Here is a 55,755-nt window from a genome sequence, read left to right as displayed (position 1 = left end):
TACGCCTGCCCACCGTCCAGCACCGCATGCAGCCAGGCAAGTTGCCGCCGCGTATGCGTGGCGTCCCCGTGCTCGTGCCCGTTGAACGGATACGCGTGAATCTCCCGCGCGGGATCGTGGCCGGTCAGCTCGCCGTAGCGGTGGTATGCAGCGTACGCGCCACTGGGCGGGCAGACCGTGTCGCGCAGGCCGACCCCGAAGTGGGCGGGAGCGTACGCACGGCGCGCAAAGGAGATCCCCTCGACGTACGCCAGCGTCCGGTACGCGGCCCTCTCGGCGCCCCGGTGCACGGCCAGATAGGCGGCGACCTCTCCGTAGGGCCCGTCGTCGGTGAGGTCCAGGGCGCGCCGGATGCCACACAGCAGCGGCGCGCTGACCAGCACGGCCGCCAGATCCGGGACGAGTCCCGCGACCGCGAGGGCCACTCCCCCACCCTGACTGTTGCCGACGGCCGCGACCCGGTCCGCGACGACACCGGGCAGCGTGCGCAGCGCGGCGACGGAGCACACCGCGTCGGTGATCAGCCGCCGGTAGTGGTGGTCGTGCGGGTCGAGGATGCCGCGCACGATGGCGCCGGGGCCACCCGGCGCGTTCGCGTGCGGGTCGGGGGTCGCGCCGCCACTGCCGTACTGGTCGCCCTGGCCGCGGTTGTCCATGAGCAGGTGTGCGTATCCGGCGTTCGCCCAGGTGAGCCGCTCGTGCGGGAGGCCGCGGCCGCGACCGTACCCGGCGAACTCCACGACGGCGGGCAAGAGTTGGCCGTCTGTGCCGGCGGGCCGGGTGTACCAGGCGCTGATCGGGTCGCCGGCGAATCCGCGGAACGTCACGTCCCATGTCTCGACGAGCCGCAGCCCGCTGTCGATCCGTTCGGCACTGACGACCGGCTGCGGATGCTCGGCGGCTTTCAGGGTGGTCTGCCAGAAGGTGTCGAAGTCGGCGGGTTCGTCGAGGGGTGGGCGGTGGCGTTCGAGCTGGTCCAGGGGGAGATCGACGGCGGGCACGGACACCTCACACGGGTCTGGGGAGCCAACTCCCTCATGTGCGACACCCATTGGCCGGGGTCGGGTGCGGCTTCAGTAGATGCGCCTGCCGTGCGCGTCCGGCACCCCGGACTTGCGCAGGAAGTAGCTGTTGACCTGGTCCCGCCACTCGCGGGCGCAGCGCAGCTGCTCCTCGTACAGCTCGGTCACCCGAGTGTGCCGGGCGGGCGAGACCAGCTCGGCGAGTGCGGCCCAGGCCTCGCGGGCGGCCTCGACCTCCTCGACTCCCTCGAAATGAGTGTCGTAGATGTGCTGCACGACGGTCTTGCCGCTGTGCAGCACATGCCTGTACGGCACATGGTGGAAGAAGAGCAGCAGCTCGTCGGGGCAGCTCTCCACCCGCTCGTACGTGTCCGCCCACGGCTTCGCGTACTGCCCGGCGTATCCGGTGCCGGTGGCCCGGCTGCGGTCGACGCCGATGCCGTCGCGGTCGGCGAAGTGGTACGTCCCCCATGTGCTGTACTCGTAGCCGTCGACGCTCGGCCCGTAGTGGTGTCCGGGCTGCACCATGAAGCCGACGCCGAGGGGCGCGGTGTACTTCTCGTACGTGGCCCAGGAACCGTGCAACACCGCCCGAAGCCCGGAGCGCAGCCGCTCGGGGTCACCGGTGAGATCCGGCGTGAACGTCAACTCCACCCATTCGTCGAGAAGTTGAACTGTATCTGCGGTCGGGTCCCAGGCGAGGCGGCCGTAGGTGTAGAGGTTGGCCTGGGCAAGGGGGTGGCCGGTCCAGAAGGGGTCGTCACCGACGTTCGCCACCGCCACGAGACCTCCGCCGGCAACCAGTTGCCCGACCGTGAGGCCGCCCTCCCCCTCCGGCCGGAAGGCGAGTACCTGGGACCACATCGGCGCGAGCGCGCAGACATGCCGCTGCTGGCCCGTGTACTCCTGGGTGACCTGCAGCTCGACGGCGACGCGGGTGCGGGGCAGGGTGCCGATCACGGGCGAGACGGGTTCGCGGACCTGGAAGTCCATCGGCCCGTGCTTGACCTGAAGGATGACGTTGTCCGCGAACTGACCGTCCAGCGGGGCGAAATGGTCGTACGCGGCGCGCGCCCGGTCTGTCGAGCGGTCGCGCCAGTCCTGTCGGTGGTCGTAGACGAAGGCCCTCCAGTGGACGGTGCCGCCGTGCCGGGCGAGCGCGCCGGCCAGGAGGTTCGCGCCGTCGGCGTGGCTGCGTCCGTAGGCGAACGGGCCCGGCTGCCCCTCCGAATCGGCCTTGACGACGAAACCGCCGAAGTCGGGGACCAGCGCGTAGACCCGGTCGGTCGCCTCGCGCCACCACGCACGCACACCCTCGTCGAGCGGATCGGCGGTGTCGAGATCGCCGAGCTGGAGGGGTGCGGCGAAGTTCACGGAGAGGTGGGTTCGGATGCCGTACGGCCTCAACTCGGCCGCAATGGCGGCCACTTCCACGAACTGTTCGGTGAGCAGGCGGGTCTCGCTCGCGTGGACGTTGACGTTGTTGACCGCGAGCGCGTTGATGCCGCAGGAGGCGAGCAGCCTTGCGTACGCGCGGATCCTGGAGCGGTCACCTCGCGGCCGTCCGTCCCGCCAGAACAGCGAGCCGCCCGCATAGCCTCGCTCGACCTGCCCCATCACGGGGTGCACGTCGACGTTGTCCCAGTGGTCCAGCATGCGCAGGGCGAGGGCGGGGCGGTGGGTCTCGTCGGGGCCTTCCGTGAACGCGGCCTCGCCGATCCGTACGATGTGGAAGAAGCCGTGGAGGAGCCCGGCCGGGGCGGCGGCGGTGACGGTGGTGTGCCGCGCGGTCCGTGTCACCGTGAACCCCTCGGGTCCGTCGTCACCGCCGGCGGCCACCTGCAGCAGCAGGTCGCACGCCGCGTCGTCCGCGTCATCGCTGCCACCGAACTCCCGGCATGCACGGCCGACTTCAGCCCGTACGGTGTCGACGAGCAGTCCTTCGCCGCGCACGCACACCCGCCGTGTCCCCACGCCGCGCAGTGCCTCGTCAGGCAGCCAGGCAGGATCTATATCGACGGTGGTCATGACGCCGCCGCCTCAAGGGCCATGATGCCGAGGGCGCCCTCGACGGCTCCGGGATCGCTGCTGGTCATTTCGGGGCGGATCCTTCCTGTACGTTCGGCGTCGAAGGTGAGGACAGTCGGTTCGCGGAGTGGTTGTGCTCGTCGTCGTCCCCCGGCTGTTCAGCGCAGTTCGCCTGCTTGTTCCTCAGGACGGCACTCGACGCCGTCCTGTCGCTTCAGCCCGGGGACGAACCGGTGTCAGCCCTGGGGCCGGCCCGGATCCAGGACCACGGTGACGACCGAACGGGCCGGGAGTTTCGCCATCAGATGTCCGTCCGCGACCTGTGCGAGGCCCTCCACCGCCCTCGTGTCGTGATCGCCGTCAGTGAGGTATCCGGTCACCTGCCGTCCCTTCGCCGCCTTCAGGGCCATGTCCGTCGTCGTGGCCTGGGTACCGGTGTTGATGAGGACGGCCACGTCGGTCCCGTCCGTGTTCCGGTACGCCGACGCGAGCACCGCCTCGTCGCCGGAGGAAGCCTCCACGCGGACTGCACCGGGACGGATGAACCGGCTGAACGCGGTCATCGCCCGCAGCCGTGTGGAGACCATGTAGCTGTCGCCGTCCATGCGGATGAGCGCGCCGGTGTCGCCGATCGAGGCTCCGAGCCAGAAGAGGTAGGCGGAGGCGTCGGCCTGGGCGAGGGCGTTGTGGATGTTCTCGGCCACGTACAGACCGGCCGCGTTCGTGCCGTCGTCCCACTTGCTCGGCCAGACGCCGCTGCCCGCCCACTCCGACATCCACGCCGGCTTGTCACTGTCGATCAGCGGGCTGGTGGCGGCGGAGGCATAGCCGTGGGCGCTGTACGCGGCCACCTCCTTCTCGGCAGCCGGGTCGGCCGCGATGGCGGCCGCGTACGCCTTCCCCTGGTTCCAGCCGAAACTGTCGCAGCAGTACAGCTTGGTGCCGGGGGCCTCGGCGCGCAGCACCGGGCCGATCGCCTTCACCGCATCGGCGGCCTGTGCGGGGGTGAAGAGCATGGAGGCGTACGACGCCTGCCAGTCGGGCTCGTTGGTGAAGTCCAGGTCGGTGATGCGGATGCCCTCTCGCTTGTAGAACTTCACGTACTGGGCGAGGTACTTGCCGTACGCGGTGCGCCAGTCGCCGGTTGCGCAGTCGGTGCCGACGACTCCGCACAGGGTGCCGCCGTCCGAGTCGGAGTTGTTGTCCTTCATGTACGCGGGGGCGCTCCACGCATCCGCGATGAACCGCTTCACCCCGTACTTCCGGGCCTCCTTGGCGAGCCAGACCTGACCGCCATCTTTTCCGTCCCAGGTGTACGTCAGCGGATCGTCGGGGCTCGCGGGCGCGTTCGGGGCGATGGTCCGCATGTGGTCGTACACCTCGTCCGTGGACGAGCCGACGCCGAGGCGCAGCATGCTCAGGCCCGCGCCGTCCTCCCGCGAGAAGAGCAGCTTGACGATCTCGTCGCCCTTCTCGGCAGACAGGCCCTTCAGGCCATGGATGACGGCGGCGCGCTGGAAGGCCTGCGCGACGCCGAAGCCGTCGATGCGCTGGTGGCGTACCGAGAAGTCGATGCTTCCGGGCGCGGTGTCGGCGCTTGCCGGGGCCCCGGGCAGGGCGAGCGCGGCCGAGGCCAGCGTCAGGGCGGAGGCGAGCAGGGTGAGGCGGCGGGGCCTGAGCTTCGACGGCATCCATGTGCTCCCGTAGTCCGGTGAACCTGTGGTTCCAGAGGGGCGTGCGGTGCGGTGGGTGGTAGACGTGCGTCGTGCTCCAGGTACCGTCGCCAGCGGCGACCAATCTGTCAAGGCACTTAACAAATTCGGCCCGAGGTCGGGTATGCCCTTGCCCGGTGTCCACGCCGGCGGACAGGCACCCCAGCCTTCTCCAGCCGCGTCCCGTCATTACCGCGTACAACCTCCCGGGAGCGGGCTCCTGCCGGGGAAGCACTGCGGGCGGCCCAGCGTCGGCTGTCGGCACCCGCTCGGATCACGGGTCCCGGCCGTTTTCACCCCCTCACCGTCGGCCCGGCAGCGTCAGACCAGGGCGTCCCGGGTCACGGGTGCCAGCCTGACCGCTGAGTCGGCGTGGACCTCGGCCAGGACGCCGCCGTTGGACAGGACCACTACCGGGGTCGCGTGCGGGCTCAGCCGGTACCCCACGAGTGCCTCGCCAAAGGGAGCCGCCAGTGTGCTGGTTGGAATCCTGCTGCGGCTGCGGCTTCCCTCGCGCCCCGAGGACGCGTCCTGGCCGAGTGCGGAAGAAGCGGCCGCGCTCACCCGCGCCGCTGCGGAAGCCGTCCCGTCGCAGCCCGCCCCAGTCTCAACGTCACAGCGGCGCTGACGAACCGACCATTCTGCTCAGCGCCGCACTGACGCCGGCGGAGCACAGGGGCCGCGACAACGGCACGGGGGGCGGGAGGAACCCCAGCTGACGCACGGCTGGGGTTCCTCGGGGCGGTGCGTATCGGTCAGCGCATGGAGTCACCCACTCCGTGAACCGCTCGTCCACGCGTCGGCGGACCGCATCACATCGCGATCGCCATGGATCAGACGGTTCAGCGCTGCAGGGTGAGGACGCCCGGCCGCCACGGCAGCTGGTCGTACGGGCCGCCCGCGGTGGGGGACTTGCCCTGGTAGAGGAACTGCAGGTGGCAGGGATCGATGGTCATGGTCTGGTCGGGGTTGTTGCGGACCAGGTCACCATGGCTGATGTCGTTGGTCCAGGTGGCACCGCTGTTGGCCTTGCCCGCGAAGGGGTTGCTCTCGCCGACGGCCTGCGGGGTCCAGGAACCGCTCAGGCTGGTGGCGGTGAACGAGCGGAAGTAGCGCTGCTCGTTCGCACCCCGAGCCTCGACGATCATGAGGTACTGGTTCTGGCCCTGAACCTTGTAGACCTGCGGCGCCTCGAACAGGTTCTTCGTCGAATCGCTCATGACCGTCGTGTACGACGAGCCGAAGTTGCCCGGGAAGTTCCCGATCGGCATGCTCGCCCGGTAGATCTTGCCGTTGTCGCCGGCGAAGAACAGGTACATGTTCTGGCCGTCGGCGATCAGGGTCTGGTCGATCGGGCCGGTGGCGGATTCGGTGCGGGGGATGCTGCCGGTGAACAGCGGCTGCGGCGCGGACCAGCCGTTGGGGTTGGTCGGGTCGCTCGACGTGCGGTAGATGAAGGGCCAGGCACCCCATTGGTACGCCAGCACCCAGATGTTCTTGGGCGCGAAGTAGAACAGCGTGGGCGCCACCGCGGCCTGGCTCATGCCGGTCTGGCCGGCCGACGCCATGTCCGACCAGTTCGTGAAGGGACCGAACATCATCGAGCCGTACGACGACCCCGAGACGTTCGACGCGTAGACCAGGTGCTTGCCGTTGTACGTCACGGTGGTGAAGTCCTTGACCGCGGTCCACCCGTTCGCCGGCTGCGCCAGCACACCCGACGACGTCCACCGGTACGTCGAGGGGAGGGAACATGAGCCGTCCGTCGGCGGCGTCCCGGTCAGGCCGGTCCACTTCTGGTTGCTGCCGCCGTTGCACGTCCAGATCTCCACCGCCGTGCCGTTGGCGGTACCCGAGCCCGTCACGTCCAGGCACAGACCTGACTCCACGCCGACGACCGTGCCGTCGGAGTTCACCCGCCACTGCTGGTTCGCACCCCCGCTACAGGTCCAGATCTGCACCCGGGTGCCGGCCGCGGTGGCGTGGCCCGGAACATCCAGGCACTTGTTGCCGTACACGGTGAGCTGGTTGTTGTCGGTCAACGTCCACTGCTGGTTGGTCCCGCCCGAGCAGTCCCAGATCTGCAGGTACGCGCCGTCGGCCTGGCTGGAGTTCGGCACATCGAGACACCGGCCGGAACCAGCACCACGCAAGGCGCCACTCGAAGCCGCCTGAGCCGGGGCAGCGACGAGCATCGCCGCCAACGCGGCCAGGACCCCAACCAGGGCGCCGAGCACCCCAGACGGATACCTGCGGCTGAAACTTCCACTGTGCATGCGGACTTCCTCAACCTTGAGTAGGTGTTTCCGGGTGGCCCTCGTCAGAGGCTGTCCGGACTGTCGGTGTGACCCGGAGTTGCCCGGCTTTGCGATGCAGCACTCCGAGGTGTTCGCAATGCCGAACAAAGGTCGAAGTGTCGAGCAACCTGCATGATAGGAAACCGGTGCACGGCGTCAACGCTTCTCGCATGTATCGCTACCAACGTCGAAATATTTGATAGGCCCTATGCCCGAACCCGTGCACGTCACACCGTCAAAAGGTCGGAGTCACATCAAGCTTGATGCCGGAGCAGAGCGATCCCGCGGACTGTGCCGACACCCGGCAGGTCGTGTCCCCAGCGTCCGTGACACACCGGTTCCCCGAGCGCCGTCGCGCTCGACCGCGCGGGGTTCGCCGTTCGACTCACCCGTTTCCGAAAGTTTCGGGCTAGAACAGAAACTTTTTCTGCGGTGAGTATTGACGATCCATCGTCATTACTTCAACATCCCTGTCTGAGACACCGGCTGTGGTTTGCAATCTCGAACCACCTCGGCCCGGCGGATCCGTACTGACCGCCAGTTCCACGCACAGCCGCACGACAGATACGCGCAGCACAGCACCTGCGCCACCCCGATTCGTTCCGGTGAGGTTCGCACCAGCGCATCCCGGCTCTTCGTGCAGTTGGAGAGGTACGCGACGCCACGTGGCGGTCCCCCGGTGCCGAGTGGGAGCGGACGACGCTTTCCTCTCCGCTTTCAGTCATTCCATGATTTCTACCTTGGAGGCACAGTCATGGGCTTGTATGCCCTTCCCAGACCCGTTGTCCGCCGGAAGATCCGCGGTCTGCTGTTGGCGCTGGTCGTCGGCGTCCTGGGTGCGGCCGCCGCACTGGTCACGCCGCCGGCCGCACACGCCGCCGAGAGCACGCTCGGCGCCGCGGCGGCGCAGAGCGGCCGCTACTTCGGCACCGCCATCGCCTCGGGCAGGCTGGGCGACTCGACGTACAAGTCGATCGCGGCCCGCGAGTTCAACATGGTGACGGCCGAGAACGAGATGAAGATCGACGCCACCGAACCGCAGCGGGGCCAGTTCAACTTCGCCTCCGCCGATCGCGTTTACAACTGGTCGGTGCAGAACGGCAAGCAGGTGCGCGGCCACACCCTGGCCTGGCACTCCCAGCAGCCCGGCTGGATGCAGAGCCTCAGCGGCAGCACACTGCGCCAGGCGATGATCGACCACATCAACGGCGTGATGACCCACTACAAGGGCAAGATCGTCCAGTGGGACGTCGTGAACGAGGCCTTCGCCGACGGCAGTTCGGGAGCCCGGCGCGACTCCAACCTGCAGCGCACCGGCAACGACTGGATCGAGGTCGCCTTCCGCACCGCGCGCGCCGCCGACCCCGCGGCCAAGCTCTGCTACAACGACTACAACATCGAGAACTGGACCTGGGCCAAAACACAGGCCGTGTACGCCATGGTCCGGGACTTCAAGCAGCGCGGCGTGCCGATCGACTGCGTCGGCTTCCAGTCGCACTTCAACAGCGGCAGCCCCTACAACAGCAACTTCCGCACCACGCTGCAGAACTTCGCCGCCCTCGGTGTCGACGTGGCCATCACCGAACTCGACATCCAGGGCGCTCCGGCGTCGACCTACGCCGACGTGACCAACGACTGCCTGGCCGTCCCGCGCTGCCTCGGCATCACCGTCTGGGGTGTGCGCGACACCGACTCCTGGCGATCGGGGGACACGCCGCTGCTGTTCAACGGCGACGGCAGCAAGAAGCCCGCCTACACCGCCGTCCTCAACGCACTCAACGGCGGCTCCACGACGCCTCCTGCGGATTCCGGACAGATCAAGGGCGTCGGTTCCGGCCGCTGCCTGGACGTACCGAACGCCGGTACCACCGACGGCACCCAGCTCCAGCTGTGGGACTGCCACAGCGGCACCAACCAGCAGTGGACGTACACCGCCGCCGGCGAGCTCAGGGTCTACGGCAACAAGTGCCTGGACGCGGCCGGCACCGGCAACGGCTCCAAAGCCCAGATCTACAGCTGCTGGGGCGGCGACAACCAGAAATGGCGCCTCAACTCCGACGGATCGATCGTCGGCGTCCAGTCCGGCCTCTGCCTCGACGCCGTCGCAGCGGGCACCGCCAACGGCACCCTGGTCCAGCTCTACTCCTGCTCGAACGGCAGCAACCAACGCTGGACCCGCACCTGATGGACCTGCAACCGAATGGGTGAATCGATGACGGCCTACGGTGCGGCTTCCGGATTTCTCCACCGACAGCCGGGTCCTCCACCAGGTCCCGGCGCTCGCGGCGTTCGCGAACACCCTCAAACTCCTGCTGCTCGCGTTCGTCGTGCCCGCCCAGTCCACGCTCATCCCGGTCTACCAGATCCCCGGTCTACCAGATCTTCGTCAAACTGGGCCTGGTCAACAACCTGAACGGACTCGTCCTCGTCCACAGCGGCGGATCTGTCTTCCGCTGGTTCGTCATCCAGGGCTACATGGCAACCCTGCCGTTCGAGGTCATCGAGGCCGTCCGACTGGACGGCTGCGGTACGTGGCCGATCTTCTGGCGGGTCGTGCTGCCGCTGATCCAGCCCATCCTGGCCACCGTCGCGGTCTTCCAGACGATGTGGATCTGGAACGACTTCTTCACCCCCAGCGTGTACCTCAGCGACCCGGCCAAGAGCACGATCGTGCTGGGGGTCTACACTCCGGTCGGCCAGTTCCAGGTCGACTGGCCGGCCTTCCTGACCCTCAGCGTCATGGCACTGGTCCCCATGGTGATCTTCTTCCTCGCCGTACAACGCCACATCATGTCCGGCCTGCTCAGCGGCGCAGTCAAGGGCTGAGCGCACAGCCCGCTTCGCACCCCTGACCGATCCGTCGCCGCCTCACCGGCCGGCCGGTGCGCCCGGCGCGCCCTCTCCCCGCATTGCCGCGCTCGGTGCGGCGTGCGCACCGGCCTGCTCCACTCCCCGTACGGCAAGGGCCCCGAACCCCTTGACCAGCGGCATCCGCCTCTCTCGACCTGTCCGAAAGGCAGCTATGTCCCACCCCGGCACCACCCCCGCACGCTTCACCCTCCACCCGGCCTTCGCCGTCGGCAGCGTCAACCCCCGTCTGTACGGATCGTTCGTCCGAGTTCAACGGAGCGTAGTCAGCACCAAGTCAGCACGGGAGGGGTGAACACGGGTGATGACGTGGGCTTTTAGTCAGCACCAAACCAGCACGGGAGTCAGCACCGCACCGTCAAATCACCCCGAACTGCGCGTCCCGGACAGCACTCGTTTCGACTACCTTCGAGCCCTGGAACCGCCCGTCCATGAGCCGACATGGTGGCCGCGCGCATAGCCAACCCCCAAACTATGTTGCCCCACCACATGTGCCCCTGACCTGCATCTTCCTACCGTGTGCCGACACGTACCCGTCCCCACCGCACACGAGGAAGTGGCGCACATGGCCTCCGGAACCACCGCTCCCCCACCCCCTGCCAGCCTCCCCAGAATCGTCGCCGCCAGCCTCATCGGCACCACCATCGAGTGGTACGACTTCTTTCTGTACGGCTCCGCCGCCGCGCTGGTGTTCAACAAGCTGTTCTTTCCGGACTCCGATCCGCTGGTCGGGACGCTCCTGTCGTTTCTGACGTATGCCGTCGGATTCGCGGCCCGCCCGCTGGGTGCCCTCGTGTTCGGACACTATGGAGACCGGCTGGGGCGCAAGAAGCTGCTCGTGCTGAGCCTTCTGCTGATGGGCGGGGCGACGTGTGCCATCGGCCTGCTGCCGACGCACGCGACCGTCGGCAGCGCCGCGCCCGCGCTGCTGACCGCGCTGCGTCTGGTGCAGGGATTCGCGCTCGGTGGCGAGTGGGGCGGCGCCGTGCTGCTGGTGTCCGAACACGGGGACGCGCGGCGGCGCGGTTTCTGGGCCGCGTGGCCACAGACGGGGGCACCGGCAGGGCAGTTGCTGGCGACCGGTGTGCTCTCGCTGCTCACCGCCGTGCTCTCGGACCACGCCTTCGGCACCTGGGGCTGGCGGATCCCGTTCCTGTTCTCCGGTGTGCTGGTGATCGTCGGTTTGTGGATTCGTCTCTCCGTCGATGAATCGCCCGTCTTCAAGCAGGCGTTGGAGCGGGCCGAGTCCCGGCGGACCGAGGAGGCGGAGCAACCGCCGCTCGTGTCCGTGCTGCGGCACCACTGGCGGGACGTGCTCGTCGCCATGGGTGCCCGCATGGCGGAGAACATCAGCTACTACGTGATCACCGCCTTCATCCTCGTCTACGCCACCACGTCCGCGGGCGTGTCCAAGCAGACAGCGCTCAACGCCGTCCTCATCGGTTCCGCCCTGCACTTCGCCGTGATCCCGGTCTGGGGCGCGCTCTCCGACCGCGTCGGACGACGTCCCGTGTACCTGCTCGGCGCAGCCGGCGTCGGTCTGTGGATGTTCCCGTTCTTCTCGCTCGTCGACACCGGCGCGTTCGGGTACCTGGTACTCGCCGTGACCGTCGGGCTGGTGCTGCACGGTGCCATGTACGCGCCCCAGGCAGCCTTCTTCGCGGAGATGTTCGCCACCCGGATGCGGTACTCCGGTGCCTCCATCGGTGCCCAGTTCGCCTCGGTGGCGGCCGGTGCGCCCGCCCCGCTCATCGCCACCGCGCTGCTCGCCGACTACGACAGCTCGACGCCGATCGCGCTCTATGTGATCGCGGCGTCCGTGCTGACGCTGATCGCCGTGGGCGTGGCCCGGGAGACGCGGCACCGGGATCTCGCCCGGGTGGAGGCCGGGGAGGACGACCGCGCCGCCGGTCGGGCGGCCGAGGCACGGACGGTCTGACCGGCGCGACGGCTCGGGCCGAGGACCGGCCCCCCGTTCGGGGGCCGGTCAGTCGCGTCTCGGAGCCGCCAACCGGTGCAGGCGCAGGGCGAGTTGGATCTCCAGGGCGCGGGCCGGGGTCTGCCAGTCCGCGCCCAGGAGGCGTCCCACGCGCTCCAGCCGCTGGGCGACCGTGTTCACGTGCACATGGAGTGCGTCCTTGGTGCGGGCCGGGCTCATCCCGCAGGCGAAGTACGCGTCCAGGGTGGACAGCAGCTCGGTGCCGCGGCGCTCGTCGTAGGCCGCGACCGGGCCGATGGTGCGCTCGACGAAGCCGCCGATGTCCCGTTCGCCCGCGAGGAGCAGGCCGAGGAAGCCGAAGTCCTCGGCCGCCGCGCCGTCTCCGTCACGGCCGAGCACGTGCAGCGCCTCCAGGCAGCGCCGGCCTTCCGCATAGGCGGCGGCCACCGTGTCGGGGTGGGCGGCGAGGTCGGTGAAGGGGGCGGAGGCGCCGACGGTGACGGGCTGGTGGACGGCCGTGCCCAGGTGGCGTGCGGTGCGGCGGGCGAGGTCCGTGGCGGTGTCGCCGGTGGTGAGCGGGAGCAGCAGGACCGTGCCGCCGTCGCGGGCGGCCGCCAGGCCCTGCCGGGTGGCGGCGAGGTGGGAGGCGGCGGACCACAGGCGGCGGCGGGCGGCCGCTTCCTCGTCGGCGTCGCCCGCCGGTCCCTCCAGGCGGGCGGCGAGGACGACGTGGGTGGCGTCCAGGTCGGCGTGCAGGCGGGCCGCACGTTCGCGCAGCAGGCGCGGGTCCCGGTCGCGGACGTCCAGGAGGTCGTCCAGCAGCTCGCCCCGCACCCGCTGTTCGGCCTCGGCGGCGGAGCGGCGGGCCAGCAGGAGCAGCGAGGTGACCATCGCGGCGCGTTCCAGGGTGCGCTGGTCGACCGGATCGAGGCCGGGGTGGCCGTGCAGCACCAGCGCGCCGAGGAGTTCGCCGCCCGCGGCGACCGCGGCGATCCAGTCGCTTCCGTGCAGTACGGCGTGCCCGTCGGCGCGGGATGCCTCCAGCGCCGCGGCAGGTGCCGTAACGGCCTCGGTGAACTCGACCGTGCCGTCGAGGACCTCGGAGACGGCCGCGGCCACGTCGTGCACCCCGCCGCCGCGCAGCACGAGTTCGGCGAGCCGGTCGTGCACGTCGGAGGCGCGCTCGATGACGGCGCTGCGGTCCCGGATGATCTCGTTGGCGCGCTCGAGTCCGGCGAGGGCGGAGCGGGTCTCGGTGAGGAGGTTGGCGGTGTCGATGGCGGAGGCGGCGAGCGCGGCGAAGGAGCCGAGCAGGGCGATCTGCTCGCGTTCGAAGACCCGGGCCCGCCGGTCCGCGGCGAAGAGGACGCCGATGACGTGCGGGCCGAGCATCAGCGGGACACCGAGGATGGCGACCAGGCCCTCGTCGCGGACGCCGGCGTCGATGGCGAGGGTGTGCTGGAAGCGGTCGTCCTTGAAGTAGTCGTCGGTGACGTACGGCCGCGCCGTCTGGGCGACCAGCCCGCCGAGCCCCTCGCCCATGCCGAGGCGCAGTTGCTGGAAGCGGGCGGAGACCGAGCCCTCCGTCACGCGCATGTAGGTGTCGCCGCGCGCCGGGTCGTTCAGGCTGAGGTAGGCGATGTCCGTGCCGAGCAGGGAGCGGGCGCGCTGCACGATGGCCTGGAGGACGGCGTCCACGTCCCGGAGGCCGGCCAGGTCGTGGGCGGTCTCGAAGAGCGCCGACAGTTCCGCTTCGCGCCGCCTGCGCCCTTCCAGCTCCGAACGCACCCGCAGGGCGAGGAACTTGGCGCGCTCCAGCGCGGCGATCCGGTCGGCCGGTTCTCCCTCGGCGCGGGCGAGCAGCACCGGCTGCTCGTACGCCTCCACCGGGGCGTCGTGAGCCAGCAGGTCGAGGTACGGGGCCGCCGCGCTGCCGTCGGGCACCCCGCCGGCGCCGCCGGTGGTGGGGTGCTCGGCTGACGGGAGGTGATCGCGAGACATGGTCACAGGATTCCGCATCGGCCGCTCGGCCCGTCGAGCCTGTGGAAAACTCCCGGGCCGGGCGCCGCGGGCCCGCTCAGTGGGCCGTCCAGCCGCCGTCCAGCACCAGCGAGGTGCCGGTGACGAAGGAGGCCTGAGGGCTGCACAGGTAGGCCACGGCAGCGGCGACCTCCTCCGGTTCGATGAGCCGCCGGACGGCGCTGTCCTTGAGCAGGATCTCGGACAGGACGCGCTCCTCGGGGATGCCGTGCGCCCGGGCCTGGTCGGCGATCTGCTTCTCGACCAGTGGGGTGCGCACATAGGCCGGGTTCACACAGTTGGAGGTCACACCGTGGGGCGCGCCCTCCAGGGCGGCCGTCTTGGAGAGTCCTTCGAGGCCGTGTTTGGCGGCCACATAGGCGGACTTGAAGGCCGAGGCGCGCAGGCCATGGACGGAGGACACATTGACGATCCGGCCCCAGCCCTGCGCGTACATGTGCGGGAGGGCACCGCGGATGAGCCGGAAGGGCGCCTCCAGCATCACGGTCAGCACGGTGTGGAAAGCGTCGGGTGGGAAGTCCTCGAGGGGGCGGACCAGTTGCAGTCCGGCGTTGTTGACCAGGACGTCGGTGCCGGCGGCGGCACGCTCGGCGGCGTCCAGGTCGGTGAGATCCAGGACCCGGGGTACGACCGTGCCCGCGAGGTCCCGGTCCTGCTCGGCCTGTTCCGCCAGCTCGGCCAGGCCCGCCGCGTCCCGGTCGACGGCTTGGACCTCGGCCCCGGCGGCGGCGAGCCGCAGCGCGCAGGCGCGGCCGATGCCGCTGGCGGCGCCGGTGACCAGGGCGGTACGGCCGCCGAGGTCGAGGGAGAGGGGCGAGGCAGCAGGGTGGGGGGCGGGCAGGTGGCTGGACGAGGTCATGCGCCGACCCTAAGCGGAGCCCACCCATCGCCACATGTGGTGACCACCCATACTTCAGCCAAGAGGCATAGGGTCAAACCATGTGGGTGCCTCGGACAGGGCCTGCTTGATCCGGAGCCGCCCGAACTCGTTCAGCTCGGGCAGGGCGTCCACCGTGAACCAGCCCACGTCCAGCGACTCGTCGTCGTTGACCCGGGCCTCGCCGCCCACGGCCCGGCAGCGGAAGGTGATGTCCATGTACTGGCAGATGTCCCCGTTGTCGTAGGTGACCGGTGCCAAGGCCTGGACGAGGACGACCCGCTCGGGGACGCAGTGCACCGCCGTCTCCTCGAAGACCTCCCGCACGGCGCAGGCCGCGGGCTGCTCGCCCGGATCCGGGATGCCACCGATCACCGACCACTTGCGGGTGTCGGTCCGCCGGCCCAAGAGCACCCTGCCCTCGTCGTCGAAGACGATGGCGGTGACCCCAGGGAGCCACAGCAGCTGATGGCCCGCGGAGGCCCGGAGTTTACGGAGGAATTCAGGAGTAGCCATGGGCCCGACCCTAACGGGCCCATGCGCTGGTTCCGTGGCTGTTCAGGGCGCGTACGGCGGTCGTCCGGCTACGCGCCATCGCTGCGCCGGGCGCGCAGCCCGGACCCGATCGCCCAGCCGAGCCCGCCCGCGGCGACCAGCAGCAGGGCGATCTCCGGGAGAATGCCCAGCCGGGTCGCGGGGGTCTCGGTGGTGCGCAGCGGAACCTTCTGGACCAGGTAGGCGGGCACGAACATGCCGGTCTTCTGGGTGATCTCCCCGTCCGGCATGATGACGGCGCTGACGCCGCTGGTCACCGGCACGGTCACGGTCCGGCTGTGCTCGACGGCGCGGATGCGGGACATGGCGAGCTGCTGGTAGGTCATCTCGCTGCGGTCGAAGGTGGCGTTGTTGCTGGGCACGGAGATCATCTCCGCGCCGTGCGTGACGGTGTCGCGTACGGCCCAGTCGAAGGCGGCCTCGTAGCAGGTGGCGAGGCCGACCTTGGCGCCGTCGATGTCGAACACGCCCGGCTTGCTGCCCCGGCTGAAGTCCTGGCGGACCATGCTGGTCCAGTTCTTGTTGATCAGGCCGATGAACGAGCGCAGGGGGAGGAACTCGCCGAACGGCTGGACCTGGCGCTTGTCGTAGGTCTGCGTCGGGCCCTTCACCGGATCCCACAGGATCTGCTCGTTGAGCAGCTTGCCGTCCTTCTCGACGACTCCGCCGACCGAGATGGGCGCGCCTATCGCCTTCGCGGCACCGTCGATGACGGCGGCCGCGTCGGTGTTGATGAAGGGGTCGATGTCCGAGGAGTTCTCGGGCCACAGCACGTAGTCGGGCTTGGGCGCCTTGCCGGCCTTGACGTCGGCGGCGAGCTTGAGGGTCTCCCGGGCGTGGTAGTCGAGGACGGCCCGTCGCTGGGCGTTGAACTCCAGGCCGGAGCGCGGCACGTTGCCCTGGATGACGGCGACGGTCGCGGTGCCGTCCTCGGCCTGGTCGCTCACCAGCGGCCGGGCCGCGACCGCTCCCGCCACCGGGACGGCGACGCTCAGCAGCGCGACGGCGGCGGCCCCGCGCTTCAGGGTCCGGGTGCGGCGCCGCTCGGCGACCATGCGCCCCGCCTCGTACAGACCGAACCCGCACAGGACGACCGCGAAGCCGAGCACCGGGGTGCCGCCCACCGCGGCGAGCGGCAGGAAGACGCCGTCCGCCTGGCCGAAGGCGATCTTGCCCCAGGGGAAGCCGCGGAACGGTACGCGCGCGCGTACCGCTTCTCCGGCGATCCAGACCGCGGCCGCCCACACCGGCCAGGCCGGCAGCTTGGACACCGCGGCGACACCCACGCCGACGAGGGCGACGAAGAGCGCCTCGATGGCGGCCAGGGCGAGCCAGGGGCCGGGGCCGACCTCCACGCCGGTCCACACCAGCAGCGGCAGCAGGAAGCCGAGCCCGAACAGGTAGCCGAGACCGAGAGCCGCCTTCAAGCTGCGGCCGCGCAGCACCCAGGCGAAGCCGGCGAAGGCGGGCAGGGCCAGCCACCACAGGGGGCGCGGCGGGAAACTGACGTAGAGCAGCACTCCGCAGAGCGCGGAGGCGACGGCCGGGACCGGACGCAGCAGCCGGCGGCCGCGCGCGGTCGCCGCGGAGGGCGGCCTGAGCTGGTCGGACTGGTCCACGGAGGTTGCGGTGACGGTCACCCGGGGAGTGTACGGCGGTTGACCTTGCCGCCGACAGCACGGGCCGTGCGGGCACCGCCTCCGCCCGCGCAGGAGGAGCGCCGGAACAGCGATCTTCCTGCGCTCCTCCTGCACACATCGGTCATCAGCCGTTACGGTGTGCCCCAGCCTCAGCCGTGCGGCCGGTCCCGGTGCGTGCGCCGGGGCCCGCCACAGGTCGGGGGACCGGGGTACGAGGGGCGACGAGTGGGGTCGACGGGGACGAGGTCCGCGTCCAGTGCGAGCGGCGCGGACGCGTACAGCGCCAGACGAAACGTTTCTGACGGAGCGGGCATGATCCTTCTGGGAGCGTGCGCCGCCTGGTCGCTGATCACGGCGGCGGCCCACGGCGGGCGGCCCGAGGGGGTCCTGCTCGCGGTGCTCGCCGTGGTTGCCGGTTATGCCGCGGGCCGGATCTCCGGGGCGCTGCTTCCGGTGGCCGCGCCCGGCGCGGGTGCGGCGATCGGCCTCGCGCCGGCCGTACTGCTGCCCGACCTCTCCACCGGCCCCCGGTACGCCGCACCGCTCGGACATGCCGGCGCCACCGCCGCCCTGCTGGCGCTGGCCACTGGCGCGGCCTGCTGTGCCGCCTGGGCCGCGCGCAGGTCGGCGCTACGGCTCGGGCTGCTGCTGCTCGCCGCCGGGATCACGCTGACCGGGGCCGCCGTGGGCTCGGCGGTCGGCTGCGCGGCCAGTGCCGCCGTGCTGCTGTGCTCGCTCGCCGCGGGCTCGATGCCTCACCGGGGCGTCGGCATCGCGGGGCTGGCCCTGGCGGCAACCCTGATGGCGGGGACGATCTGGGCGCTCGCCGCGGGCACTCTGCCCGGTGGTCTCGCCGAGGCGCTGGAGGGCCGGTTCACACCGCACCGGGTGCAGCTGTGGCAGGACGCTCTGCGGCTGGCCGGCGGAGACACCGGCCTCGGGGTCGGCCCAGGCCGCTTCGGCGAGCTGAGCGGCGCGGCACAGCAGGCGACCGTGCCCGACGGCCGACCGCACTCGGCCCCGCTCCAGCAGGCGGCCGAGCAGGGCGTGGTCGGGGTGATCCTGCTGGCCGCCGCGTTCGCCTGGGCTCTCTACGCCCTGTGGCGCACCCCGCGTTCCACCCCGGTCGCCCTCACCGCGGGCGCCGCCCTGACCGCGCTGGCCGCGATCGCCTCGGTCGGCAACGCGCTGAGTTTCACCACGGTGACGGCAGGCGCGGGGCTACTGGCGGGATGGGCGACGGCACGGCCGTGGATCGGCGTGAGCACGGAGCCGTAGCAGGCGTGCCGGCTCGGGCCGGGATCGCGGGGTGGTTCGAGGGCACGGGGCCAGTGTCGGTACGGGCGGCCCGAAAACCGCCGTCGGCCTCCCCGGGGACCAGCCGACGGTGGCGCACCCCGCGTTCCACCCCGGTCGCCCTCACCGCGGGCGCCGCCCTGACCGTGCTGGCCGCGATCGCCTCGGTCGGCAACGCGCTGAGCTTCACCACGGTGACGGCAGGCGCGGGGCTACTGGCGGGATGGGCGACGGCACGGCCGTGGATCGGCGGGAGCACGGAGCCGTAGCAGGCGTGCCGGCTCGGGCTAGGGTCCGAAGGCGTGGGAAACCGTGTCGGTACGGGCGGCACGGAGAGTTGTCGTCGGCCTCGCGGGGACCAGCCGACCCGGGATCGGCCCGTGCCCGGTCTCAGTGCGTGCTGCCCGGTGTGCTCGTGCGCAGCCTGGCCCTGATGGCCCGGACCGCCGACTCCGCGTTGTCCACAGTGATCGTGAAGGTGTGGCCGTCCCAGAGGCGCAGCACGATGCCCTCGCCCCGGCGGACGACGACCGCGGTGCCCTTCTCGGGGCGCCAGCGGTAGCCCCAGCCGCCCCATTGACGCGGGGTGACATGGGGGCTGAAGTCGGCTCCGGCGACCTGGGACAGAGGGATGCGACGGCGCGGCACGCCGATGTGACCGCAGCGCACCTCGACGCACTCCTTGTCGAGCTTCAGGTCGACGTGCACGAAGGCGAGCGTGCCGAAGAGGACCAGCAGTCCGGCAGCGATGCAGCCCACGACGGACATCACGAGCGGGGCGATGCCCGAGGTCCAGGCCGACTCCACGGCCAGTTCGATGCCGAGCGCCATGCAGGCCGCACCGATCAGCGCCAGCAGCCATTGCACCCGGTTGGTGGCGCGCCCGGTCCAGACGTCCGGGGGCGAGGCGTCCTCGGCGTGGCGGTGCTCCCTCATGTTTATGAGGTTACTCAGGTTTCGCTGCGCCGGTACCGGCTCGCGGAGAGTGACTGCCCGCGCCGCCCGGCCGGGGGGCGGCGGGCGCCCCCGGATCAGTGCCGGTCGGCGAACGGGCCGACGGCCGGCAGCAGCCGTCCCTCGGCGTAGTGCAGCGCGGCCGCGGGCAGCGTGCCCTCGCGCCCGCTCAGCAGCACCGTGAGCTCGCCCTCGGCCGGGGACTCGGGTGCGGGCTGTTCGCCGAGGCGGCGCAGGGCCTGGGCGGCCACGGCCCCGGCGGAGCCGTGCAGCACGAGCGGGGCGGAACCGGGGCGCTGCACGGCGGCACGGATGCGATCCGCCACCAGCTCGTAATGGGTGCAGCCCAGGACGACGGTCGTTACATCCTGCGGGGTCAGCGCGGCAGCGGCGGCGACCGTCGCGTCGATGGCCGCCTCGTCCGCCTGTTCCACGGCCTCGGCCAGCCCCCAGCAGGGCACCTCGGTGACCCGGACGCCGTCGGCGAAGTCCTCGATGAGGCCGCGCTGGTAGGGGCTGCCGGTGGTGGCGGGCGTCGCCCAGATGGCGACGGGGCCGCCACCGGCGGCGGCCGGCTTGATCGCCGGGACCGTGCCGATCACGGGCATGCCGGGTTCCAGGCGGGCGCGGATCGCGGGCAGGGCGTGCACGGTGGCCGTGTTGCAGCCGATGATCAGGGCGTCGGGCCGACGGGCCGCGGCGGCCTCGGCGACGGCCAGGGCACGCCGGGTGAGGTCCTCGGGCGTGCGCGGCCCCCAGGGCATGCCGTCGGGGTCCAGGGAGAGGACGAGATCCGCGTCGGGGCGCAGGCGCCGTACCGCGGCTGTGGCCGCCAGCAGGCCGATTCCGGAGTCCATGAGCGCGATCTTCACCCGGCCACGATAGACGATCGGACCTTGCGGGCCGGTCGGGTGGGGCAGACTGCGGCCGTGACCGCGATCGTGTGGACCACCGTCGTATCCCTCGCCGCCTGGTGCTGGCTGCTGCTGTGCCAGGGCTTCTTCTGGCGCACGGACGTCCGGCTGCCGCCTCGCCGTGACCCCGCCGACTGGCCACCGGTCTGTGTGGTCGTCCCGGCCCGCGACGAGGCCGCCGTACTGCCTGAGAGCCTGCCGTCGCTGCTCGCACAGGACTATCCGGGGCGGGCGGAGGTCTTCCTCGTGGACGACGGGAGCACGGACGGCACCGGGGAGCTGGCCCGCGAGCTGGCACGGCGGCACGGCGGGCTGCCGCTCACGGTGGACTCCCCCGGCGAGCCGCCCGCGGGCTGGACGGGCAAGCTGTGGGCGGTGCGGCACGGCATCGGTCTCGCACGCGCGCGTGCCCCCGAATACCTGCTGCTGACGGACGCGGACATCGCGCACGCGCCGGACAGCCTGCGCGCGCTGGTGGCGGCGGCCCGCACCGGGGGCTTCGACGTGGTGTCGCAGATGGCGCGGCTGCGGGTGGAGAGCCTGTGGGAACGGCTCGTGGTCCCGGCGTTCGTCTACTTCTTCGCGCAGCTGTATCCCTTCCGCCGGATCGGCCGGCGGGGAGCGCGGACCGCGGCAGCGGCGGGCGGCTGTGTCCTGCTGCGCGCCGACATGGCCGAGAAGGCGCGGATTCCGGACGCCATCCGGCACGCCGTCATCGACGACGTCGCCCTCGCGCGCGCGGTGCAGGGCGCCGGCGGTCACCTCTGGCTGGGGCTGGCCGACCGGGTGGACAGCGTGCGTCCCTATCCGCGGCTGCACGACCTGTGGCGGATGGTCTCCCGCAGCGCGTACGCGCAGCTGCGGCACAACCCGCTGCTCCTGCTCGGCACGGTCGCCGGGCTCGCCCTGGTGTACCTGGTGCCGCCCGCGGCCGTGGTGGCAGGGCCGGTCACGGGCAGTGCGGCGACGGCGGTCGCCGGCGCGGCGGCGTGGGCCGTGATGACGGGGACGTACGTGCCGATGCTCCGTTACTACCGGCAGCCGCTGTGGCTCGCGCCGCTGCTGCCCTTCACCGCGTTCCTCTATCTCCTCATGACGGTCGACTCCGCGGTGCAGCACTACCGGGGCCGCGGGGCGGCCTGGAAGGGCCGCACCTACGCGCGTCCGGACGCCCTGCCCGAGGAGGGCTGACCCCGGTCACTTGCGTCCGGGCGTCCAGTTCATGCCCCACCCGTAGGCGCGGTCCATGGTCCGCTGTGGGCTCACGCCGCGCTCCGGTACCAGGTAGCGCGCCTCGCGCTGGACGACGAGATCGGCGCCCGTGTTGGTGATCAGGGCGAGTGCGCAGACCGGGGAGGGGACCGTGCACTCGTCCAGCGAGAACTCGATGGGCGCGCCGTGCTGGGGCTGGAGGGTGACCGTCGCGTGCAGGTCGGCGAAGGAGGCGGCGCCCTCGTAGATGGTGACGAAGACCAGGATGCGGCGGAAGTCCTGTTTGTGGTCGAGGTTGATGGTGAGGTTCTCGCCGGTGGCCACGGCGCCGGTGCGGTCGTCGCCGTCGAGGTGTATGTACGGCGGACGGTTCAGGGAACCGAAGGCGTTGCCGAGCGCCTGGACGACGCCCTTGCGGCCGTCGGCGAGCTCGTACAGGGCGCACAGGTCGAGGTCGAGGTTCCCCTGGGCGCCGCCCCATCGGCCGCCCCAGCCCGGTAGTTGTTTGTGCACCTGCCAGTTGAGGTTCACCCGCATGGCACCGGAGGTTCCGCCCTGCTTGGCCAGGGAGACCGAGGGGGCCGCCTTGGTGAGGGTGACCTTGGAGAGGCGTACCGGTGCGGGCACAGCGGCGGCCGGGGGCGGCGGAAGGGGCACGGGAGCGGTGGTGGGCGGCGGCATGGTCGCCGACGGCGGGACCGGCGGCGCGGCGGGCGCGGGAGGCGGCGCGACGGGTGTGCGGGACGGCGCGGCGTGCTGCGGCTCGTCGACGGTGATGCCGAAGTCCGTTGCCAGGCCTTCGAGTCCGCTGCTGTAGCCCTGGCCGACGGCGCGGAACTTCCAGCCGCCCTGGCGGCGGTAGAACTCGCCGAGCACGAAGGCCGTCTCCACGGTCGCGCCGGGGCTGTCGAAGCGGGCGACCACGGCACCGCCGCCGGCGTCGGTCACCTCGATGTAGAGGTCCGGGACCTGCCCGAACGTGCCGCCGTCCGCGGAGGCCGCGAGGACGATCCGCTCGATCCCGCTCTCCACGCGCGCGAGGTCCACGAGAAGGGTGTCCGTGACGCGCGCGCCGGCGGTCCGCTTGCCCTCGTGACGGACTGCGCCGGAGGGGTGCGCGGGCTGGTTGTAGAAGACGAAGTCCCCGTCGGAGCGGACCTTTCCGGCCGCGAGCAGCAGCGCCGAGGCGTCCGCGTCGGGCACGCCGGGTCCGGGTCGCCAGCCCAATTCGACGCGCAGGGCCGTGGTCGGCACCGGCGCATTCGATCCTTTCGGCATTGACATGTCCGCCCCCATCGTGTGTGTCGGTATCCCGGACGTGCCCGGGCTCCCGGGATCATCCCTACCCGCCCAACCTATTCCCGGGTGCAGCGAACTCCCATGAGTGGCACAGAAAGATCGCCGGTCAACCGCCGGTAACCTGCTGGGAAGCCGCCCTTTACAGGATCCAAACGTTGCCTCGCGTCCATTTTTGCCGAGTTCGCTCGGATTGGGGATCCCCAGTCACTGCCGGCACGGAAAACAACCCTCTTATCGGTCTCCCCAACCAGCACATCGTGGGCTTAACTTATGTGCCATGACCTCCCCCCGCTCCACCTATGGCGGCGGCTACTACTCCGCCTCCTTCCCGGACACCCCGATCTACGACTCGCTCGTGGCCGAGCGGGGCACCCCGCAGATCGCCCCGATCCGGGTCCCCGCCGCGTACGACACGGGCAGCAGCTTGCCCGCGCTGCCGTCGGCACTGCCCGCCCTCCCGGCAGCCCCCTCCCCGCAGATGCCCGCCTACGGATATCCGCAGATGCACCAGCCCGCCCCGCTGCAGCAGGCGCCCACGGCGTACATCCCGCAGCAGGCGAGCGCACCGCGCGGCTATCCCGGCCCGCAGGCCCCGCAGCAGCCGCGTCCCATGGCGGCCGGCACGGGGTACGAGGCCATGCGCCCGGCCGCGCCGCGTCCCGCGCCGGCTCCCTACCAGGATCCGTACAACAACCAGCAGTACCGCGGCTACTGATCGGCGCCCCCGGCTGTCGGTGCCGCCTGGCACGATGGCGTCATGGGGAACGCAGAACTGCAGTCGATCCACCTGCATCCGGTCAAGGCGTTCCGGGGCGTCGCGCCCCGGGAAGCCGTGGTGGAGCCCTGGGGGCTGGCCGGAGACCGACGCTGGGCACTGATCGACGACGGGGGAAAGGTCGTCACCCAGCGCGAGCAGCCGCGTCTCGCGCTGGCCGCCGCCGAGCCCATGGCCGGCGGCGGCATTCGGCTGTCCGCGCCCGGACAGGAGCCACTGATGATCGCCGTCCCGGAACCGGCGGCCACGGTTTTGACGAACGTCTTCGGCACGAAGGTGGAGGCGGTCGCGGCCTGCGACGCCGCCCATGACTGGTGTTCCACGTATCTGGGTGCCGAGGTCCGCCTGGTCCACCTGGACGATCCGGCCACCCGCCGTCCCGTCGACCCCGAGTACGCGCTGCCGGGCGAGACGGTGAGCTTCGCCGACGGCTACCCCCTGCTGGTCACCACCGTCGCCTCCCTCGACGCCCTGAACTCCCGCATAGCGGAGGGCGGTCACGCCGCCGAGGGCCCGCTGCCGATGAACCGCTTCCGGCCGAACATGGTCGTCGCGGGCACCGAGGCCTGGGCCGAGGACCACTGGACGCGGATCTGCGTCGGCGAGGTCGTCTTCCGGGTCGCCAAGCCCTGCGGGCGCTGCGTCGTGACCACCACTGACCAGGAAACCGCCGAGCGCGGCCGCGAACCCCTGCGCACGCTCGCGCGGCACCGCAGGGTAGGCACGAAACTGATCTTCGGCCAGAACCTCGTGCCCCTCACGCCGGGCACGGTCCGGGTCGGGGACCCGGTGCGGGTGCTGGAGTAGAACTCGAGGACCGCGTGGTCTTCTGACCCGGTGCGGCACGCCGGGCCGAGCACCCACCGGGCTCCGGGAATCCGCCCGGCGGGCGGGGAACCCGGAGGCGGGGCCCGGTCGTTGTGACGACATGGGACATGCGTGAGACCGGCCGGCCGGAAGTGATCTCGCTCTCTCCTGATCCGGGCCGGTGGCGAGCGCATCCGCCGGGGGCTATGACGGAGCGGTAGGGGGCGGTGGGGGGTGGGGACATGCGAGCACTCAGCGGCCTGTGGCGCTGGCGGCGCAATCCGCTGCGCCGTACGACCGATCTGGCCGAGGCCTGGGTGGCGCTCATGACGCTGGTGCTGGTCGCCGTGGCCGCGCCCGTGATCGGCTTCCTGGTCGGCATGGCGGCCGAGAACTCCCTGCAGCGCTCCGTGCGCGAGCAGCAGCACTCCCGCCACCTCGTCACCGCCACCGTGATCCGCAGACTGGGCGGTGCCCCGACGGAGACCGACCCCGACACCAGCACCGCCCGCGACGCCCGCAGCCGCGTCCTCGCCGACTGGACGGCACCGGACGGCACCCGGCAGCACGGACCGGCCCTGGCGGACCTCAAGTCCCCGCACCAGGGCGACCACTTCCGGCTCTGGACGGACCCGCACGGCCGAATAACCACCCGCCCGCTGGACTCCCCGACGGCGACGACGCACGCGGTGCTCGCCGGGTTCGGCGCGGCCCTGCTGACCGCGGGCCTGGTCGAGAGCGGTCGGCGCCTGATCGTCTGGCGCATGGTCCGCCGCCGGTACGTGCGTTGGGACCAGGCCTGGGACCGCGCGGGCCCGGACTGGGGCAAGGCGGGCACCGGCAGCTGACGGCCTTTCCGGCTCTGGTCAACCCACCAGCCGTGCGCACGCTACGGTGGACCGGCCGACTCGCATTCGGCATCGACCCGCGTACTACGAGGTGGGGGCACAGCAACGCCATGGCACAGGGCACGGTCCAGGTGACGCACACCGGTACATCGCGGTGGCGGCGCCGCACAGGTGAGTACGCATCGCTCGCCGCCGCCCTGGAGGCCGCCACCGACGGTGACGTCCTCACCATCGCCCCCGGCACGTACCGGGAGAACCTGGTCGTCCAGCGGTCCGTGACGCTGCGCGGCCCCGAAGGCTCGCCCGGCTCGGTGCGGATCGCGCCCGTGGACGGGGTGCCGCTGACCGTGCGGGCCTCCGCCGTGGTGCAGGACCTGCACGTGGAGGGTCAGGACGCCGCGGCGCCCGCCCTGTTGGTGGAGGAGGGCACGCCCGAGCTCACGGACCTGCGGATCGTCACGCGGTCCGCCGCGGGCATCGAGGTGCGGGGCGGGGCGCGTCCGACCGTGCGGCGCTGCACCGTCGACAACCCGGCCGGCATCGGCATCGCCGTCCTCGACGGCGGCGGCGGGGTGTTCGAGGAATGCGAGGTCGTCGCCGCCGGGCAGGCCGGTGTGGCGGTGCGCGGGGGCGCCCACCCGCGCCTGGAGCGCTGCCGGGTGCACCACGCCTCCGGCACCGGGCTGAGCGCGACCGGCGAGAACTCCGCGCTGGAGGCGGTCGGTTGCGAGGTGTACGAGGTCCGGGGCTCCGGGGTGCAGGTCACCCAGCGGGCCACGGCGCACCTGACCGACTGCGATGTGCACCGCACCACGGCCGACGGTGTCACGCTCGACACGGACGCGGTGCTCACGCTCGCGGACTGCCGGATCCACGACATCCCGGAGAACGCGGTCGACCTGCGCTCCCGTTCGGTGCTCACGCTGACCCGGACGACGGTCCGTCAGTTCGGGCGCAACGGCCTGTCCGTGTGGGACCCGGGCACCCGGGTGGACGCCAACCAGTGCGAGATCTTCGACAGCACCGGCGACTACCCGGCGGTGTGGGTGAGCGACGGGGCCACCGTGGTCCTCGACTCCTGTCGGGTGCACGACGTGCCGGACGCGCTGTTCGTGCTGGACCGCGGCTCGCGCGCGGACGTCGTGGACAGTGACCTGTCCCAGGTGCGCAACACGGCGGTGTCGGTGAGCGACGGCGCGACCGCGCAGCTCGACGACTGCCGGATCCGGGAGGCGGCCACCGGCGCCTGGTTCCGCGACCACGGCAGCGGCGGAACGCTCAACAACTGCACGGTGGACGGCACGCAGACCGGCGTGATCGTCACCAAGGGCGCCGACCCGACCATCGAGCGGTGCACGGTCGAATCCCCCGCCGAGGCGGGCTTCTACGTGTCCGCCGGCGGCCGGGGCAGCTTCCTGAACTGCCGGGTCCGGGGCAGCGGCGGCTACGGCTTCCATGTGATCGACGGCTGCCGTACGACGCTCAGGAAGTGCCGTACGGAGCGATGTGCGCGCGGCGGCTACGAGTTCGCCGACGCGGGGCCGGACGCGGGGGCCGGGACGGGCCCGGTCGTGGAGGACTGCACCAGCGACGAGAGCAGCAGCCTGCGGCCGCCCGCGGTCCGCGAAACGGCCGTACAGACCTCCTCCCCCTCCCCCGGGCTGCTCGGTGCGATCCCCGGGCAGCGCGCCACGGAGCAGGAGCCGCTGCTCGCCGCGTCCGAGCCGGAGCCGCCGGCCCGGACGTCGAAGGCCGTGCTCGGCGAACTGGACGCGCTGGTGGGCCTGGAGAGCGTCAAGCGCGAAGTGCGGGCGCTGACGGACATGATCGAGGTGGGCCGGCGCCGGCAGCAGGCGGGCCTCAAGGCGGCCTCGGTCAAGCGTCACCTGGTCTTCACCGGCTCCCCCGGCACCGGCAAGACGACGGTCGCCCGGCTGTACGGCGAGATCCTCGCCTCTCTCGGGGTGCTGGACAAGGGCCACCTGGTCGAGGTGTCCCGGGTCGACCTGGTGGGCGAGCACATCGGCTCCACGGCGATCCGCACCCAGGAGGCCTTCGAACGGGCGCGTGGCGGTGTGCTGTTCATCGACGAGGCCTACGCGCTGTCCCCGGAGGACGCCGGGCGGGACTTCGGCAAGGAGGCCATCGACACGCTGGTGAAGCTGATGGAGGACCACCGGGACGCGGTGGTGGTGATCGTGGCCGGCTACACCGCGGAGATGGAGCGTTTCCTCTCCGTCAACCCCGGTGTGGCGTCCCGCTTCTCCCGGACCATCACCTTCAGCGACTACGGCCCCGACGAGCTGCTCCGGATCGTGGAGCAGCAGGCCGACGAGCACGAGTACCGGCTGGCGCCGGGCGCCTCGGAGGCGCTGCTGACGTACTTCACGGCGATCCCGAAGGGCCCCGCGTTCGGCAACGGCCGTACGGCGCGCCAGACCTTCGAGGCCATGGTGGAGCGGCATGCGAGCCGCGTCGCCCAGCTGGCGGACCCGAGCACCGACGACCTGACGCTGCTGTACGCGGAGGACCTGCCGCAGCTGTCCTGAGAGGGACCGGCAGGGTCATGCGGGCGCCCCCGGTTCCGGGCGCTGCCCGGGGAGGTCCGGGCGCAGGCGGGCCAGCAGCCGGGCTCTCTCCCGCGCGAAGTCCGGGTCCGCCTGGTAGTCGCAGTGGCCGAGGATCGGGGCCGGGAGCGGGTGCTCGGGGGTGCGGCCGTAGGCGAGCGGGTCCTTCAGGGCGTCGTGGTCGACGGCCGGGCCGTCGTCGCCGGGAAGCCGGATCGGGCCGCCGATGGGGTCGGTGCGGCGGTGGAGGTTGCGCCAGCAGGCGATGTCGCCGTGCAGGGCGCCGAGGGCGCGCGGGCCGAAGTGGGCCGGGAACCAGCGGCCGTAGAGGCGCTCCAGGGGGGAGCCGTACGTGAGCAGGGCGACCCGTTTGCGGACGGACGGGGTCAGCTGCCAGGCGGCGGCCGCGGCCAGGACGCTGCCCTGGGAGTGGCCGGAGAGGACCAGGCGGCCGCCGGTGTGCCGGGTCCAGGTCGCCATCCGCCAGGTCAGGTCCGGGACCGCGCGCTCGGCGTAGCAGGGCGGGGCGAAAGGGTGGGCGGCGCGCGGCCAGAAGGTGCCGACGTCCCAGAGGATGCCGATGGTGCGCCGGGCGGAGGCGTCCCGGTAGGCGCGCCGACCCCAGGTCACGAACAGCAGGAAGCCCAGTCCGACCAGCCAGGAGCCGAGATCCTGCGAGGCCCCGGTCACCGCCTGGACGATGTCGTACGACTGCCGGGCCGCGCCCTCGGGAGTCTTGCCGGTGGCCAGGGCGCCGGCCAGTGCGACGGCGCCCAGCAGCAGGGTGGCAGCGCTGAGCACGGCGACGACCAGCGGTGTGCGGTCGGTGAGGGTGGCCAGGGCCCGGGCGCGGGCGATGCTGCGGGTGCGGGAGGGGTCCTCGGGCTCGCCGGGGTGCTCGTGGCGTACCCGGTCGCGTTCGGTGCGGGCCAGCCGTGCGGCGCGCAGGGCCAGGTGGGCGGCAACGGCGAGCAGCACCACGAGGAGGGGCGGGATCACGGACGCCTGCCAGGTCAGCAGCACCGGGGGCCCGTCGAGCAGGGCCCGGGTGCCGTCCAGCCAGTCGGCGACCCGCTGCGCGATCCCGCCGGACATCACCCCGCCCAGTGCACAGGCGAGCAGCGCGACCGCCGGCCCGCCGAGGCCGCGCATCCCGGTGCGCGGGTCCGGGTGCCGGCGGTACAGGTCGTGCGCCACGACCGCGAGGACGACGGCGAGCAGGCCCTGGGCCAGCATGAGGGCGCCGAACGCCGGGTCCCCGGGCAGCCGCCCGGCGGACTGCCAGCCGGGTCGTGACCAGCCGGCGTACAGCAGGGTGAGCAGGAGCAGGCCTAGGGCGACGAGCGGCAGGCCGCGGACGAGACGGCGGTCGAGCTGCTGGTCGAGGAGGGTCTCGCTGCGGCCCCGGCGGCAGACCACGCCCACCACGACGGCCGCACAGCCGAGCAGGGCCGCGGCGAGCACCCAGCCGAGCGCATTCAGTGCCGCGGGGTCGCCGGAGCGGTGGTCGAAGCGGGCCGCGGGCGTGACGACGGCGGCGGCGACGGTGAGCAGGCCCGCCGCGGTGTGGGCCGCGCGCAGCCGGGCGACCAGGCGCCGGCCGTACCAGAAGCCGGGCTGGGCCAGGGCGCTGTCGTCGGTCTCCGGCTCGGGGTCGCGGTCCATCGGCCGGTGGGACTCGTAAGCGCTCCATGTGCGGTGCGAGAGATACCAGAGCAGGACGGTGAGGGCGGTCGGGACGGACGCGGCGAGGGCGAGCCTGCGGCCGGGCCTGCTCCACCAGCCTTCACCGGAGACGGCGGGCGACAGGAAGCCCAGCCAGGAGTGGCGCCGGGCGCAGGCGGCGACGCCGGCGCACTGCCAGGCCACCAGGTCGAGCGCGACCTCGCAGACCGCGGCCACCAGCAGCACCGTGAGGGTGAGGGCGGTCAGGCGCACGAGGAGGCCGTAGAGCTGGACGGTGCGTCTGCGGCCGGGGGCGGCGGGGCGCATCCAGTGGGCGAGGTTGACCACCATGAAGGGCAGCAGCAGGAGCCACAGGGCGCGGCTGCCGTCGCCGGAGGTGAGGTTGGACCAGACGTACGCCTCCTGCACCGGCTCCTCCGGGGATCCTTGCCCCGGCCCGGCCGGAGCGTCCCCGACGTGATCTGCGCGCCGGAAGCACGCGGCTGTGTCGTCGCCGGTGATCCGGACCGTTCGCGGATCGTCGAGCATCTTCTCGGGGGTGGTGCCGCCGACTCCGTGCACCAGGAGTTCCAGGTCGGGCTCCGCCTCCGTGGGCCGCGGGGCAGAGCCGTGGGTCTCCCGCCCGGCGACGCGTTCCTGCGCACGTTCCACTGTTCTCGCACTTCCCCCGTGACATGCCTCAAGACCTGTGTCCGTGCAGGCATCAGATGTCCGTTTCCGGGGCGTCGTACACCTGTCGTCACGGAATCTCCCCGATCCGTGTGACGACGGGCGGGAGAGGCGGTGCCCGGATGTGCCCGAATGGCATGTGCGCGTCGTGACAGGTAGTGGCGCAACCGGTGCCGTCCCGTGAAAAGATGGGACCGCCGCGCACCGGAGACGGATGGAACGTCCAGGTCGGAGGAGGTGCGGCGGGCGTGTCGGGCGGATTTGCGGCGAAAGGACCGGAGCGTACGTGAGTGAGAATCAGAACCTCCTCGCGGAGCAGCGCCGCGCCCTGATCCTGGACGAGGTCCGGCGCCGGGGCGGCGTGCGGGTCAACGAACTGACCCGCAAGCTCGGCGTGTCGGACATGACCGTGCGCCGCGATCTCGACGCGCTGGCCCGCCAGGGCATGCTGGAGAAGGTGCACGGCGGCGCGGTCCCGGTGGTCGAGGCGAGCACGCACGAGCCGGGCTTCGAGGCCAAGTCGGGTCTGGAGCTGACCGCCAAGGAGGACATCGCGCGGGCCGCCGCCAAGCTGGTCACCCCGGGCACGGCGATCGCCCTGTCCGGCGGTACGACGACCTACGCGCTCGCCCAGCACCTGCTGGAGGTGCCCGATCTGACCGTGGTGACGAACTCGGTGCGGGTCGCCGACGTCTTCCACGCGGCACAGCGCACCTCGGGGCAGCGGCAGGGCGCGGCCACGGTGGTGCTGACCGGCGGCGTGCGCACCCCGTCCGACTCACTGGTGGGCCCGGTGGCCGACCAGGCGATCGGCGCCCTCCACTTCGACCTGCTCTTCCTCGGCGTGCACGGGATATCGATCGAGGCGGGCCTGTCCACGCCGAACCTCGCGGAGGCCGAGACCAACCGGCGCCTGGTGCAGTCGGCGCGCCGGGTCGTGGTGGTGGCCGACCACACCAAGTGGGGCACGGTGGGCCTCAGCTCGTTCGCCGCGCTGGAGCAGGTGGACACGCTGGTCACCGACGCGGGTCTGCCCACGGAGGCGCGAACGGAGATCGCGGAGCATGTGCGGCGCCTGGTGGTGGCGGGCGAACCCGAGGACGACGAGGACATCTGACGGGGCGTCAGCTACGCTGGACGGCGCAACGCCCCGCATCCGCAAGGGACTTCACGAGGGGGTTCGTCGCCATGGCTCACCGTCTGCGGCCGGTGGAGATCGACTTCGTCGAGACCGCCCCCGTGCGGCTCGTGTTCACCCGGGACATCGCGGCCGCTCCCGACGCGGTCTTCCGCGCCCTGGCGGAGGACGTGTCCGGCTGGCCGGAGTGGTTCTCGGCGGTGTCGTCGGCCCGGCCGACCGAGGGCGGGCGCGAGGTACGCCTGCGGGGCGGCACCCGCTTCGAGGAGTCGGTGCTGGTGGCGAAGGCACCCGAGGTGTACGCCTACCGCGTCGACGTGACGAACACCCCGGGGGCCCGCGCCTGGATCGAGGAGTGGCGGCTGACTCCGGCCGGCACGGGGACCCGGGTCCGGATGACCTTCGCCCTGGACGGTACGAGTCCCTTCCGCGCCGTGTGCCGTCTCGCCGGCCCGGGTGTGGGGCGCGCCTTCCGGCAGGCGGTCACCCGGCTCGACCGGAAGGTACAGCGCCCCTCGTAAGCCGCTGGAGGACGTCGGGCCTCAGTCCGGCCACACGCCCGTGGCCAGCAGGGACTCGATCGCCGCCGTGTACGGGGCGATGTCCAGGCCCTGCTCCTCCAGCCAGGTGTCCGAGTAGTACTTGTCGAGGTAGCGGTCCCCCGGGTCGCACAGCAGGGTGACCACGCTGCCCGTGCGGCCCGCGGCCACCATCTCGGAGGCGATCTTCAGCGCGCTCCACAGGCCGGTGCCCGTCGAGCCGCCCGCCTTGCGGCCGATGGCCCGCTCCAGGGCTCGTACGGCGGCCACGCTGGCCGCGTCCGGGACCTTCATCATCCGGTCGATGGCGCCGGGCACGAAGCTCGGCTCCATGCGCGGCCGGCCGATGCCCTCGATACGGGAGCCGCAGTCGCAGGTGACGTCCGGATCGCCGGTGGTCCAGCCCTCGAAGAAGCAGGAGTTGTCCGGGTCGGCGACGCAGATACGGGTGTCGTACTGCATGTAGTGGACGTAGCGCGCGAGGGTCGCCGAGGTGCCGCCGGTGCCGGCCGTCGCGACGATCCAGGCGGGCTCCGGGAACCGCTCCAACTCCAGCTGGCGGAAGATGGATTCGGCGATGTTGTTGTTGCCGCGCCAGTCGGTGGCCCGCTCGGCGTAGGTGAACTGGTCCATGTAGTGGCCGCCGGTCTCCACCGCGAGGCGGGCGGACTCCTCGTACATCTTCCGGGAGTCGTCCACGAAGTGGCACTGTCCGCCGTGGAACTCGATCAGGCGGCACTTCTCGGCGCTCGTCGTGCGCGGCATGACCGCGATGAACGGCACGCCGATCAGCTTGGCGAAGTAGGCCTCGGAGACGGCCGTCGAGCCGCTGGACGCCTCGATCACCGGGCGGCCGGGCCGGATCCAGCCATTGCAGAGGCCATAGAGGAAGAGCGAGCGGGCGAGGCGGTGCTTGAGGCTGCCCGTTGGGTGCGTCGACTCGTCCTTCAGGTACAGGTCGATGCCCCACTGCTCGGGCAGCGGGAAGCGCAGCAGGTGCGTGTCCGCCGAGCGGTTGGCGTCGGCCTGCACCTTGCGGACGGCTTCTTTCAGCCAGTCGCGGTAGGCGGCGTCGCTGCGGTCGACGTCGAGGGTGGCGCCGGTCCGGGTCTGTGGGGTGGTGCTCACGGCGGGGCTCCTTACGCTGTGCGCCGACGGCGCCTCGCGCGGCCGGCACCTCGATCATAAGCACCTTCCACACCGCTTCTCACCTGCATAAACGCATCTTTGAGCCACCCAAAGACGCGCTGGGGCACACCCGTGCGAGGCGCTCGGGGGCGCATTTGGCGCGAGTGCTCCGGGCGCCCGTCGCACGCGCCACGTGCGTACTGGTGCTCCGGGCCGCATCGGGGCAGACTGCACCGGACGGGACGATCGTCCCGAACGAGGGCGCACACTGGATCACGAAGCCGGTACGGCGCCCGGCGGCACGACCGGACAGGGGCCGGATCCGGACCCGCGCGGGCCGGGTTCCGGCGAGCGACGCACAAGGGGGCGGCGAAGGATGGCGGAGCCGGAGTTCACGGCCACGGGCGTGCGGATAGGAAAACGGATGCGTTCGCTCACCCGGGCCGGGCAGGTCCGGATCAGCGACGGCCGGCTGGAGTTGCTCACCAGCTACGGCAGCGAGATCGACAGCGCGCCGGTGCAGGCGGTGCGCGCCTCCAAGCCGTGGTTCGCCCCGGAGGACCGGGCGCTGGCGGACCTCAACGGCAATCGATACCTGCTGACGCTGGGCGAGCAGGATCCCGCTCCGGGCGAGCCGGGGCCGCCCGCGGCGCGGCGGTTCATCGAGGCGGTGCGCCGGGCCGCCGGACGCGGCGGCTGACCTTCGCCTGGTTGAGGCGAGCTGACCTGCACCTCATTGCGGCGAGTTGCGGGAGTGCATCCGCTGCGTCACGCTGGTCTCACGTCACTCTGGGTTTACCGGCGATAACGCTGCGAACCAGCCCGCCGGCCGCGACAGCAGGCGGACGTTTGGACGCAAGCACCCTGCTGGATCCGTTGTTCTCCGTGTTCCTCCGGTTCCTCCGGACCTCACATCGGGGAGTCGCAGCAGTGATCAGTCACCCGAGCAGGCACTGCACGGTGGAGCTCCAAGCCCTGCCGTCGCGGATCGGACAGGTCCGCAGAATCGTATCTGCACAATTGCGTTACTGGCATTTGGACCCGTTGATAGACCGGGCCGCGCTCGGTGTGACCGAGCTGCTCAGCAACGTCCACCGGCATGCCCGGCCCGACAAGTCGTGCACCGTCGAGCTGGAACTGCTGGTCGACCGGCTTACGGTCTCGGTGCGCGACAACGATCCACGTCTTCCGGTGGTGGCCGACGTCGCGGACGCGACGGACGCCACCCCGCTGGCCACCTGCGGGCGGGGCCTGGCGATGGTGGCCGCGGTGAGCGAGAGCTGGGGGGCGCGCCCGGACGGCGACAACGGCAAGGTCGTGTGGTTCACCCTGCCCGCACCGGCCGCGGCACGCCGACAGCCCGCCCGCCTGCCCCGCCGGACGGCCGCACCCCGCATCACCGGGGCGCAGCCCGCACCGGCACCGGTCACCGCCCCGCCTCCGGAGCCCGTGCCGGCCCACGCCTCCGCGGCCGCCCCCGCTCCCGCCCGGTCAGCCGTTCCCGGCTGACCGGGCGGTGACCGGATCGGTGCCGCCTGCCCGTGTCACACGGCATTGCGCACTGCCGCCCGCCCCTCTCGTACGTCGCTGCCGCCCGCCCGTGTCATAGAGCGCTGTGCGGTGTCGGCGGCCCGTGTCATAACGCACTGCCCGGTGCCGCCCACCCGTGTCGGGCACTGCCCGGTGCCGCCCACCCGTGTCGGGCACTGCCCGGTGTCGGCCGCCCGGGTCCTACGGCGCCGCCTCACTCCGTAGCGATCGCCTGCAGCACGTCCAAGCGGGCCGCACGACGGGCCGGGCGCAGGCCCGCGAAGGCGCCCGCTGCCAGACCGACAACGCGCCGCGCGATGCCCCCGCCCCCGTCGTACGGCGGCGGCGCCCACCCGTGTCATAAGGCAGTGCCCGGTGCCGCCCTCCCGGGTCCTACGGCGCCGCCTCACTCCATAGCGATCGCCCGCAGCACATCCAAGCGGGCCGCACGACGGGCCGGGCGCAGGCCCGCGAGGGCGCCTGCGGTCAGGCCGATGAGGACGACCACGGCGAGGCGGGCCGGTGGGAGGGCGAAGGCGAAGGCGGTGTCGCTCGCGGCGTCGGAGGCCTTCACCAGCACCCAGCCGAGGAAGGCGCCGAGGCCGAGTCCGCCGACCGTGCCGAAGGCGGCGACCAGGACCGACTCCCAGCGGACCATGGCCCGCAGCTGGGCGCGGGTCTGGCCGACGGCACGGAGCAGGCCGAGTTCCCGGGTGCGTTCGTGCAGGGCGAGGGTCAGTGTGTTGGCGATGCCCAGCAGGGCGATGACCACCGCGAGGGCGAGCAGGGCGTAGACGAGCGTGAGCATCATGTCGATGCCGCCGGCCGAGGACTGCGCGTACTCGTCCCGGGTCTGTACCTCGGGGTTGCCGTACTGGGCGGCCACCGTCTTCACCGCCGCCTTGCCCGCGTCGGCGCCCACGCCCTGCTTGAAGGTGACGGCGACGAGCGTGTCGGCGTCCTGGGTGCGGTGCGGGGCCCAGGCCGCGCGGGTGATGACGTAGTCACCGGCGAGTTCGGACCGGCCGTAGACGGCACGGACGGTGAAGGTCCGGGTCCGGCCGTCGGTGAAGGTGAGCCGGGTGGTGTCACCGGTGTGCAGGCCCTGGCGGTCGGCCTCCGCCCGGGTCAGCGCGATGCCGTCGGTGCCGAGGTCGCGCAGGGATCCGGTGACCGTGCCGAGGTCGAAGGTGCGGGCGAGTGCGGTCGGATCGGTCACGGTCAACGCCCTTCCTCTGCCGTCCACTTCGGCGACCCCGCGGCCGAGCCCCACCGCGGTGTCCACCTCGGGCAGCCGCTGCAGGGCCGGGGCGAGCCGGGGGCTGAGCCCGCTGCCGCCCGCGCCGAACGAGGGCGTGCTGACGGCGACGTCGCCCGCGAAGGACCGGGACACGGTCTGGTCCATGGTGGCCTTCAGAGAGGCGCCGAACACGGTGAACAGCGACACGACGGCCACGCCGATCATCAGCGCGCTCGCGGTGGCGGCCGTCCGCTTCGGGCTGCGCAGGGCGTTGCGCCGGGCGAGGCCGCCGGTGACCCCGCGCAGCCGGTCGAGCGGGCCGCCGAGGAGCCGTACGGCCGTGCTGGCGGCGACGGGGCCCAGCACCACGAAGGACACCAGGGCCAGCAGCGCGCCGAGTCCGGCCAGCCACACGGACGGTGAGAGGAGGACACCGGTGAGGGCCGTCGCGAGAGCCGCCGTTCCGAGGGCCGTTCCGGCGAGCGCGCGGAAGCGGGACGCGCCGGAGGCGTCGACGGCCGTCTCGCGCAGGGCGGCCAGCGGGGCGGTGCGGCCGGCGCGTACGGCGGGCAGCAGGGACGAGCCCAGGCAGACCACGATGCCCACGGCGAGCGGCAGGGTCATCGACAGTGTCTTGATCACCAAGTCGCCGTCGGGGAAGGGGAATCCGATCGCCGGGAACAGCGCCTGGAGCCCTGCGGCGATGCCGATGCCGCCCGCGAGTCCGGCAGCGGAGGCCGTGACGGCGACGACGCCGGCCTCGGCGAGGGCGGCGGCACTCACCTGGCGGCGGGAGGCGCCGAGGGCGCGCAACAGGGCGTTCTCGCGGGTGCGTTGGGCGACGACGATCGCGAAGGTGTTGTGGATGGAGAAGGTGGCGACGAGCAGGGCGACGCCGGAGAAGACGAGAAGGAAGGTGGTGAAGAGGGTCAGGAACTGGCTGGAGATCATGTCGTTGTTCTCCTGCGCGGACTGCTGACCGGTGATGGCTTCAACTCCCTCGGGCAGCACGGGAGTCAGCCGCCGGACCAGTTCCTGCTGGCTCACCCCGGGGCCGGCCCGCACCTGGATGCTCGCCGCCTGGCCGGGCCGCGCGGTGAGGTACTTCTCGGCGTCGGCCTGGGTCATGCCGGTGAAGGTCACCTGGGCCATGCCGTCCTGGCCGCCGAAGGTGGCGAGACCGACGATCGTCACCTTCACCGGGTCCGGGGTGCGCAGGGTGGTGGTGTCGCCGATCTTCAGGCCGCCCTTCTTCGCGGCTCCCCGGTTGACGACGACCTCGCCGGAGTGCGCGGGGACGCGGCCCTCGGCGAGCTGGTAGGGGTTGAGCTTCGGGTCGTTGATCCAGTTGCCGGCGAGGGTCGGCGGACCCTGGCCGCCGATGGGTTTGCCGTCGGCGCCGACGAGTTGGCCCGCACCCTGGATGCCGGGGGCGGCGGCCGCCACACCGGGGACCCGCGCGATGGCGTCGACCAGCGAGGTGGCGACGGGCCGCCGTACCCCCTGGGCCTCACCGGGTGTGGTGATGGCGTCGGCGCCGCGTACGACGGCATCCGTGCCGCTGGTGGCCTCGCCGAACATGCTGCCGAAGCTCGCGCGCAGCGTGTCGCCCATGACCAGGGTCCCGGCCAGGAAGGCGACGCCGAGGAACACCGCGAGGAACGTGCCGGCGAAGCGGCGCCGGTGGGCGCGCAGCGAGGTGAGGCTGAGCCGGAGCGCTGCGTTCATGACCGCACCTCGAAGGCCTTCATGCGGTCCAGGACCTTGTCGGCCGTCGGGGACGCCATCCGGTCGACCAGCCGCCCGTCGGCGAGGAAGACGACCTCGTCGGCGTGGGCGGCGGCCACCGGGTCGTGGGTGACCATCACGACCGTGCGGTCCATCTGCCGTACGGCGCGGCCGAGGAGTCCGAGGACCTCGCCGCCGGAGCGGGAGTCCAGGTTGCCGGTCGGCTCGTCGGCGAAGACGACGTCCGGGCGGCCGGCGAACGCCCGTGCCACGGCGACGCGTTGCTGCTGGCCGCCGGACAGTTCGGAGGGCCGGTGGTGCAGGCGGTCGCGCAGTCCGACGACGTCCACGAGCGCGTCGATCCACTCCTGGTCGCCCCGCCGTCCGGCGAGGTCCAGGGGCAGGGTGATGTTCTCCGCGACCGTCAGCGTCGGCACCAGGTTGAACGCCTGGAAGACGAAGCCGACCCGGTCGCGGCGCAGCAGGGTCAGCCGGCGGTCGTCCAGCGCGCCCAGTTCGGTGTCGCCGATGTAGGCGGCGCCCGAGGTGAGCGTGTCGAGGCCGGCCGCGCAGTGCATCAGGGTGGACTTGCCGGAGCCCGAGGGGCCCATGATCGCGGTGAAGCGGCCGGCGGGGAAGTCGACGTCCACGCCGTGCAGGGCGTGTACGGCGGTGTCGCCACCGCCGTACACCTTCACCGCGCCCACGACACGGGCCGCGGTGCGCAGTGCGGTCGTCGTGGTCATGCCGCACCGCCCTTGCCGGCGCGGCCGAACTGCTCCTCCAGGACGGAGAGGCGGCGCCAGTACTCGTCCTCGTCGATCTCGCCGGAGGCGAAGCGGCGGCCGAGAACCGCGAGCGGCGAGTCGCCCGCCGGGCGGCCGGCCTCCATGGCCCGCCAGGGGCCGCCGCGTCCGCGCCAGACGGTGCGGCGCAGGAAGGTGACGGCGCCGATCACGACGACCGCCCAGATCAGCGGGAAGAACAGGATCCACGGGCCGGGCCCGCCGTCCCAGTTCGCGAGGGTCTGCATCTCGGTTCATCTCCCTTGTCGGCTTCGGTCTTCGGGTGATGCCACGAGGCTCTCTCCGGCAGGGGGTCCGGGTCGTCGTGCGGCCGGCGGCAGTGCGTGTACCTCTCCGGGAGTACGCCGGGGAGGTACGGCTGCTCCCTGCGGACATGCACTCTGGCGGGCCGGCAGATTGTAACTACTAGTATGTACAATGCTTTCATGAGCACCTCGGAACGGCTGATCGAGTCCACCCGCGAGCTGCTGTGGGAGCGCGGCTACGTCGGCACGAGCCCCAAGGCGATCCTGGAGCGCGCGGGGGCCGGCCAGGGCAGCATGTACCACCACTTCAAGGGCAAGCCTGACCTGGCCCTCGCGGCGATCCGGCGGACCGCCGAGGAGCTGCGGGCCGCCGTCGAGGGCATCCTCGGCGGACCGGGCACACCGTACGAGCGCATCGAGGCGTATCTGCTGCGCGAGCGCGATGTGCTGCGCGGCTGTCCGATCGGCCGGCTGACCATGGACCCGGACGTGATCGCGAGCGACGAACTGCGCGCGCCGGTGGACGAGACGATCGCGTGGATCCGCGGGCGGATCGCCGGGATCGTCGAAGAGGGCAAGCAGCAGGGGCAGTTCGCACCCGCTCTGGACGGCGAGCAGATTGCCGCGGCCGTCCTCGCGACCCTGCAGGGCGGTTACGTCCTCGCGCGTGCCTCCGGCTCCCCCGCCGCCTTCGACGCCGGCGTCCGCGGTCTGCTCTCGCTGCTCGCACCCCGAACTCCCTGACTGGAGAACCGATTTCCGTGAACATCACGCGACGGCGTCCCGAAACCCTGCAGGGTCCGGCCGAGAACTTCACCGGCACGGTGTGGCTGGACGAGATGGCCGCCCCCGCCGCCCCGTCCCGGCTGCGCATGTTCAGCGTCCACTTCGCGCCCGGCGCGCACACCGCCTGGCACCGGCATCCGCACGGCCAGGTGCTGCACGTCCTGGAGGGCGAGGGTCTGGTGCAGCGCAGGGGCGGTGACGTGGAGGAGATCCGGGCCGGTGACACGGTGTGGATCGAGCCGGGCGAGTGGCACTGGCACGGTGCCGCGCCGCGCACCTTCATGACCCACCTCGCGGTCGTGGAGGCCGCCGAGGACGGCACGACGACCGAGTGGCACGAGCACGTGAACGACTACCCCGCCTGAGAAGGGAATCGCGACATGCACGCCATGCAGTACGAGTACACCCTGCCCGCGGACTACGACATGGGCATCATCCGCTCCCGCGTCGCCCGCGTCGCGCACCTGCTGGACGACTGGGACGGCCTCGGCATGAAGACGTACATCCTGCGCGAGCGCGGTTTTCACGGCTCGCCGGTGAACCAGTACGGGCCGTTCTACCTCTGGAACACCATGGAGGGCATGAACAGCTTCCTCTGGGGAGGCGCCTTCCAGACGCCCGTCGACGACTTCGGGCGGCCGGAGATACGGCAGTGGACGGGCCTGGCCTTCGAGGAGGGCGCAGCCTCCGGATCTCCCGCCGCGTTCGCCGTACGGCGGCGCCAACCGGTGCCGGACGGTGTGGAGTTGGCCGGGTTCATGGCGGACGTGGCGAGCGAGACCGGGCGGCTGGCCGCGGAGGACGGGGCGGTACTGGCGGCGGCCGCCGTGGACACACGTGCGTGGGAGCTGGTCCACTTCTCGCTCTGGGCGCACGACACGCCCAAGGCCGAGGGCGATGTGTTCGAGGTGCTGCACCTGTCGGCGCCAGGGCGGGGTGACCTGCCCCGCGGGCGGCAGTGGTGAGGACTATCCGTACCGTCCTCGGTGACATTCGTCCCGACCAGCTGGGCGTGTGCGACGCGCATGACCATCTCTTCCTGAGCAGCCCGCAGTTGCCGGGTCTGGAGCTGGACGACGCGTCGGCGGCGCAGGCCGAGCTGACGGCGTTCCGGGCCGCGGGCGGAGCAGCCGTCGTGCAGTGGACGCCGTACGGCATGGGCCGGCGTTCGGCGGAGCTGCCGGGCCTGTCCAGGGACACGGGCGTGCACCTCGTCTGCGCGACCGGGCTGCACCAGGCGGCCCACTACGCGCCGAAGGTGCTCGACGGGCTGCGCGGCAGACTCTCCGAGGTGTTCGTCCGCGAACTGACCGAGGGCATCGGCACGTCCGGGGTGCGCGCCGGTCTGATCAAGGTGGCGGGCGGCTTCCACGCTCTCGACGCGCACGCCCGCTGGACGATGACCGCCGCGGCTGAAGCCCACATGGCCGCCGGTGCGCCGATCGCCGTCCACCTGGAGCTGGGGACCGGCGCACTGGACGTACTCGACCTGCTGTGCGGCGAGTTGGGTGTGCCCGGGGACCGTGTGATCCTCGGACACCTCAACCGCTCCCCCGACCCGGTGGTGCAGCGGCAGGCCGCCGCATCGGGCTGCTGGCTGGCCTTCGACGGGCCGTCCCGCGCCCACCACGCCACCGACTGGCGGATGCCGGAGGCGGTCCGGGCCCTGGCGGAGGCCGGGTACGCAGACCGGCTGCTGCTCGGCGGGGACACGGTGGTCGCCGGTGCGCGGTCGGTGGACGGCGGGCCAGGGATGCCGTACCTGCTGCGCCGGGTGCGGCCGCGGCTGGCCGAGGCGTTGGGTGCCGAGCTGGTGGACCGCATCCTGACGGAACATCCGGGGCGGGCGTTCGCGGTCGACTGGACGTGACCAGACAGTGGCCCGATCATGTGGATCTTTGTCCCTGAGGCGGGTTTCGGCTCGGGCTGCCGTCCGGAGGATGGGAGCCGGAACGCCACCGGCCCCCTGTCCGAGGAGATGTGACTGCGATGGCCCTGGAGATGCGCGACCGCTGCGAGCGCTGCGAGACCGCCGAGTTGCCTGCGGACGGTCCGGCTCGCATCTGCTCGTACGAGTGCACGTTCTGTGTGGCGTGCGGTGAGGCCATGGGGCAGATCTGTCCCAACTGCGGCGGGGAGCTGGTGGCCCGGCCCCGTCGTGTGCGCGGGGATGCGTAGGCGCTGGTTCTGCGGCGCTCGGGATGTCAGTGCCCGTGGCTGGTCTGCGCTCATGACGGCGGTGGCCGAGCAGTTCGCTCCCGGACGCCGGCAGCCGGCCGCGACGCCGACCAGGCCGGCGCGTGAGGAGTTCGCCGGCTTCGAGGACCTCATGGACGGGCTCTGCCGCCGAGCAGGGGACCCTGACGGTTCAGGCCGGGCTGCCGAAGTAGTGCCGTACGACCGGCTCCAGGTAGTCCACGTGCGGTCCGTCCAGCCCCTCCAGATCGGCCGCAGAGCGGATCAGTTCGATCCGGTCGAACTCGGGGTCGCAGCCCCGAGCCGTCTCCGTCCGCACCAGCTCGCCGTACCGCTCGCGCACCTCCTCCGCCGGGCGGGGCGGGGCCAGGAACATCACGCCGACGTTGCCTCGCGTGCCTCGGGTGGTCAGCCTCAGGGTCAGGGCGTCCGACGGCGTGTCGGAGCCGATCTCCTCGGCGAGTTCGCGGGCCGCGTGGCGGCGCAGGCCGGAGAGGTCCAACCCGCCCTCGCCGTCGGGCGGTTCGATGGATCCGCCGGGCAGCTGCCAGCGGCCCGGTGCCGCCGTCGAGGGCGACATCCGGCCCACGACCAGACAGCCGTCGTCGGTCGGCTGCAGCACGGACACGAACAGGGACGACCACACGGGGGCGTCCGGCACCTGGCGCAGCGCCCAGAAGCGGTAGGTCGCCCGCGCCCACGACAGCACCAGGCCGTCGCGTCCGTCCCGCTCCAGCCCCGTGAGCGCGGCCACCGGGCCGTCGAACAGTGCCGGGTTGTCCCGGACCGCCTCCGCCCACAACCGGTCCATCGCCGAGCGGTGGCGCGGGGACACCTCGGGGGTGGGCGTCTCGACGAGCCGGATACGGGGTGCGGGCCAGAGTTCCACCGTGGGACCGGTCACCGGAGTGCCCCCAGCGGATCGTCCAGTACCGGCTGCCAGGCCAACTCGGCGGCGCCGACCAGGCTGTTGTGGTCCAGGGTGCAGGGCAGGATGGGCACGCCGCCGCTCTGGCCCCACAGGCTGCGGTCGGCGACGACCGCGCGCAGGCGTTCGGGGTCGGCGTCGAGGAGGGTGCGGTGCAGGCCGCCGAGGATGATGCGGTCCGGGTTGAGGATGTTGACCAGTCCGGCGAGGCCCAGGCCGAGGCGGTCGATCAGGGCCTCGGCGGCGGTGCGGACGGCCGGGTCGGCGTACTGGGTGCGCAGCAGGTCGTTGGCCTGCTGGAGCAGGGAGACCTCGGGGCCCGGTTCGCGGCCGGCCTCGATGAGCAGGGCGAGCGGGTCCGCCTCGACGTCCAGGCAGCCCCGGCTGCCGCAGTGGCAGGGGCGGCCCTCGGGGTTGACGGTGAGGTGGCCGACCTCCAGGGCGAGGCCCGAACTGCCCGTGTGGAGGCGGCCGTCGAGGACCAGGGCCCCGCCGACGCCGCGGTGTCCCGTCGCCACGCACAGCAGGTCCCGGGAGCCCCGGCCGGCGCCGTGCCGGTGCTCGGCGAGAGCGGCGAGGTTGACGTCGTTGCCGGCGAAGGCGGGGCCGGTGATGCCCGCGGCGCGCACGCACTCCGCGAAGATCCGGCGGACCGGTGCGCCCACCGGCCAGGCGAGGTGGAGGGGGTTGAGGGCGAGGCCGTCGGGTTCGGCGACGGCGGACGGGACGGCGAGCCCCGCGCCCACGCAGCGGCGGCCCGTCGTGCGCAGGAGTTCGGCGCCGGTTTCCACCACGGAGCCCAGCACCTTCGCCGGGTCGGCGTCGACGGTCTCGCAGCCGGGCGCGGTCGCCACGATCCGCCCGCCGAGGCCGACCAGCGCGGCCCGGAAGCCGTCGGCGTGGACCTGCGCGGCCAGCGCGACCGGGCCGTCCTCGGCGACCTCCAGCCGGTGCGAGGGGCGCCCCTGGGCACCGGCCCCGGCGCCCGGCCGGGCGTCGACCCGGATCAGCCCGAGCGCCTCCAGTTCGGCGGCCACCGCCCCGGCCGTCGCCCGGGTGACCCCGAGTTCGGCGGTGAGCACGGCCCGGGTCGGCGCCCGCCCGGTGTGCACGAGCTCCAGCGCGGGCCCGAGCGCACCGCGCCCCCGGTCCAGCCGCGCCCTCGAGGTGGTTCCTTCCCCCGCCTTCCGGGGGTCCGCCTTGCCGCTCATGAGAGCGAGTCTCCCATGATCCGCACCGGTCGTGGCGTGCGGTGGTCTACAGCCCGCTCACGCGCAGGGTGATGTTCAGCCGCCCGGCAAGCCCCAGCTCCGGCGGCGCCGTGCCGGGGTGCACGCGCGGCACACCGTGGTACGCGAGCCGGGACGGCCCGCCGAAGACGAAGAGGTCTCCGCTGCGCAGCTCCACGTCCGTGTACGGCTTCGTGCGGGTCTCCGTGTTGCCGAAGCGGAAGACGCACGCGTCGCCGAGGCTCAGCGACACGACCGGCGCGTCCGACTTCTCGTCGGCGTCGCGGTGCATGCCCATGCGGGCGTCGCCGTCGTAGAAGTTGATCAGTGCGATGTCGTACGGGTCCGCGGGTACCGCTTCCGGGCCGAGCGCGTCGGCCACGGCGCCGCGGGCCAGCTCGCCGAGCCAGTCCGGGAAGGGCTTCACGGGGGCTCCGTCGCCGTCGACGACCGTGCGGGCGTAGGCGTACGGGTACCAGTGCCGGCCCAGGCAGACCTGCCGGGCGGTCATCGTGCCGCCGCCCGGGGTGCGGACCGTGCGCAGTCCGGCAGGGGGGCGCGCCCAGTCCCGGCAGGCGGCCAGGAGCGCGCGCTGCCGCTTGGCGGGCAGCCAGTGCGGGACGTGCACGGCGCCCGGTGCGACCGCGGCCCGCTCCCGCTCAAACAGTTCCACGTCCATGCGCTCCATCCTGCCCGAGGCCCGGCCGACCGGCCCTGAGCTGCGGCTCGGCTAGCCTGGAGCACGATGAACGACCGTATGACGACGCCGTGGGACGAGATCGAGCTGTCCCGCTTCCCCGAGGATCCCCGCGACCGGCTGCGTGCCTGGGACGCCTCCGACACGTACCTGCTGCGGCACCTGGCCGAGGAGGGGGTGCCGCTCACGGGCGCGGTCGTGGTGGTCGGCGACCGCTGGGGTGCGCTGGCGACGGCGCTCGCGCGGTACCGGCCGACGCAGGTCACCGACTCGTTCCTGAGCCAGGAGGCGACCCGGGCGAACCTGGCGCGGGCCGGGGTCGAACCCGGCGCCGTGCGCCTGCTCACCACCCAGGACCCGCCGCCGGAGCGGGTGGACGTCCTGCTCGTCCGCGTGCCGAAGAGCCTGGCGCTGCTGGAGGACCAGCTGCTGCGGCTCGCTCCCGCCGTGCACGCGGACACGGTGGTCGTCGGCACCGGGATGGTGAAGGAGATCCACACCTCCACCCTGGAGCTGTTCGAGCGGATCCTCGGGCCGACCCGGACCTCTCTCGCACAGCAGAAGGCCCGGCTGATCTTCTGCACCCCGGACCCGTCCCTGGAGCGGCCCGCGAACCCGTGGCCGTACAGCTACGACCTCCCGCAGGGCATCGGAGCGGTCTCCGGGCGCACGGTCGTCAACCACGCGGGCGTGTTCTGCGCCGACCGGCTCGACATCGGCACCCGGTTCTTCCTGCAGCATCTGCCGGCCGGGACGGGCGGCGCGCGCGTGGTGGACCTCGGCTGCGGCAACGGCGTCGTCGGTACGGCGGTGGCGCTGGCCGACCCGGAGGCCGAGGTGCTGTTCGTGGACGAGTCGTTCCAGGCCGTGGCCTCGGCGGAGGCGACGTACAAGGCCAACGGGGTGCCCGGGCACGCCGAGTTCCGGGTCGGGGACGGGCTGGCCGGGGTGGCCCCCGGCAGTGTGGACCTCGTGCTGAACAACCCGCCGTTCCACTCCCACCAGGCGACGACCGACGCGACGGCGTGGCGGATGTTCACCGGGGCGAAGCGCGCGCTGCGCCCCGGCGGTGAGCTGTGGGTGATCGGCAACCGGCACCTGGGTTACCACGTCAAGCTGAAGCGGCTGTTCGGTAATAGCCACCTGGTGGCGAGCGACCCGAAGTTCGTGGTGCTGAAGGCCGTCAAGAGGGGCTAGAGCCTGTCCGGCGAATCATGCCGGAGACGCGGGGCCTGCCACGCCCATCTGCGGCGTTGTCGTCGGTTGCCGACGCTCCGCGTCGCCGCCCTCCTCCGCCTTGCAGCTGGACGCACCAGGCCCCGCTCACCTGCGCTGATTAGGAGCCGTTACTTTCCTCCGACCTGATCCGCCGGACAGGCCCTGGCACAGGGCTCCCGCCCGAGGACGCCGATGATGCGTGCGACCTCCCGGGCCATCGCCTCCCTGCCGACGCTGAGGTACTTGCGCGAGTCGACGGCCTCCGGGTGGGCGGCGAGGAAGTCCCTGATCGCGGCGGTCATGGCCGCGTTCAGGGCGGTGCCGACGTTGACCTTGGCGATGCCGCCCGCGACCGCCGCGACCAGCCCGTCGTCCGGCACGCCGGAGGAGCCGTGCAGGACCAGCGGGGTGGACAGGGCGGCGGACAGGCGCTTGAGCAGGCCGTGGTCGAGGGCGGCGGTACGGGTGGTCATGGCGTGCATGCTGCCGATGGCCACGGCGAGCGCGTCGACCTCGGTGCGGGCGACGAAGTCGCGCGCCTGGTCGGGATCGGTGCGGGCGCCGGGCGCGTGGGCGTCGAGCGGGGGCCGGCCGTCCTTGCCGCCGATCTGCCCCAACTCGGCCTCGATCCACAGGCCTTGACCGTGGGCCCAGTCGGCCGCGGCCCGGGTCGCGGCGAGGTTCTCGGCGTAGGGCAGGCGGGCGGCGTCGTACATCACCGAGCTGAACCCGGCCTCGGGCGCCTGGCGCAGCAGGTCGTCGCTCTGCACATGGTCGAGGTGCAACGCGACGGGTACGTCGGCGCGTTCGGCGGCGGCGACGGCCGCGCGGGCGAGCGGCAGGAGCCGTCCGTAGCGGAACCTGACGGCGTTCTCGCTGACTTGGAGGACCACGGGTGCGCCGGTGGCTTCGGCACCGGCGATGACGGCCTCGACGTGTTCCAGGGTGATGACGTTGAAGGCGGCGACGGCGGAGCGGGCTTCGGCGGCCCGGGTGACCAGCTCGCCGGTGGTCGCGAGGGGCACGGTCTGTTTCCCTTCCCGGAGCGGGTCAAGAGGCGAGGATCACCGAGCGGGTGAGGTGGCGCGGCCGGTCGGGGTCGAGGCCGCGGCGGGCGGCGACGGCGACCGCGAGGCGCTGGACGCGGACGAGTTCGGCGAGCGGGTCGAGCCTGCCTTCGACCCACAGTCCGCCGGTGGCGCGCACCTGTTCGGCGAGGCCGGCGGGCGGCTCGCCGAGCATCCAGGTCGCGGTGCCCTCGGTGGTGATGCTGATCGGCCCGTGCCGGTACTCCATCGCCGGGTAGGCCTCCGTCCACGACAGTGACGCCTCCCGCATCTTCAGGCCGGCCTCGCTCGCGAGCCCGACGGTCCAGCCGCGGCCCAGGAAGGTGAACTGCGTGCAGTGCACGAGCCCTTCGGGCAGGTCGGTCGCGAGGGCCGTGCGGGCGTCGGCGACGGCGGCTTCGGTGTGCAGGCCGAAGTGTGCGCGCAGCAGGGTGAGCGCGGTGGTGGCGAACCGGGTCTGGACGACGGAGCGTTCGTCGGCGAAGTCCAGCACGACGAGATCGTCGGCGGCCCGGGTAACGGGGGTGGCGGGGTCGGCGGTGACGGCCGTGGTCCGCGTACTCCCCCTGAGCTGCCCGATCAGGTCGAGCACTTCCGTGGTGGTGCCGGAGCGGGTGAGGGCGACGACCCGGTCGTACGACCGCCCGCGCGGGAACTCGGAGGCGGCGAACGCATCCGTCTCGCCCTGCCCAGTGGCCTCGCGCAGGGCTGCCACCGCCTGAGCCATGAAGTACGACGTCCCGCACCCGACGACCGCGACCCGCTCCCCCGGCGCCGGCAGCGCGTCGCCGTACCGCCCCGCCTCCTCGGCCGCCCGTATCCAGCACTCGGGCTGGCTGTTCAGCTCGTCCTCGACATGGCTCATGCCACACCCTCCCCTAGCTGATTGTTCCTGCAAGATATAGCGAGCTTTCGAGCACAATCAAGCATCAGTGCGCAGGCCGAGGTGCGCTAAGGTCGCCGGGAAGACGGAGAACGGAGGCTGCGGATGTCCCGGGACGCCCGCTGGAAGGCGCTGCTCGAACTGCTCGTCGAGCGCGGCCGGCTGGAGGTCGAGGAGGCGGCGGCCGAACTGGAGGTGTCGGCGGCGACGATCCGCCGGGACTTCGACCAGCTCGCCGAGCAGCAGATGCTGGTACGCACCCGGGGCGGCGCGGTGGTGCACGGGGTGTCGTACGAACTGCCCCTGCGCTACAAGACGGCCCGCCGGGCCTCGGAGAAGCAGCGGATCGCCAAGGCGGTGGCGGATCTCGTGGCGCCGGGCGAGGCGGTCGGGCTGACCGGTGGCACGACCACCACGGAGGTGGCCCGCGCGCTGGCCGTGCGCGGCGACCTGGGCACCGGCTCGCCGGCGCTGACCATCGTCACGAACGCGCTCAACATCGCCAACGAGCTCGCCGTACGACCCCAGTTCAAGATCGTGGTGACCGGCGGGGTCGCGCGCCCCCAGTCGTACGAACTGATCGGTCCGCTCGCGGACGGTGTGCTCGGCCAGATCACGCTGGACGTCGCCGTTCTCGGCGTGGTCGCGTTCGATGTCATCCACGGTGCGGCGGCGCACGACGAGGCGGAGGCCGCGATCAACCGGCTGCTGTGCGAGCGTGCCGAGCGGGTGGTGGTGGCCGCCGACTCCAGCAAGCTGGGCCAGCGGGCGTTCGCCCGTATCTGTGCGGCCGAACTGGTGGACACGCTCGTGACGGACACGGCGGTGGATCAGGACACCGTGCGCCGCTTCGAGGAGGCGGGTATCCGCGTCCTCGCGGTGTGATGTCTCGGCGGGGAACGTCAGATACGGCTGAGGTCGGCGCTCACGAACCCCGCCCCGCGCTGGTCGTTGCAGCCGGACGCCCCCCGGTCCACCAGGTCGGGCCAGGTCTGCTGGGCCTGGAGTGCCACGCTCACCAGGGTCAGCAGCAGGTCGACGTCGCTGGCGGCGTCGAGCCGTAGGGTCACCCACTGCGAGCCCGGGACGATCCGGATGGCGCCCGTGTGCTTCAGGTCCTTGGCCAATCGCCGGATGGCCCGGTCGGTCAGCCGCAGATCGACATCCCGGTCGGAGTGGAAGTGGGCGATCTCGCCCTGGGCCGACCGCACGGCCTGCCCCAGACCGCAGCTCGGGGCCACCTGCTTCAGGTCCGGCCAGGTCGCCAGTTGCGCCAGCGCGCGCGAGGCCAACGTCATAGGTCCATCATGGCCTGCTCACCCGCTCGCAACCAGCTCGTGAGCAAGCATTAACCAAACTGTCTCCCCGGGCGGACGGGCCGGTCCGAGGCCGGCCGGCGACCCGAACAGGCCACGCCCCAGGCGCCGTTGACCACCTCGACCCCGTGGACACCCGGAAGTCCCGGCTGGCCAAAAGCACTTCAGGGGCACACTTGTCCTACCGGAATCCGGTAGGACAAAGCACCTCACGTGTGACAAACCCGTGCGCCTGTTCTCATCCGTCCGCCGGCCTCGCGGAGGCCGGCCGCATGGGCGCAGGCAGGCTCACTCCGACTCGTCCTGGGTGGCACGGCGGGTGATGGTCAGCCATTCCGGCGCCACCTCGGCGTCGCCGTATGCGTCGTGCCAGTTCCACCATTCGTACGGCGGGGTCTGGGGATAACCCTCCGGAGAGTCCTCCCACGTTTCCTGTCGCCCGAGCGCGGTCATGTCGAGGTAGCTCCAGGTGCTCCCCAGCGCCTCGTCACCACGGCTGTTGATGAAGTAGGTGCGGAACACGCGGTCGTCCTCGCGGATGAACGCGTTCGTGCCGTGCCACTCGTCCACACCGAAGTCGGTGTCGAAGTCGTCGGTGATCGTGTACCAGGGAATCGTCCAGCCCATCCGCGCCTTCACCCGCTCGATGTCCGGCTGCGGCGCGCGCGAGGCGAAGACGAGAGTGGTGTCGCGGGCATTCAGATGAGCGAGGTTGCCCACATGGTCAGCCACCATGGAGCAGCCGCGGCACGCGTGGTCGGGCCAGCCGAACACGCCGGGCTCGAAGAAAGCACGGTAGACGATCAGCTGACGACGGCCGTCGAACAGGTCGAGCAGACTCGCCTTGCCCTTGGGTCCGTCGAACTCGTAATCCTTCTCCACTGCCAGCCACGGCATCCGGCGCCGCTTGGCGGCCAGTGCGTCACGGGCGTGGGTCAGTTGCTTCTCCTCCACAAGCAGCTGCTGACGCGCAGCCTCCCAGTCCTCTGCCGAGACGATCGGGGGTGTCTTCATGATGGCGTTCACCTTTCAGGGCAGGACCAAAGGTTCTGGTCGCGTAGCGTTCGGGGCAGCCCGAACAGGGGGAAGAGGGCGTTGTCGCCGAAGCGGGTGATGGCGGAGATCCGGTCTCCTTCCAGCGTGAGCACCACGAACCCGTAGGCGTGCGCGATCGGGGTGTGGGGATCGCGGAGGTAGGAGCCGAACGCGGGCTGGCCGTTGGCACGGGTGGGTACGAGACGGAGCGCTTGACCGCCCCACCAGGGCAGGGCCTGGTAGAAGCGGGCGATCGCCGCGTGTCCCTGGTAGGCGAGAGGCTCGGGCGGCATGGTGAGCCAGGCGTCCTCGGTCAGCAGCGCGACGAGCCGGTCGACGTCGGAGCTCTCCAGCGCGTCCACGAACCGTCCGACGAGCTCGCGTTCCCGTGGTGAGCGGGGCAGCGGCGCCCGTTCGCGGTCACGCGCGGGCCTTGCGTCGTCGAGGGCCGTACGCGCCCGCTGCAGGGCGCTGTTCACCGAGACGCCGCTGCTGCCGAGCAGGTCGGCCACCTCCGCCGTACGGAAGCCGAGCACGTCGCGCAGCACCAGGACCGCGCGCTGCCGCGGCGGCAGCCGCTGGAGTCCGGCCACGAACGACAGCGCCAGCGACTCCCGCGTCTCGTAGCGGGCCTCCGGTCCCGGGGCGGTGTCCGGCAGGTCCTCCAGCAGGGATTCCGGGTAGGGCTCGAACCAGGTCGGCTCGGAACGGCGCGTGGGCTCGGGCACATCGACCGGGCGTCGGGCCGGCTGCTGCGGCTGCGGTCGGCGGCCCGTGTCGCGCAGCGCGTTCAGGCAGCGGTTGGTCGCGATGCGGTACAGCCAGGCGCGTACGGAGGCCCGCCCCTGGAATCCGCCAAGCCCGCGCCAGGCGGCCAGGAGGGTCTCCTGGACCGTGTCCTCCGCGTCCTGCACGGAGCCGAGGATCCGGTAGCAGTGCGCCTGGAGCTCGCGCCGATAGGGCTCGGTGAGCTCGCGGAACGCTTCCCCGTCACCTGCCCGGGCCCGGTCCAGAGTCGATTCGATCACCACGGAGTCCTCGTCTCACGTCTCCCAGTCTTCCTCGGATAAGGACACCGCTCAGGTCGAAAAGTCATCGGTGAGTTCCTCGGGGCGGCCGTGTCTCAACAAGCGACCGCATGTCCACAGGCATTTCCTTGAGGAACGGAGACCGCCGCCATGACGACCATCGCGGACAGTGCCCTCCTGGTCACCGGAGGTAAGCGCGGAATCGGCCGGGAGTCGGACTTCCGCTGCGTCCTCGAACGGCATCTCGCCACCGATGCCCTGGCGGCGTCGCCGGCGGAAGGCCGGGGCGGCGGTGCGGTGAAGGCACTGGAGCTGCACCGGGCGGAGCTCGCGGCGGTGGCCCATGGCACGTCCTGAGCTGCGGAGCCCGATTCGCGGAGGCGTCGACGGCATGACGATCACCCGGACAACGATCACCAGGACGACGGCGACCGCGGCCGCGCTGACGGCAACGCTCGGACTCGCCGCCGTGTCCTGGGCCGTCGCGCTCGGGCAGATGAACGGGACGATGGACATGGGCGTCTCGACCCGGCTCGGTTCGTTCGGGTCCTTCGCCGCCCTGTGGGTGCCGATGACGGCGGCGATGATGCTGCCGGGCGCGGCTCCGACCGCCTTGGGTCACGCTCGTGCCGACGGCGGTCACCGGTTGCGCGCCGTGCCGCTGTTCGTCGTGTCGTACCTGGCCGTCTGGGCCCTCGTCGGCATCCCCGTGTACGCGGCGTACCGGCCGCACGGATCCTTCGCCGCCGGTGCGGTGGTGATCGCGGCGGGCGCCTACGAGTTGACGCCCCTCAAACGGCACTGCCGTCGGCTTTGCCGCCAAAGCGTCCACTCCGGGCTCGCGTTCGGACTCCTCTGCGTCGGCTCGTGCATCGGACTGATGCTGGTGCCGGTGGCGCTGGGCCTCATGAACGTGACCTGGATGTCCGTGATCACCGTCCTCGTCCTCGCCCAGAAGCTGCTGCCCCCGAGAGCCGCCCTCGATGTGCCCGCGGCACTGGCGCTGGTCGGACTCGGACTCCTGATCGTCGCCGCGCCCTCGTCCGTTCCCGCCCTGACCCCATCGATGTGAGACGTCGTCGCGGTGGCGCAAGCTGCGGCCGACCGCGCACACCGCCCAGCCGACATGAGACCGCCATGAGACCGGCATGAGACCGGCATGGTGCCGCGACCACGACGACTACGACAACCAAGGCCCGCGCTGGGCACCTGCGCGTCTTGGCCCCCTTGAAGGAGAGAAATCATGACCATCCGCAACGCTCTCGTCATCGGCGCCCGCAGCGGCGTCGGCCGTGCCACCGCCGATGCCCTCACCGCCGCCGGAGTCCGTGTCCTGGCCTCCGGCCACGAGCGGGACGCCACGGATCCCGCGCAGGTCGCCGCGCTCCTCGCCGAGGCCGACCCGGACCTGGTCGTGGTCGCCGCGGGTACGCGCCCGCGGATGGCGCCGATCGAGGAGCAGAGCTGGGAGTCGTTCTCGGCGCCGTGGAACGTCGACGTCAAGATTGCCTTCGAGGTCGGCCGCGCAGCCCTGGCACGGCCGCTGCGTCCCGACTCGACCGTGGTGATCGTCTCGAGCGGCGCCGCGCTCGGCGGCTCGCCGCTGTCGGGCGGCTACGCCGGCGCCAAGCGGACGCAGATGTTCCTCGCCGACTACCTCCAGTCCGCCGCCGACGCCCGCGACCTCGGCATCCGCTTCGTCGCCCTGCTCCCCCGCCAGTTGCTGGTCGGCACCCCGATCGGCGAGGCGGCGGCCGCCGCGTACGGCGCCCTGGCCGGCCAGTCGGCCGAGGCCTACCTGAAGGAACACTTCCCGGTGCCGCTCGACCCCCGCGGGGTGGCCCGCGCCATCCTTTCGATCGCCTCCAGCGAGGAACACCGCCAGCGGACGCTGCTGACCGTGACGGGCAAGGGGCTTGAGGCCGTCTGAGCCCTTGCCGCGAACCGGCACCCCACCTAGCCTGAGTTTGTGCCGCTAATAAACAAATCCCGATCGCACAACGTCGTGCCGGGCGACGGCCTGACTCGTCTCCGCATCGCGATCACCACGTTCTTCGCCCTGGACGGCTTCGTCTTCGCAGGCTGGGTGGTGCGCATCCCCGACATCAAGCAGCAGACCCACGCCTCCGCGAGCGGGCTCGGGCTCGCGCTGCTCGGGGTCTCCGCGGGGGCGGTCGTGACGATGACGCTCACCGGGCGGCTGTGCCGCCGCTTCGGCAGTCATCAGGTGACGGTCGTGTGCGCGGTGCTGCTCTCACTCGGCGTCGCGCTGCCCCCGCTCACCCACTCGGCGGTGACGCTCGGCGCCGTACTGCTCCTGTTCGGGGCGGCCTACGGGGGTATCAACGTGGCCTTCAACAGCGCCGCCGTCGACCTGGTTGCCGCGTTGGGCAGGCCCGTCATGCCCGGTTTCCACGCGTCGTTCAGCCTGGGCGGGATGATCGGCGCGGGGCTCGGCGGCCTCGTCGCGGGCTCCCTGTCCCCCGCCCGGCACCTGCTCGGACTGACACTCGTCGGGCTGGTGGTCACCGCTGTCGCGGGACGCGCTCTCCTGCGGCACGAGCCGCCGCTCCCGCCGGAGCGCTCCCGCCCGGAGGCGGGCAGTCCGCGCCGCCCGGATGCCCGGGCCCGCGGGCTCGTCGTCGTCTTCGGCCTGATCGCCCTGTGCACCGCCTATGGCGAAGGCGCCATGGCCGACTGGGGCGCCCTCCACCTCCAGCAGGACCTGGCGGCCTCAGCGGGGACGGCGGCTGTCGGGTACGCGTGTTTCGCGCTCGCCATGACCGTCGGCCGACTGACCGGGACGGCGCTGCTGGAACGCCTCGGGCGCGCCCGGACCGTGATCGCCGGCGGCACCACCGCGACGGCCGGCATGCTGCTCGGCTCGCTCGCGCCCTCCGTGTGGGCGGCACTGATCGGCTTCGCCGTCACCGGCCTCGGGCTGGCCAACCTCTTCCCGGTCGCCGTGGAGCGGGCCGGCGCGCTGGCCGGCCCGTCCGGTGTCGCCGTGGCCTCCACTTTCGGGTACGGCGGCATGCTCTTGGGACCGCCGGCGATCGGCTTCATGGCGGGCTGTTACTCCCTGCCCGCGGCGCTCACCAGCGTCGCCGTGCTGGCCGCCGTGGCCGCGCTGATCGGGGTGACGACACGGCAGGTGATGAGCGCCTGACCTTGCGTCAAAGGCAAGGCCGACGGCCGCGCCTCGCCGACGTCGGCCGGCGAGGTACGGGGTCACGGAGCGTCCTGCGCCGCAGTTGCCCCGCACGGGCCCGCGTGCGCCGCACTCCGAGCCGTCGCAGTCCGGACGTATGGCCCATCGGTGCGCGACGAAAGGTGAGGCGGTGGCCGGAGCCGCCGTAGTCGTCCATCAGACGCATTCCGACGGCCACACGGTCGTCACCGAGGACACCGCCGGCAGGTTCGCCGTCGTGGGCGGCGACGCCCTCGCCACCCAGGGCGACGCCGGCATCGCCCCCGCTCACTGCACCGAGTGGCTGTCCTGACCCAGCCGACCCACCACTGGAGGCCTCGCCATGTCGCACGATGAACCGGCGGCAGGCAGCACTGCCGGGAGCCGGCCGCAATCGGATGCCTGGAAGACGGCGCCGACCGTGCTGCAGTCGGCGAAACCGCCGTTCGTGCCGGAGGGGGCAGAGGCGATGACCGTTCTCGTCGCGTTCCCTGATGCTCACCCTCGTCGAGGACGACGAGCTGGCCCGGCGTCAGCACCTGCGAGCTCCCCGCCCTGGATGAGTGGCGTCGAGAGCTCACGGCGCCTCCCCCGTCGTGCCCCCTGACCACGAGCCGTGGTGCCAGGACGACCTCGCGCGGCTCCTCGCGCCCTTCGTCGAGCCGTTCCACCGCCGCCCGGCGCACTGGTCGTTGAACGCCACGGCGGCGGTGAGGAGCCGGTGGATCGAGCTGTCTGTGCCCCGCACAGCTTCCACATCGGCAACGACGCCCCGGGCATCCTCCGGCACGCGGGTCCCCTGCCCACGCATGTCGAGCCGCCCACCCACCAGGTCGCCGACGAGGCCCGCACCAGCCGGGTTGCGCCGGGCCGGACGCTGCGGCCGGCCCGGAAAAGGTGCGCCTTCGAGCCCGCTTCATCCGGCAGACTCTGCACCATGGAGACTGCCGAATTCCTCGAGATCCTCGACCGGGAGGGCCGGTCGCTGGCCGCGGCCGCCGAATCGGCGGGTACGGACGCCAAGGTGCCGACCTGCCCGGACTGGCAGGTGAAGGACCTGCTGCGGCACACGGGCGCGGTACACCGGTGGGCCACCGCTTTCGTCGCCGAAGGGCACACCGCTCCGCGGCCTCTCGACGACGCCGGCCCGGACCTGGACGGCGCCGGGCTGGTGGCCTGGTACCGGGAGAGCCACCGCCTGCTGGTGGACGCGCTGGCCGCCGCGCCCGCCGACCTGGAGTCCTGGACCTTCCACCCGGCACCCTGCCCCTCGCCCCTGACGTTCTGGACCCGGCGGCAGGCGCACGAGACGGCCGTCCACCGCTACGACGCCGAGGCGGCCCGGGGCGGCACGGTGTCCGCGATCACCACGGAGTTCGCGGCCGACGGCATCGACGAGCTGCTGCGCGGCTTCCACGCCCGCCCCCGGAGCCGGGTCCGCACGGAGCAGCCGCGTGTGCTGCGGGTACGGGCGCTGGACGCGGGCGCCGACGCGGTGTGGACCGTACGGCTGTCGACGGAGCCGCCGGTGGCCTCGCGGGACGGGTCCGGGCAGGCCGAGGCCGAACTGGCGGGCCCTGCGGACCAGTTGTATCTGGCGCTGTGGAACCGGGCGCCGGTGCCGAGCGTGACGGGTGACGCCTCCCTCGCGACGCTGTGGCGGGAGAAGTCCGGGATCTGACGCTGCGTCAGTCGGGGTTTCCTTCCAGCAACCGGGCCAGTACCGGGGGGGGGGGGGGGGGGCCCCCCCCCCCCCCCCCCCCCCTCCGGCACACCCGGCATCCAACCGCGAGCCGCCCGCCACCCCCGCCGAGCCGTCCCCG

51 protein-coding genes and 1 pseudogene (1 of these 52 cut by a window edge) are annotated in these 55,755 nt (G+C 72.1%); 27 read left to right on the top strand and 25 right to left on the bottom strand.

The window, feature by feature from the left end:
* The 5 genes from ACZ5DS_RS33600 to ACZ5DS_RS33580 all read right to left on the bottom strand — a co-directional run.
* Window positions 1–1,001, bottom strand: partial view of an acetylxylan esterase gene (locus ACZ5DS_RS33600; RefSeq protein ID WP_468246099.1) — the 5' portion only. It extends 1 nt beyond the left edge of the window; the window shows 1,001 of its 1,002 coding nt (coding positions 1–1,001); the start codon lies at window positions 999–1,001; the stop codon is cut by the window's left edge — 2 of its three bases fall inside, at window positions 1–2.
* Between the two features lie 72 nt (window positions 1,002–1,073).
* Window positions 1,074–3,050, bottom strand: a complete 1,977-nt coding sequence (locus tag ACZ5DS_RS33595) for an alpha-glucuronidase (RefSeq protein ID WP_468246097.1) — start codon at window positions 3,048–3,050, stop codon at window positions 1,074–1,076.
* Window positions 3,051–3,286: 236 nt separating this feature from the next.
* Entirely contained in the window at window positions 3,287–4,741 is a 1,455-nt protein-coding gene (locus ACZ5DS_RS33590) for a glycoside hydrolase family 30 protein (RefSeq protein ID WP_468246094.1), read from the bottom strand.
* A 342-nt stretch (window positions 4,742–5,083) separates the two neighbouring features.
* Entirely contained in the window at window positions 5,084–5,209 is a 126-nt protein-coding gene (locus ACZ5DS_RS33585; protein ID WP_468246092.1) for a hypothetical protein, read from the bottom strand.
* Window positions 5,210–5,604: 395 nt separating this feature from the next.
* Window positions 5,605–7,038 carry a non-reducing end alpha-L-arabinofuranosidase family hydrolase gene (locus tag ACZ5DS_RS33580; RefSeq protein WP_468246090.1) on the bottom strand — a complete coding sequence of 478 codons (1,434 nt, stop codon included), beginning with the start codon at window positions 7,036–7,038 and terminating at the stop codon, window positions 5,605–5,607.
* A gap of 775 nt (window positions 7,039–7,813) precedes the next feature.
* Between ACZ5DS_RS33580 and ACZ5DS_RS33575 the strand changes: the two genes are divergently transcribed.
* The 3 genes from ACZ5DS_RS33575 (at window position 7,814) to ACZ5DS_RS33565 (ending at window position 11,866) form a co-directional block, all read left to right on the top strand.
* Complete coding sequence (locus tag ACZ5DS_RS33575; protein WP_468246087.1) at window positions 7,814–9,244, top strand: endo-1,4-beta-xylanase; 1,431 nt, start codon at window positions 7,814–7,816, stop codon at window positions 9,242–9,244.
* Between the two features lie 23 nt (window positions 9,245–9,267).
* Entirely contained in the window at window positions 9,268–9,885 is a 618-nt protein-coding gene (locus ACZ5DS_RS33570) for a carbohydrate ABC transporter permease (protein ID WP_468246289.1), read from the top strand.
* 607 nt (window positions 9,886–10,492) lie between these two features.
* Entirely contained in the window at window positions 10,493–11,866 is a 1,374-nt protein-coding gene (locus ACZ5DS_RS33565; protein WP_468246085.1) for an MFS transporter, read from the top strand.
* Between the two features lie 48 nt (window positions 11,867–11,914).
* Here the strand turns inward: ACZ5DS_RS33565 and ACZ5DS_RS33560 are convergent, their stop codons facing one another.
* The 4 genes from ACZ5DS_RS33560 to lnt all read right to left on the bottom strand — a co-directional run bounded on the left by ACZ5DS_RS33560 (window position 11,915) and on the right by lnt (window position 16,978).
* The gene (locus ACZ5DS_RS33560) at window positions 11,915–13,867 is read right to left on the bottom strand and encodes a helix-turn-helix domain-containing protein (RefSeq protein ID WP_468246083.1); all 1,953 of its coding nucleotides are present in this window, start codon (window positions 13,865–13,867) and stop codon (window positions 11,915–11,917) included.
* Between the two features lie 76 nt (window positions 13,868–13,943).
* Window positions 13,944–14,765, bottom strand: a complete 822-nt coding sequence (locus ACZ5DS_RS33555) for a 3-hydroxybutyrate dehydrogenase (protein WP_468246080.1) — start codon at window positions 14,763–14,765, stop codon at window positions 13,944–13,946.
* Window positions 14,766–14,819: 54 nt separating this feature from the next.
* Entirely contained in the window at window positions 14,820–15,299 is a 480-nt protein-coding gene (locus ACZ5DS_RS33550) for an NUDIX hydrolase (protein WP_468246078.1), read from the bottom strand.
* A 68-nt stretch (window positions 15,300–15,367) separates the two neighbouring features.
* Window positions 15,368–16,978 (bottom strand): apolipoprotein N-acyltransferase, encoded by a 1,611-nt coding sequence (gene lnt, locus ACZ5DS_RS33545; protein ID WP_468246075.1) that lies wholly within the window; start codon window positions 16,976–16,978, stop codon window positions 15,368–15,370.
* Between the two features lie 312 nt (window positions 16,979–17,290).
* Between lnt and ACZ5DS_RS33540 the strand changes: the two genes are divergently transcribed.
* The gene (locus tag ACZ5DS_RS33540; RefSeq protein ID WP_468246073.1) at window positions 17,291–18,256 is read left to right on the top strand and encodes an O-antigen ligase family protein; all 966 of its coding nucleotides are present in this window, start codon (window positions 17,291–17,293) and stop codon (window positions 18,254–18,256) included.
* Window positions 18,257–18,366: 110 nt separating this feature from the next.
* Window positions 18,367–18,543, top strand: a pseudogene (locus ACZ5DS_RS33535) (O-antigen ligase family protein); the annotation flags it as partial.
* Between the two features lie 121 nt (window positions 18,544–18,664).
* Here the strand turns inward: ACZ5DS_RS33535 and ACZ5DS_RS33530 are convergent.
* Both ACZ5DS_RS33530 and ACZ5DS_RS33525 read right to left on the bottom strand, forming a co-directional pair.
* Window positions 18,665–19,210, bottom strand: a complete 546-nt coding sequence (locus tag ACZ5DS_RS33530; RefSeq protein WP_468246071.1) for a hypothetical protein — start codon at window positions 19,208–19,210, stop codon at window positions 18,665–18,667.
* Window positions 19,211–19,305: 95 nt separating this feature from the next.
* On the bottom strand, window positions 19,306–20,100 hold the full coding sequence (locus tag ACZ5DS_RS33525) for a glutamate racemase (RefSeq protein WP_468246068.1): 795 nt from the start codon (window positions 20,098–20,100) through the stop codon (window positions 19,306–19,308).
* Between the two features lie 57 nt (window positions 20,101–20,157).
* Here ACZ5DS_RS33525 and ACZ5DS_RS33520 point away from each other — a divergent pair, with 57 nt between their 5' ends.
* Window positions 20,158–21,333, top strand: a complete 1,176-nt coding sequence (locus tag ACZ5DS_RS33520; protein WP_468246066.1) for a glycosyltransferase — start codon at window positions 20,158–20,160, stop codon at window positions 21,331–21,333.
* A 6-nt stretch (window positions 21,334–21,339) separates the two neighbouring features.
* On the opposite strand, the gene ACZ5DS_RS33515 is transcribed toward ACZ5DS_RS33520, so the two are convergent.
* A complete protein-coding gene (locus tag ACZ5DS_RS33515) occupies window positions 21,340–22,650 on the bottom strand; it encodes a TerD family protein (RefSeq protein ID WP_468246064.1) in 1,311 nt (436 codons plus the stop codon).
* Window positions 22,651–22,930: 280 nt separating this feature from the next.
* Between ACZ5DS_RS33515 and ACZ5DS_RS33510 the strand changes: the two genes are divergently transcribed.
* The 4 genes from ACZ5DS_RS33510 (at window position 22,931) to ACZ5DS_RS33495 (ending at window position 27,632) form a co-directional block, all read left to right on the top strand.
* Window positions 22,931–23,368, top strand: a complete 438-nt coding sequence (locus ACZ5DS_RS33510; RefSeq protein ID WP_468246062.1) for a DUF6643 family protein — start codon at window positions 22,931–22,933, stop codon at window positions 23,366–23,368.
* A gap of 42 nt (window positions 23,369–23,410) precedes the next feature.
* Complete coding sequence (locus tag ACZ5DS_RS33505; RefSeq protein WP_468246059.1) at window positions 23,411–24,235, top strand: MOSC domain-containing protein; 825 nt, start codon at window positions 23,411–23,413, stop codon at window positions 24,233–24,235.
* A gap of 242 nt (window positions 24,236–24,477) precedes the next feature.
* Window positions 24,478–25,083 (top strand): Rv1733c family protein, encoded by a 606-nt coding sequence (locus ACZ5DS_RS33500; RefSeq protein ID WP_468246058.1) that lies wholly within the window; start codon window positions 24,478–24,480, stop codon window positions 25,081–25,083.
* Window positions 25,084–25,193: 110 nt separating this feature from the next.
* Complete coding sequence (locus ACZ5DS_RS33495; RefSeq protein ID WP_468246056.1) at window positions 25,194–27,632, top strand: right-handed parallel beta-helix repeat-containing protein; 2,439 nt, start codon at window positions 25,194–25,196, stop codon at window positions 27,630–27,632.
* 15 nt (window positions 27,633–27,647) lie between these two features.
* On the opposite strand, the gene ACZ5DS_RS33490 is transcribed toward ACZ5DS_RS33495, so the two are convergent.
* A complete protein-coding gene (locus ACZ5DS_RS33490) occupies window positions 27,648–29,987 on the bottom strand; it encodes a hypothetical protein (RefSeq protein WP_468246054.1) in 2,340 nt (779 codons plus the stop codon).
* Between the two features lie 304 nt (window positions 29,988–30,291).
* Between ACZ5DS_RS33490 and ACZ5DS_RS33485 the strand changes: the two genes are divergently transcribed.
* Both ACZ5DS_RS33485 and ACZ5DS_RS33480 read left to right on the top strand, forming a co-directional pair.
* Window positions 30,292–31,122: a DeoR/GlpR family DNA-binding transcription regulator gene (locus ACZ5DS_RS33485; protein ID WP_468246052.1), complete on the top strand. Its 831-nt coding sequence runs from the start codon at window positions 30,292–30,294 to the stop codon at window positions 31,120–31,122.
* Between the two features lie 71 nt (window positions 31,123–31,193).
* The gene (locus ACZ5DS_RS33480) at window positions 31,194–31,664 is read left to right on the top strand and encodes an SRPBCC family protein (protein WP_468246050.1); all 471 of its coding nucleotides are present in this window, start codon (window positions 31,194–31,196) and stop codon (window positions 31,662–31,664) included.
* A 21-nt stretch (window positions 31,665–31,685) separates the two neighbouring features.
* On the opposite strand, the gene ACZ5DS_RS33475 is transcribed toward ACZ5DS_RS33480, so the two are convergent.
* Window positions 31,686–32,810, bottom strand: coding sequence for a PLP-dependent cysteine synthase family protein (locus ACZ5DS_RS33475; protein ID WP_468246047.1), 1,125 nt, complete (start codon window positions 32,808–32,810; stop codon window positions 31,686–31,688).
* A 376-nt stretch (window positions 32,811–33,186) separates the two neighbouring features.
* On the opposite strand from ACZ5DS_RS33475, the gene ACZ5DS_RS33470 reads away from it, so the two are divergent.
* Both ACZ5DS_RS33470 and ACZ5DS_RS33465 read left to right on the top strand, forming a co-directional pair.
* Window positions 33,187–33,510, top strand: coding sequence for a hypothetical protein (locus ACZ5DS_RS33470; protein WP_468246046.1), 324 nt, complete (start codon window positions 33,187–33,189; stop codon window positions 33,508–33,510).
* Window positions 33,511–33,740: 230 nt separating this feature from the next.
* Complete coding sequence (locus ACZ5DS_RS33465) at window positions 33,741–34,319, top strand: ATP-binding protein (RefSeq protein ID WP_468246045.1); 579 nt, start codon at window positions 33,741–33,743, stop codon at window positions 34,317–34,319.
* Window positions 34,320–34,746: 427 nt separating this feature from the next.
* Here the strand turns inward: ACZ5DS_RS33465 and ACZ5DS_RS33460 are convergent, their stop codons facing one another.
* From ACZ5DS_RS33460 to ACZ5DS_RS33450, 3 genes are read right to left on the bottom strand one after another with little or no spacing between them, the layout of a single operon-like run.
* The gene (locus ACZ5DS_RS33460; RefSeq protein WP_468246042.1) at window positions 34,747–37,308 is read right to left on the bottom strand and encodes an ABC transporter permease; all 2,562 of its coding nucleotides are present in this window, start codon (window positions 37,306–37,308) and stop codon (window positions 34,747–34,749) included.
* Complete coding sequence (locus ACZ5DS_RS33455) at window positions 37,305–38,054, bottom strand: ABC transporter ATP-binding protein (RefSeq protein WP_468246040.1); 750 nt, start codon at window positions 38,052–38,054, stop codon at window positions 37,305–37,307. Before ACZ5DS_RS33455 ends, ACZ5DS_RS33460 begins: the two co-directional genes overlap by 4 nt.
* On the bottom strand, window positions 38,051–38,341 hold the full coding sequence (locus ACZ5DS_RS33450) for an SHOCT domain-containing protein (RefSeq protein ID WP_468246037.1): 291 nt from the start codon (window positions 38,339–38,341) through the stop codon (window positions 38,051–38,053). The genes ACZ5DS_RS33455 and ACZ5DS_RS33450 overlap by 4 nt, the downstream gene beginning before the upstream one ends.
* Before the next feature lie 183 nt (window positions 38,342–38,524).
* Here ACZ5DS_RS33450 and ACZ5DS_RS33445 point away from each other — a divergent pair, with 183 nt between their 5' ends.
* The 5 genes from ACZ5DS_RS33445 (at window position 38,525) to ACZ5DS_RS33425 (ending at window position 41,323) form a co-directional block, all read left to right on the top strand.
* The gene (locus ACZ5DS_RS33445; RefSeq protein ID WP_468246036.1) at window positions 38,525–39,103 is read left to right on the top strand and encodes a TetR/AcrR family transcriptional regulator; all 579 of its coding nucleotides are present in this window, start codon (window positions 38,525–38,527) and stop codon (window positions 39,101–39,103) included.
* A 17-nt stretch (window positions 39,104–39,120) separates the two neighbouring features.
* Entirely contained in the window at window positions 39,121–39,510 is a 390-nt protein-coding gene (locus ACZ5DS_RS33440; RefSeq protein WP_468246034.1) for a (R)-mandelonitrile lyase, read from the top strand.
* 15 nt (window positions 39,511–39,525) lie between these two features.
* Window positions 39,526–40,110 (top strand): DUF4865 family protein, encoded by a 585-nt coding sequence (locus ACZ5DS_RS33435; protein ID WP_468246031.1) that lies wholly within the window; start codon window positions 39,526–39,528, stop codon window positions 40,108–40,110.
* Complete coding sequence (locus ACZ5DS_RS33430) at window positions 40,107–41,015, top strand: phosphotriesterase family protein (RefSeq protein WP_468246029.1); 909 nt, start codon at window positions 40,107–40,109, stop codon at window positions 41,013–41,015. The genes ACZ5DS_RS33435 and ACZ5DS_RS33430 overlap by 4 nt, the downstream gene beginning before the upstream one ends.
* A gap of 119 nt (window positions 41,016–41,134) precedes the next feature.
* Window positions 41,135–41,323 carry a DUF1272 domain-containing protein gene (locus ACZ5DS_RS33425; protein WP_468246286.1) on the top strand — a complete coding sequence of 63 codons (189 nt, stop codon included), beginning with the start codon at window positions 41,135–41,137 and terminating at the stop codon, window positions 41,321–41,323.
* A gap of 190 nt (window positions 41,324–41,513) precedes the next feature.
* Here ACZ5DS_RS33425 and ACZ5DS_RS33420 read toward each other — a convergent pair whose 3' ends face one another.
* The 3 genes from ACZ5DS_RS33420 to ACZ5DS_RS33410 are packed head-to-tail and all read right to left on the bottom strand — an operon-like array spanning window position 41,514 to window position 44,177.
* Entirely contained in the window at window positions 41,514–42,245 is a 732-nt protein-coding gene (locus tag ACZ5DS_RS33420) for an NUDIX hydrolase (RefSeq protein WP_468246027.1), read from the bottom strand.
* Window positions 42,242–43,480: an ROK family protein gene (locus ACZ5DS_RS33415; protein ID WP_468246024.1), complete on the bottom strand. Its 1,239-nt coding sequence runs from the start codon at window positions 43,478–43,480 to the stop codon at window positions 42,242–42,244. Before ACZ5DS_RS33415 ends, ACZ5DS_RS33420 begins: the two co-directional genes overlap by 4 nt.
* 46 nt (window positions 43,481–43,526) lie before the next feature.
* A complete protein-coding gene (locus ACZ5DS_RS33410; RefSeq protein ID WP_468246022.1) occupies window positions 43,527–44,177 on the bottom strand; it encodes an alpha-ketoglutarate-dependent dioxygenase AlkB family protein in 651 nt (216 codons plus the stop codon).
* 78 nt (window positions 44,178–44,255) lie between these two features.
* Between ACZ5DS_RS33410 and ACZ5DS_RS33405 the strand changes: the two genes are divergently transcribed.
* Complete coding sequence (locus tag ACZ5DS_RS33405; RefSeq protein ID WP_468246284.1) at window positions 44,256–45,392, top strand: methyltransferase; 1,137 nt, start codon at window positions 44,256–44,258, stop codon at window positions 45,390–45,392.
* Between the two features lie 149 nt (window positions 45,393–45,541).
* Here the strand turns inward: ACZ5DS_RS33405 and ACZ5DS_RS33400 are convergent, their stop codons facing one another.
* Both ACZ5DS_RS33400 and ACZ5DS_RS33395 read right to left on the bottom strand, forming a co-directional pair.
* A complete protein-coding gene (locus ACZ5DS_RS33400) occupies window positions 45,542–46,438 on the bottom strand; it encodes a class II fructose-bisphosphate aldolase (protein ID WP_468246019.1) in 897 nt (298 codons plus the stop codon).
* Window positions 46,439–46,463: 25 nt separating this feature from the next.
* Entirely contained in the window at window positions 46,464–47,345 is an 882-nt protein-coding gene (locus tag ACZ5DS_RS33395) for an SIS domain-containing protein (RefSeq protein WP_468246018.1), read from the bottom strand.
* 123 nt (window positions 47,346–47,468) lie between these two features.
* On the opposite strand from ACZ5DS_RS33395, the gene ACZ5DS_RS33390 reads away from it, so the two are divergent.
* Window positions 47,469–48,248: a DeoR/GlpR family DNA-binding transcription regulator gene (locus ACZ5DS_RS33390; protein WP_468246016.1), complete on the top strand. Its 780-nt coding sequence runs from the start codon at window positions 47,469–47,471 to the stop codon at window positions 48,246–48,248.
* A gap of 17 nt (window positions 48,249–48,265) precedes the next feature.
* Here the strand turns inward: ACZ5DS_RS33390 and ACZ5DS_RS33385 are convergent, their stop codons facing one another.
* The 3 genes from ACZ5DS_RS33385 to ACZ5DS_RS33375 form a co-directional block, all read right to left on the bottom strand.
* A complete protein-coding gene (locus tag ACZ5DS_RS33385; protein ID WP_468246014.1) occupies window positions 48,266–48,661 on the bottom strand; it encodes a luciferase domain-containing protein in 396 nt (131 codons plus the stop codon).
* A 306-nt stretch (window positions 48,662–48,967) separates the two neighbouring features.
* A complete protein-coding gene (locus ACZ5DS_RS33380; RefSeq protein WP_468246281.1) occupies window positions 48,968–49,693 on the bottom strand; it encodes a DUF899 domain-containing protein in 726 nt (241 codons plus the stop codon).
* Window positions 49,694–49,701: 8 nt separating this feature from the next.
* Complete coding sequence (locus ACZ5DS_RS33375) at window positions 49,702–50,742, bottom strand: sigma-70 family RNA polymerase sigma factor (protein WP_468246012.1); 1,041 nt, start codon at window positions 50,740–50,742, stop codon at window positions 49,702–49,704.
* Window positions 50,743–50,892: 150 nt separating this feature from the next.
* Between ACZ5DS_RS33375 and ACZ5DS_RS33370 the strand changes: the two genes are divergently transcribed.
* The 6 genes from ACZ5DS_RS33370 to ACZ5DS_RS33345 all read left to right on the top strand — a co-directional run bounded on the left by ACZ5DS_RS33370 (window position 50,893) and on the right by ACZ5DS_RS33345 (window position 55,613).
* A complete protein-coding gene (locus tag ACZ5DS_RS33370) occupies window positions 50,893–51,099 on the top strand; it encodes a hypothetical protein (RefSeq protein ID WP_468246010.1) in 207 nt (68 codons plus the stop codon).
* 34 nt (window positions 51,100–51,133) lie between these two features.
* Window positions 51,134–51,814 (top strand): copper chaperone, encoded by a 681-nt coding sequence (locus ACZ5DS_RS33365; RefSeq protein ID WP_468246007.1) that lies wholly within the window; start codon window positions 51,134–51,136, stop codon window positions 51,812–51,814.
* A gap of 171 nt (window positions 51,815–51,985) precedes the next feature.
* Window positions 51,986–52,672 carry an SDR family oxidoreductase gene (locus ACZ5DS_RS33360; RefSeq protein ID WP_468246005.1) on the top strand — a complete coding sequence of 229 codons (687 nt, stop codon included), beginning with the start codon at window positions 51,986–51,988 and terminating at the stop codon, window positions 52,670–52,672.
* A gap of 75 nt (window positions 52,673–52,747) precedes the next feature.
* Window positions 52,748–53,911 (top strand): MFS transporter, encoded by a 1,164-nt coding sequence (locus ACZ5DS_RS33355; RefSeq protein ID WP_468246003.1) that lies wholly within the window; start codon window positions 52,748–52,750, stop codon window positions 53,909–53,911.
* Window positions 53,912–54,083: 172 nt separating this feature from the next.
* On the top strand, window positions 54,084–54,245 hold the full coding sequence (locus ACZ5DS_RS33350) for a hypothetical protein (RefSeq protein WP_468246000.1): 162 nt from the start codon (window positions 54,084–54,086) through the stop codon (window positions 54,243–54,245).
* A gap of 624 nt (window positions 54,246–54,869) precedes the next feature.
* Window positions 54,870–55,613, top strand: coding sequence for a maleylpyruvate isomerase family mycothiol-dependent enzyme (locus ACZ5DS_RS33345; RefSeq protein WP_468246279.1), 744 nt, complete (start codon window positions 54,870–54,872; stop codon window positions 55,611–55,613).
* The last annotated feature ends 142 nt before the right edge of the window (window positions 55,614–55,755 follow it).

It is taken from the genome of Streptomyces sp. NPDC031100 (genome assembly GCF_055570785.1).
The sequence above is the reverse complement of the archived record's forward strand: the minus strand, read 5'-3'. Positions and strand labels throughout refer to the sequence as shown.

What these genes read in the sequence shown, in the direction of transcription:
- ACZ5DS_RS33390 (WP_468246016.1), top strand. Translation starts at nt 47,469, where the DNA reads ATGTCCCGGGACGCCCGCTGGAAGGCGCTGCTCGAACTGCTCGTCGAG.
- ACZ5DS_RS33500 (WP_468246058.1), top strand. Translation starts at nt 24,478, where the DNA reads ATGCGAGCACTCAGCGGCCTGTGGCGCTGGCGGCGCAATCCGCTGCGC.
- ACZ5DS_RS33560 (WP_468246083.1), bottom strand. Translation starts at nt 13,867, where the DNA reads ATGTCTCGCGATCACCTCCCGTCAGCCGAGCACCCCACCACCGGCGGC.
- ACZ5DS_RS33345 (WP_468246279.1), top strand. Translation starts at nt 54,870, where the DNA reads ATGGAGACTGCCGAATTCCTCGAGATCCTCGACCGGGAGGGCCGGTCG.
- ACZ5DS_RS33505 (WP_468246059.1), top strand. Translation starts at nt 23,411, where the DNA reads ATGGGGAACGCAGAACTGCAGTCGATCCACCTGCATCCGGTCAAGGCG.
- ACZ5DS_RS33580 (WP_468246090.1), bottom strand. Translation starts at nt 7,038, where the DNA reads ATGCACAGTGGAAGTTTCAGCCGCAGGTATCCGTCTGGGGTGCTCGGC.
- ACZ5DS_RS33470 (WP_468246046.1), top strand. Translation starts at nt 33,187, where the DNA reads ATGGCGGAGCCGGAGTTCACGGCCACGGGCGTGCGGATAGGAAAACGG.
- ACZ5DS_RS33555 (WP_468246080.1), bottom strand. Translation starts at nt 14,765, where the DNA reads ATGACCTCGTCCAGCCACCTGCCCGCCCCCCACCCTGCTGCCTCGCCC.
- ACZ5DS_RS33415 (WP_468246024.1), bottom strand. Translation starts at nt 43,480, where the DNA reads ATGAGCGGCAAGGCGGACCCCCGGAAGGCGGGGGAAGGAACCACCTCG.
- ACZ5DS_RS33435 (WP_468246031.1), top strand. Translation starts at nt 39,526, where the DNA reads ATGCACGCCATGCAGTACGAGTACACCCTGCCCGCGGACTACGACATG.
- ACZ5DS_RS33380 (WP_468246281.1), bottom strand. Translation starts at nt 49,693, where the DNA reads ATGAAGACACCCCCGATCGTCTCGGCAGAGGACTGGGAGGCTGCGCGT.
- ACZ5DS_RS33445 (WP_468246036.1), top strand. Translation starts at nt 38,525, where the DNA reads ATGTACAATGCTTTCATGAGCACCTCGGAACGGCTGATCGAGTCCACC.
- ACZ5DS_RS33410 (WP_468246022.1), bottom strand. Translation starts at nt 44,177, where the DNA reads ATGGACGTGGAACTGTTTGAGCGGGAGCGGGCCGCGGTCGCACCGGGC.
- ACZ5DS_RS33405 (WP_468246284.1), top strand. Translation starts at nt 44,256, where the DNA reads ATGACGACGCCGTGGGACGAGATCGAGCTGTCCCGCTTCCCCGAGGAT.
- ACZ5DS_RS33460 (WP_468246042.1), bottom strand. Translation starts at nt 37,308, where the DNA reads ATGAACGCAGCGCTCCGGCTCAGCCTCACCTCGCTGCGCGCCCACCGG.
- ACZ5DS_RS33595 (WP_468246097.1), bottom strand. Translation starts at nt 3,050, where the DNA reads ATGACCACCGTCGATATAGATCCTGCCTGGCTGCCTGACGAGGCACTG.
- ACZ5DS_RS33450 (WP_468246037.1), bottom strand. Translation starts at nt 38,341, where the DNA reads ATGCAGACCCTCGCGAACTGGGACGGCGGGCCCGGCCCGTGGATCCTG.
- ACZ5DS_RS33575 (WP_468246087.1), top strand. Translation starts at nt 7,814, where the DNA reads ATGGGCTTGTATGCCCTTCCCAGACCCGTTGTCCGCCGGAAGATCCGC.
- ACZ5DS_RS33425 (WP_468246286.1), top strand. Translation starts at nt 41,135, where the DNA reads ATGGCCCTGGAGATGCGCGACCGCTGCGAGCGCTGCGAGACCGCCGAG.
- ACZ5DS_RS33370 (WP_468246010.1), top strand. Translation starts at nt 50,893, where the DNA reads ATGACGACCATCGCGGACAGTGCCCTCCTGGTCACCGGAGGTAAGCGC.
- ACZ5DS_RS33510 (WP_468246062.1), top strand. Translation starts at nt 22,931, where the DNA reads ATGACCTCCCCCCGCTCCACCTATGGCGGCGGCTACTACTCCGCCTCC.
- ACZ5DS_RS33455 (WP_468246040.1), bottom strand. Translation starts at nt 38,054, where the DNA reads ATGACCACGACGACCGCACTGCGCACCGCGGCCCGTGTCGTGGGCGCG.
- ACZ5DS_RS33590 (WP_468246094.1), bottom strand. Translation starts at nt 4,741, where the DNA reads ATGCCGTCGAAGCTCAGGCCCCGCCGCCTCACCCTGCTCGCCTCCGCC.
- ACZ5DS_RS33550 (WP_468246078.1), bottom strand. Translation starts at nt 15,299, where the DNA reads ATGGCTACTCCTGAATTCCTCCGTAAACTCCGGGCCTCCGCGGGCCAT.
- ACZ5DS_RS33395 (WP_468246018.1), bottom strand. Translation starts at nt 47,345, where the DNA reads ATGAGCCATGTCGAGGACGAGCTGAACAGCCAGCCCGAGTGCTGGATA.
- ACZ5DS_RS33515 (WP_468246064.1), bottom strand. Translation starts at nt 22,650, where the DNA reads ATGGGGGCGGACATGTCAATGCCGAAAGGATCGAATGCGCCGGTGCCG.
- ACZ5DS_RS33565 (WP_468246085.1), top strand. Translation starts at nt 10,493, where the DNA reads ATGGCCTCCGGAACCACCGCTCCCCCACCCCCTGCCAGCCTCCCCAGA.
- ACZ5DS_RS33495 (WP_468246056.1), top strand. Translation starts at nt 25,194, where the DNA reads ATGGCACAGGGCACGGTCCAGGTGACGCACACCGGTACATCGCGGTGG.
- ACZ5DS_RS33365 (WP_468246007.1), top strand. Translation starts at nt 51,134, where the DNA reads ATGACGATCACCCGGACAACGATCACCAGGACGACGGCGACCGCGGCC.
- ACZ5DS_RS33385 (WP_468246014.1), bottom strand. Translation starts at nt 48,661, where the DNA reads ATGACGTTGGCCTCGCGCGCGCTGGCGCAACTGGCGACCTGGCCGGAC.
- ACZ5DS_RS33530 (WP_468246071.1), bottom strand. Translation starts at nt 19,210, where the DNA reads ATGAGGGAGCACCGCCACGCCGAGGACGCCTCGCCCCCGGACGTCTGG.
- ACZ5DS_RS33540 (WP_468246073.1), top strand. Translation starts at nt 17,291, where the DNA reads ATGATCCTTCTGGGAGCGTGCGCCGCCTGGTCGCTGATCACGGCGGCG.
- ACZ5DS_RS33480 (WP_468246050.1), top strand. Translation starts at nt 31,194, where the DNA reads ATGGCTCACCGTCTGCGGCCGGTGGAGATCGACTTCGTCGAGACCGCC.
- ACZ5DS_RS33360 (WP_468246005.1), top strand. Translation starts at nt 51,986, where the DNA reads ATGACCATCCGCAACGCTCTCGTCATCGGCGCCCGCAGCGGCGTCGGC.